59 protein-coding genes and 1 tRNA gene (1 of these 60 running past the window's edge) are annotated in these 54,332 nt (G+C 69.3%); 31 read left to right on the forward strand and 29 right to left on the reverse strand.

The window, feature by feature from the left end; translation table 11 throughout:
• Nucleotides 1-505 (reverse strand): AfsR/SARP family transcriptional regulator (locus QM634_RS00235; RefSeq protein ID WP_415040764.1); only part of this gene is annotated, 505 nt, incomplete at its 3' end.
• A gap of 199 nt (nt 506-704) precedes the next feature.
• Here QM634_RS00235 and pstS point away from each other — a divergent pair.
• From pstS to phoU, 5 genes are read left to right on the forward strand one after another with little or no spacing between them, the layout of a single operon-like run.
• Nucleotides 705-1,769 (forward strand): phosphate ABC transporter substrate-binding protein PstS, encoded by a 1,065-nt coding sequence (pstS, locus tag QM634_RS00240; protein WP_415040837.1) that lies wholly within the window; start codon nt 705-707, stop codon nt 1,767-1,769.
• A gap of 25 nt (nt 1,770-1,794) precedes the next feature.
• Nucleotides 1,795-2,826, forward strand: a complete 1,032-nt coding sequence (gene pstC / locus QM634_RS00245) for a phosphate ABC transporter permease subunit PstC (RefSeq protein ID WP_415040765.1) — start codon at nt 1,795-1,797, stop codon at nt 2,824-2,826.
• A 1-nt stretch (nt 2,827) separates the two neighbouring features.
• A complete protein-coding gene (gene pstA / locus QM634_RS00250; protein WP_415040766.1) occupies nt 2,828-3,733 on the forward strand; it encodes a phosphate ABC transporter permease PstA in 906 nt (301 codons plus the stop codon).
• Between the two features lie 35 nt (nt 3,734-3,768).
• Complete coding sequence (gene pstB / locus QM634_RS00255; RefSeq protein ID WP_415040767.1) at nt 3,769-4,545, forward strand: phosphate ABC transporter ATP-binding protein PstB; 777 nt, start codon at nt 3,769-3,771, stop codon at nt 4,543-4,545.
• A 51-nt stretch (nt 4,546-4,596) separates the two neighbouring features.
• The gene (gene phoU / locus QM634_RS00260) at nt 4,597-5,265 is read left to right on the forward strand and encodes a phosphate signaling complex protein PhoU (protein WP_415040768.1); all 669 of its coding nucleotides are present in this window, start codon (nt 4,597-4,599) and stop codon (nt 5,263-5,265) included.
• Nucleotides 5,266-5,300: 35 nt separating this feature from the next.
• Here the strand turns inward: phoU and QM634_RS00265 are convergent, their stop codons facing one another.
• Together QM634_RS00265 and QM634_RS00270 are read right to left on the reverse strand one after the other, a co-directional pair.
• Nucleotides 5,301-6,743 carry a cytochrome P450 gene (locus tag QM634_RS00265; RefSeq protein WP_415040769.1) on the reverse strand — a complete coding sequence of 481 codons (1,443 nt, stop codon included), beginning with the start codon at nt 6,741-6,743 and terminating at the stop codon, nt 5,301-5,303.
• Between the two features lie 28 nt (nt 6,744-6,771).
• Nucleotides 6,772-6,963 carry a hypothetical protein gene (locus tag QM634_RS00270; RefSeq protein ID WP_415040770.1) on the reverse strand — a complete coding sequence of 64 codons (192 nt, stop codon included), beginning with the start codon at nt 6,961-6,963 and terminating at the stop codon, nt 6,772-6,774.
• Between the two features lie 175 nt (nt 6,964-7,138).
• Here QM634_RS00270 and QM634_RS00275 point away from each other — a divergent pair, with 175 nt between their 5' ends.
• Nucleotides 7,139-8,356: a sensor histidine kinase gene (locus QM634_RS00275; RefSeq protein ID WP_415040771.1), complete on the forward strand. Its 1,218-nt coding sequence runs from the start codon at nt 7,139-7,141 to the stop codon at nt 8,354-8,356.
• Nucleotides 8,346-9,035, forward strand: a complete 690-nt coding sequence (locus tag QM634_RS00280; RefSeq protein WP_415040772.1) for a response regulator — start codon at nt 8,346-8,348, stop codon at nt 9,033-9,035. Before QM634_RS00275 ends, QM634_RS00280 begins: the two co-directional genes overlap by 11 nt.
• A gap of 12 nt (nt 9,036-9,047) precedes the next feature.
• Here QM634_RS00280 and QM634_RS00285 read toward each other — a convergent pair whose 3' ends face one another.
• Genes QM634_RS00285 through QM634_RS00300 form a run of 4 tightly spaced genes read right to left on the reverse strand, consistent with a single transcriptional unit; the run spans nt 9,048 to nt 11,200 of the window.
• Nucleotides 9,048-9,920, reverse strand: coding sequence for a DNA-3-methyladenine glycosylase family protein (locus tag QM634_RS00285; RefSeq protein ID WP_415040773.1), 873 nt, complete (start codon nt 9,918-9,920; stop codon nt 9,048-9,050).
• Nucleotides 9,917-10,342: a type II toxin-antitoxin system VapC family toxin gene (locus tag QM634_RS00290; RefSeq protein WP_415040774.1), complete on the reverse strand. Its 426-nt coding sequence runs from the start codon at nt 10,340-10,342 to the stop codon at nt 9,917-9,919. The genes QM634_RS00285 and QM634_RS00290 overlap by 4 nt, the downstream gene beginning before the upstream one ends.
• Nucleotides 10,332-10,601 carry a type II toxin-antitoxin system Phd/YefM family antitoxin gene (locus QM634_RS00295; RefSeq protein WP_415040775.1) on the reverse strand — a complete coding sequence of 90 codons (270 nt, stop codon included), beginning with the start codon at nt 10,599-10,601 and terminating at the stop codon, nt 10,332-10,334. The genes QM634_RS00290 and QM634_RS00295 overlap by 11 nt, the downstream gene beginning before the upstream one ends.
• Before the next feature lie 29 nt (nt 10,602-10,630).
• The gene (locus QM634_RS00300) at nt 10,631-11,200 is read right to left on the reverse strand and encodes a GNAT family N-acetyltransferase (protein WP_415040776.1); all 570 of its coding nucleotides are present in this window, start codon (nt 11,198-11,200) and stop codon (nt 10,631-10,633) included.
• Between the two features lie 71 nt (nt 11,201-11,271).
• On the opposite strand from QM634_RS00300, the gene QM634_RS00305 reads away from it, so the two are divergent.
• Genes QM634_RS00305 through QM634_RS00315 form a run of 3 tightly spaced genes read left to right on the forward strand, consistent with a single transcriptional unit; the run spans nt 11,272 to nt 14,189 of the window.
• A complete protein-coding gene (locus tag QM634_RS00305) occupies nt 11,272-11,967 on the forward strand; it encodes a DsbA family protein (protein ID WP_415040777.1) in 696 nt (231 codons plus the stop codon).
• 2 nt (nt 11,968-11,969) lie between these two features.
• Nucleotides 11,970-12,770, forward strand: coding sequence for a cytochrome c biogenesis CcdA family protein (locus tag QM634_RS00310; RefSeq protein WP_415040778.1), 801 nt, complete (start codon nt 11,970-11,972; stop codon nt 12,768-12,770).
• A 15-nt stretch (nt 12,771-12,785) separates the two neighbouring features.
• Entirely contained in the window at nt 12,786-14,189 is a 1,404-nt protein-coding gene (locus QM634_RS00315) for a carotenoid oxygenase family protein (RefSeq protein WP_415040779.1), read from the forward strand.
• Between the two features lie 17 nt (nt 14,190-14,206).
• On the opposite strand, the gene QM634_RS00320 is transcribed toward QM634_RS00315, so the two are convergent.
• Genes QM634_RS00320 through QM634_RS00330 form a run of 3 tightly spaced genes read right to left on the reverse strand, consistent with a single transcriptional unit; the run spans nt 14,207 to nt 17,597 of the window.
• A complete protein-coding gene (locus tag QM634_RS00320; protein ID WP_415040780.1) occupies nt 14,207-15,706 on the reverse strand; it encodes a flavin-containing monooxygenase in 1,500 nt (499 codons plus the stop codon).
• Nucleotides 15,703-16,665, reverse strand: a complete 963-nt coding sequence (locus tag QM634_RS00325) for a patatin-like phospholipase family protein (RefSeq protein WP_415040781.1) — start codon at nt 16,663-16,665, stop codon at nt 15,703-15,705. The genes QM634_RS00320 and QM634_RS00325 overlap by 4 nt, the downstream gene beginning before the upstream one ends.
• Nucleotides 16,662-17,597, reverse strand: a complete 936-nt coding sequence (locus tag QM634_RS00330) for an SDR family oxidoreductase (protein WP_415040782.1) — start codon at nt 17,595-17,597, stop codon at nt 16,662-16,664. Before QM634_RS00330 ends, QM634_RS00325 begins: the two co-directional genes overlap by 4 nt.
• A gap of 123 nt (nt 17,598-17,720) precedes the next feature.
• Between QM634_RS00330 and QM634_RS00335 the strand changes: the two genes are divergently transcribed.
• From QM634_RS00335 to QM634_RS00345, 3 genes are all read left to right on the forward strand, one after another.
• Nucleotides 17,721-18,335, forward strand: a complete 615-nt coding sequence (locus tag QM634_RS00335) for a TetR/AcrR family transcriptional regulator (protein WP_415040783.1) — start codon at nt 17,721-17,723, stop codon at nt 18,333-18,335.
• 109 nt (nt 18,336-18,444) lie between these two features.
• A complete protein-coding gene (locus tag QM634_RS00340; RefSeq protein WP_415040784.1) occupies nt 18,445-18,963 on the forward strand; it encodes an SRPBCC family protein in 519 nt (172 codons plus the stop codon).
• A gap of 1 nt (nt 18,964) precedes the next feature.
• On the forward strand, nt 18,965-19,555 hold the full coding sequence (locus QM634_RS00345) for a TetR/AcrR family transcriptional regulator (protein ID WP_415040785.1): 591 nt from the start codon (nt 18,965-18,967) through the stop codon (nt 19,553-19,555).
• 12 nt (nt 19,556-19,567) lie between these two features.
• Here the strand turns inward: QM634_RS00345 and QM634_RS00350 are convergent.
• Nucleotides 19,568-19,641, reverse strand: a tRNA-Leu gene (locus QM634_RS00350).
• Between the two features lie 49 nt (nt 19,642-19,690).
• Complete coding sequence (locus QM634_RS00355; protein WP_415040786.1) at nt 19,691-20,071, reverse strand: DUF2255 family protein; 381 nt, start codon at nt 20,069-20,071, stop codon at nt 19,691-19,693.
• Between the two features lie 112 nt (nt 20,072-20,183).
• Between QM634_RS00355 and QM634_RS00360 the strand changes: the two genes are divergently transcribed.
• Both QM634_RS00360 and QM634_RS00365 read left to right on the forward strand, forming a co-directional pair.
• Entirely contained in the window at nt 20,184-20,744 is a 561-nt protein-coding gene (locus QM634_RS00360) for a dihydrofolate reductase family protein (RefSeq protein WP_415040787.1), read from the forward strand.
• 45 nt (nt 20,745-20,789) lie between these two features.
• Nucleotides 20,790-22,622, forward strand: coding sequence for an acyl-CoA thioester hydrolase/BAAT C-terminal domain-containing protein (locus tag QM634_RS00365; RefSeq protein ID WP_415040788.1), 1,833 nt, complete (start codon nt 20,790-20,792; stop codon nt 22,620-22,622).
• Nucleotides 22,623-22,665: 43 nt separating this feature from the next.
• Here QM634_RS00365 and ykgO read toward each other — a convergent pair whose 3' ends face one another.
• Entirely contained in the window at nt 22,666-22,788 is a 123-nt protein-coding gene (gene ykgO, locus QM634_RS00370) for a type B 50S ribosomal protein L36 (RefSeq protein WP_415040789.1), read from the reverse strand.
• 139 nt (nt 22,789-22,927) lie between these two features.
• Between ykgO and QM634_RS00375 the strand changes: the two genes are divergently transcribed.
• Nucleotides 22,928-23,881 carry a GTP-binding protein gene (locus QM634_RS00375; protein ID WP_415040790.1) on the forward strand — a complete coding sequence of 318 codons (954 nt, stop codon included), beginning with the start codon at nt 22,928-22,930 and terminating at the stop codon, nt 23,879-23,881.
• Nucleotides 23,882-23,886: 5 nt separating this feature from the next.
• On the opposite strand, the gene QM634_RS00380 is transcribed toward QM634_RS00375, so the two are convergent.
• Both QM634_RS00380 and QM634_RS00385 read right to left on the reverse strand, forming a co-directional pair.
• Entirely contained in the window at nt 23,887-25,002 is a 1,116-nt protein-coding gene (locus tag QM634_RS00380) for a hypothetical protein (RefSeq protein WP_415040791.1), read from the reverse strand.
• The gene (locus tag QM634_RS00385; RefSeq protein WP_415040792.1) at nt 24,999-26,147 is read right to left on the reverse strand and encodes a phosphotransferase family protein; all 1,149 of its coding nucleotides are present in this window, start codon (nt 26,145-26,147) and stop codon (nt 24,999-25,001) included. Before QM634_RS00385 ends, QM634_RS00380 begins: the two co-directional genes overlap by 4 nt.
• A 132-nt stretch (nt 26,148-26,279) precedes the next feature.
• Here QM634_RS00385 and QM634_RS00390 point away from each other — a divergent pair, with 132 nt between their 5' ends.
• The 3 genes from QM634_RS00390 to QM634_RS00400 all read left to right on the forward strand — a co-directional run bounded on the left by QM634_RS00390 (nt 26,280) and on the right by QM634_RS00400 (nt 30,197).
• A complete protein-coding gene (locus QM634_RS00390; protein WP_415040838.1) occupies nt 26,280-28,487 on the forward strand; it encodes an MMPL family transporter in 2,208 nt (735 codons plus the stop codon).
• Nucleotides 28,488-28,512: 25 nt separating this feature from the next.
• Complete coding sequence (locus QM634_RS00395; RefSeq protein ID WP_415040793.1) at nt 28,513-29,229, forward strand: TetR/AcrR family transcriptional regulator; 717 nt, start codon at nt 28,513-28,515, stop codon at nt 29,227-29,229.
• A gap of 107 nt (nt 29,230-29,336) precedes the next feature.
• Entirely contained in the window at nt 29,337-30,197 is an 861-nt protein-coding gene (locus QM634_RS00400) for a Bax inhibitor-1/YccA family membrane protein (protein WP_415040794.1), read from the forward strand.
• Nucleotides 30,198-30,272: 75 nt separating this feature from the next.
• Here the strand turns inward: QM634_RS00400 and QM634_RS00405 are convergent, their stop codons facing one another.
• Together QM634_RS00405 and QM634_RS00410 are read right to left on the reverse strand one after the other, a co-directional pair.
• Nucleotides 30,273-31,496 carry an acetyl-CoA C-acetyltransferase gene (locus QM634_RS00405; RefSeq protein ID WP_415040795.1) on the reverse strand — a complete coding sequence of 408 codons (1,224 nt, stop codon included), beginning with the start codon at nt 31,494-31,496 and terminating at the stop codon, nt 30,273-30,275.
• Nucleotides 31,497-31,531: 35 nt separating this feature from the next.
• Entirely contained in the window at nt 31,532-32,473 is a 942-nt protein-coding gene (locus QM634_RS00410; RefSeq protein WP_415040796.1) for an SGNH/GDSL hydrolase family protein, read from the reverse strand.
• Nucleotides 32,474-32,561: 88 nt separating this feature from the next.
• On the opposite strand from QM634_RS00410, the gene QM634_RS00415 reads away from it, so the two are divergent.
• Both QM634_RS00415 and QM634_RS00420 read left to right on the forward strand, forming a co-directional pair.
• Complete coding sequence (locus tag QM634_RS00415) at nt 32,562-33,971, forward strand: cystathionine beta-synthase (protein WP_415040797.1); 1,410 nt, start codon at nt 32,562-32,564, stop codon at nt 33,969-33,971.
• Entirely contained in the window at nt 33,964-35,118 is a 1,155-nt protein-coding gene (locus tag QM634_RS00420; protein ID WP_415040798.1) for a cystathionine gamma-synthase, read from the forward strand. The genes QM634_RS00415 and QM634_RS00420 overlap by 8 nt, the downstream gene beginning before the upstream one ends.
• Here QM634_RS00420 and QM634_RS00425 read toward each other — a convergent pair.
• The 3 genes from QM634_RS00425 to QM634_RS00435 are packed head-to-tail and all read right to left on the reverse strand — an operon-like array spanning nt 35,115 to nt 38,685.
• A complete protein-coding gene (locus tag QM634_RS00425; RefSeq protein ID WP_415040799.1) occupies nt 35,115-35,624 on the reverse strand; it encodes an SRPBCC family protein in 510 nt (169 codons plus the stop codon). The genes QM634_RS00420 and QM634_RS00425 overlap by 4 nt on opposite strands.
• A gap of 10 nt (nt 35,625-35,634) precedes the next feature.
• Nucleotides 35,635-36,249: a TetR family transcriptional regulator gene (locus tag QM634_RS00430; RefSeq protein ID WP_415040800.1), complete on the reverse strand. Its 615-nt coding sequence runs from the start codon at nt 36,247-36,249 to the stop codon at nt 35,635-35,637.
• A gap of 3 nt (nt 36,250-36,252) precedes the next feature.
• Nucleotides 36,253-38,685 (reverse strand): MMPL family transporter, encoded by a 2,433-nt coding sequence (locus QM634_RS00435; protein WP_415040801.1) that lies wholly within the window; start codon nt 38,683-38,685, stop codon nt 36,253-36,255.
• A gap of 297 nt (nt 38,686-38,982) precedes the next feature.
• Between QM634_RS00435 and QM634_RS00440 the strand changes: the two genes are divergently transcribed.
• Both QM634_RS00440 and QM634_RS00445 read left to right on the forward strand, forming a co-directional pair.
• Nucleotides 38,983-39,291: a helix-turn-helix domain-containing protein gene (locus QM634_RS00440; RefSeq protein ID WP_415040802.1), complete on the forward strand. Its 309-nt coding sequence runs from the start codon at nt 38,983-38,985 to the stop codon at nt 39,289-39,291.
• 63 nt (nt 39,292-39,354) lie between these two features.
• Nucleotides 39,355-39,660, forward strand: a complete 306-nt coding sequence (locus QM634_RS00445) for a hypothetical protein (RefSeq protein ID WP_415040803.1) — start codon at nt 39,355-39,357, stop codon at nt 39,658-39,660.
• Nucleotides 39,661-39,690: 30 nt separating this feature from the next.
• Here the strand turns inward: QM634_RS00445 and QM634_RS00450 are convergent, their stop codons facing one another.
• The 4 genes from QM634_RS00450 to QM634_RS00465 form a co-directional block, all read right to left on the reverse strand.
• On the reverse strand, nt 39,691-40,137 hold the full coding sequence (locus QM634_RS00450; RefSeq protein ID WP_415040804.1) for a DUF4440 domain-containing protein: 447 nt from the start codon (nt 40,135-40,137) through the stop codon (nt 39,691-39,693).
• Nucleotides 40,046-40,531, reverse strand: coding sequence for a transcription elongation factor GreA (gene greA / locus QM634_RS00455; protein ID WP_415040805.1), 486 nt, complete (start codon nt 40,529-40,531; stop codon nt 40,046-40,048). Before greA ends, QM634_RS00450 begins: the two co-directional genes overlap by 92 nt.
• Before the next feature lie 173 nt (nt 40,532-40,704).
• The gene (locus QM634_RS00460; protein WP_415040806.1) at nt 40,705-41,451 is read right to left on the reverse strand and encodes a queuosine precursor transporter; all 747 of its coding nucleotides are present in this window, start codon (nt 41,449-41,451) and stop codon (nt 40,705-40,707) included.
• A complete protein-coding gene (locus QM634_RS00465) occupies nt 41,448-41,894 on the reverse strand; it encodes a DUF4307 domain-containing protein (protein WP_415040807.1) in 447 nt (148 codons plus the stop codon). The genes QM634_RS00460 and QM634_RS00465 overlap by 4 nt, the downstream gene beginning before the upstream one ends.
• Before the next feature lie 23 nt (nt 41,895-41,917).
• Between QM634_RS00465 and mca the strand changes: the two genes are divergently transcribed.
• The 5 genes from mca to QM634_RS00490 all read left to right on the forward strand — a co-directional run bounded on the left by mca (nt 41,918) and on the right by QM634_RS00490 (nt 47,324).
• A complete protein-coding gene (gene mca / locus QM634_RS00470; RefSeq protein WP_415040808.1) occupies nt 41,918-42,781 on the forward strand; it encodes a mycothiol conjugate amidase Mca in 864 nt (287 codons plus the stop codon).
• A 35-nt stretch (nt 42,782-42,816) separates the two neighbouring features.
• Complete coding sequence (locus tag QM634_RS00475) at nt 42,817-43,086, forward strand: hypothetical protein (protein ID WP_415040839.1); 270 nt, start codon at nt 42,817-42,819, stop codon at nt 43,084-43,086.
• Between the two features lie 19 nt (nt 43,087-43,105).
• Complete coding sequence (locus QM634_RS00480; protein ID WP_415040809.1) at nt 43,106-44,038, forward strand: NAD-dependent epimerase/dehydratase family protein; 933 nt, start codon at nt 43,106-43,108, stop codon at nt 44,036-44,038.
• Between the two features lie 4 nt (nt 44,039-44,042).
• The gene (locus tag QM634_RS00485) at nt 44,043-46,019 is read left to right on the forward strand and encodes a thioredoxin domain-containing protein (protein WP_415040810.1); all 1,977 of its coding nucleotides are present in this window, start codon (nt 44,043-44,045) and stop codon (nt 46,017-46,019) included.
• Between the two features lie 249 nt (nt 46,020-46,268).
• Nucleotides 46,269-47,324 (forward strand): 3-deoxy-7-phosphoheptulonate synthase, encoded by a 1,056-nt coding sequence (locus QM634_RS00490; RefSeq protein ID WP_415040811.1) that lies wholly within the window; start codon nt 46,269-46,271, stop codon nt 47,322-47,324.
• Here the strand turns inward: QM634_RS00490 and QM634_RS00495 are convergent.
• From QM634_RS00495 to trhA, 3 genes are all read right to left on the reverse strand, one after another.
• Entirely contained in the window at nt 47,246-48,685 is a 1,440-nt protein-coding gene (locus QM634_RS00495; protein ID WP_415040812.1) for a PepSY-associated TM helix domain-containing protein, read from the reverse strand. The genes QM634_RS00490 and QM634_RS00495 overlap by 79 nt on opposite strands.
• An 82-nt stretch (nt 48,686-48,767) precedes the next feature.
• On the reverse strand, nt 48,768-49,319 hold the full coding sequence (locus tag QM634_RS00500; RefSeq protein ID WP_415040813.1) for a hypothetical protein: 552 nt from the start codon (nt 49,317-49,319) through the stop codon (nt 48,768-48,770).
• 23 nt (nt 49,320-49,342) lie between these two features.
• Nucleotides 49,343-50,017, reverse strand: coding sequence for a PAQR family membrane homeostasis protein TrhA (gene trhA / locus QM634_RS00505; RefSeq protein WP_415040814.1), 675 nt, complete (start codon nt 50,015-50,017; stop codon nt 49,343-49,345).
• Nucleotides 50,018-50,145: 128 nt separating this feature from the next.
• On the opposite strand from trhA, the gene QM634_RS00510 reads away from it, so the two are divergent.
• Genes QM634_RS00510 through QM634_RS00520 form a run of 3 tightly spaced genes read left to right on the forward strand, consistent with a single transcriptional unit; the run spans nt 50,146 to nt 52,387 of the window.
• Nucleotides 50,146-50,931, forward strand: a complete 786-nt coding sequence (locus QM634_RS00510; protein WP_415040815.1) for an isoprenyl transferase — start codon at nt 50,146-50,148, stop codon at nt 50,929-50,931.
• A 36-nt stretch (nt 50,932-50,967) separates the two neighbouring features.
• Nucleotides 50,968-51,621 carry a hypothetical protein gene (locus QM634_RS00515; RefSeq protein ID WP_415040816.1) on the forward strand — a complete coding sequence of 218 codons (654 nt, stop codon included), beginning with the start codon at nt 50,968-50,970 and terminating at the stop codon, nt 51,619-51,621.
• Between the two features lie 10 nt (nt 51,622-51,631).
• Nucleotides 51,632-52,387 carry an SDR family oxidoreductase gene (locus QM634_RS00520; protein ID WP_415040817.1) on the forward strand — a complete coding sequence of 252 codons (756 nt, stop codon included), beginning with the start codon at nt 51,632-51,634 and terminating at the stop codon, nt 52,385-52,387.
• Here QM634_RS00520 and coaA read toward each other — a convergent pair.
• Together coaA and QM634_RS00530 are read right to left on the reverse strand one after the other, a co-directional pair.
• Nucleotides 52,384-53,322 (reverse strand): type I pantothenate kinase, encoded by a 939-nt coding sequence (gene coaA / locus QM634_RS00525; protein ID WP_415040818.1) that lies wholly within the window; start codon nt 53,320-53,322, stop codon nt 52,384-52,386. The two genes, QM634_RS00520 and coaA, sit on opposite strands and share 4 nt — an antisense overlap.
• A gap of 24 nt (nt 53,323-53,346) precedes the next feature.
• Nucleotides 53,347-54,332, reverse strand: the 3' portion of a protein-coding gene (locus QM634_RS00530) for an Lrp/AsnC family transcriptional regulator (protein WP_415040819.1). 67 nt of this gene lie beyond the right edge of the window; only the last 986 of its 1,053 coding nucleotides appear in the window; its start codon lies beyond the right edge, outside the window; its stop codon occupies nt 53,347-53,349.

Genomic DNA, 54,332 nt, shown 5'->3' on the forward strand with positions numbered 1-54,332 from the left:
GTGCGCGGGCGCCGGCGAAGTCGCCGTCGCGCAGGGCGCGGTTCGCGGTGGCGTCGTCGAGTCGGCGCCGGATCGCCTCGGCCCGACGGGCCACGTCGTCGGCCAGCGGGGAGTCGTCGCCCAGGTCGTCACCGGGCTGCCCGCGCCACAGGGCGGCGGCCCGGGTGATGCCGTCGGGTTCGCCGTCGGCGAGCAGGCGGTTGGCCTGCGCGAGGTCGGTGTCGACACCGGTGAGGCGATAGGACGTGCCGACGCCCTCGATGACCGCGTCGCCGAGCACCGGGCGCAACCGGGAGATTTGCGTCTGCAGCGCGGGTCCGGGCGCACGCGGCGGATCGTCGGCCCACACGTCGTCGATGAGGCGCTGCGCCGAGCGCGGCCGTCCCTCGGCCAGGACCAGCGAGACCAGCAACCGACGTGCGCGCAGACCCGCGACCGGCTCACCCGACACGGTCACCGGTCCGAGCAGGCCCACCATCGTCGGGCAGTCGGGTTGCTGGGGCACCCCGCCAGCCTAATCACCGGCGCCGACCGTGCCGCGGGTGTTGGCACCGGCACGGAATCTGTCTGTGATCCCAACCACCCGAATCGGACAGTTTGTGTTCGGTCACCGTTCACCTTCGCGCTTCAGCACGTCCATCCCGACCCCATAGCGTCCGTTTCGACGAGCCCGGGATGCGGGCCGCCCAAACGAAAGGTCGATGGTGCGATACCAGCGCAATGGAGTCCGCGTTACCGCGGCAGTGGCAGGAGTGGCAGCCGTCCTGGCTGTGTCGGCATGTGGTGGTTCGTCCAGCGGGGCGACGATCACCGGCGAAGGCTCGACGGCACAGCAGAAGGCGATGGAGCACTTCGCCAAGGTGCTGACCGATGAGGGCGGCTCGGTCCTCGACTACACCGGCAGCGGCTCGGGCGACGGGATCAAGAAGTTCCTCGCCGGCGACGTCGACTTCGCCGGCTCGGACTCGCCGCTCAAGGAGGACGAGGTCGCCAAGGCCAAGGAGCGCTGCGGCGGCAACGACGCCTGGCACCTGCCCCTGGTTGCCGGCCCGGTGGCCGTGGCCTACAACCTGGACGGCGTCGACGACCTGAAGCTGTCGCCGTCGGTCATCGCGAAGATCTTCGACTCGAAGATCACCACCTGGAACGACAAGGACATCGCCGCGCTCAACCCGGGCGTCAAGCTCCCGTCGACCAAGATCGTCCCGGTGCACCGCAGCGACAGCTCGGGCACCACCGACAACTTCCAGAAGTTCCTGAGCAGCGCCGCGCCGCAGGACTGGTCCTACGAGCACTCCAAGGAGTTCAAGGGCAAGGGCGGCTCGGCCGCGTCCAAGTCGACCGGCGTCGGCGACACCGTCAAGAAGACCCAGGGCGCCATCACCTACGTCGAGTGGGGCTTCGCCACCGAGAACAACCTCGGTGTCGCCTCGATCGACTTCGGCAGCGGTGCGGTCAAGCTGACCTCCGAGTCCGCCGCCAAGGCGCTCGACGCGGTGCAGTTCAAGGACGAGGGCTCCAAGGACCGCGTCGTCGACGCGGACGCGCTCTTCGCCTCGAAGGCGGCCGGCGCCTACCCGCTGCTGCTGACCACCTACGAGGTCGTCTGCAGCACCGGCTACCCCAAGTCCGAGACCGCCCCGGCGCTCAAGCAGGCGTTCACCTCGATCGTCGACAAGGGCCAGCAGGGTCTGCCCGACCTGGGCTACGTGCCGCTGCCCGCCGGCTACGTCGCGAAGCTGAAGCCGACGATCGACGCCCTGCGCTGACGCAGTGGTGACGGCTCCGAAACACATGACGTCTCCGTCCACGGGGCGCCATCGCAAGCCCGACGATGCCAATGTCGTACCCACGGCATCGTCGGGCTCGCGGCCGCCCTCGAAACTCACCGGATCGGCGACCAGTCGACTGGGTGACGCGGTCTTCCGCCGACTCTCCATCGGCTCGGGCATGCTCGTCTCGCTGGTCATCGCGCTGATCGCGGCCTTCCTGATCATCTCCGCGGCCCCGTCTCTGATGGACAACCAGGCCAACTTCTTCACCTACTCCGGTGACTGGGAAGTCGGCGGCGGGGTGCTCAAGTTCGGCATCCCCAAGCTGCTGTACGCGACGCTGGTCGTCTCGCTGATCGCCCTCGCGATCGCCATGCCGATCGCGCTGGGGATCTCGGTGTTCCTCACCGAGTACGCACCCAAGCGCCTGGTCAGCCCGGTCACCTACCTGATCGACCTGCTGGCCGCGGTTCCCTCGATCGTGTACGGCCTCTGGGGCATCCTGGTGCTCGGACCCGCGATGGTGCCGGTCAACAACTGGCTGGTCACCAACCTGAACTGGCTGCCGTTCTTCCGCACCCCCAAGGACAACGTCACCAACATGTCCACGGGCGGCACCCTGCTGACCGCCGGCATCGTGCTGGCCGTGATGATCCTGCCGATCATCACCGCGGTCACCCGCGAGGTGTTCATCCAGACGCCGGTCGCGCACCGCGAGGCCGCGCTGGCCCTCGGTGCGACCAAGTGGGAGGTCGTGCGCACCGCCGTCCTGCCATTCGGGTTCTCCGGCTACATCAGCGGCTCGATGCTCGGCCTGGGCCGCGCCCTGGGCGAGACGATGGCGCTGTACCTGATCATCTCGAACACCGGCCCGATCGACTTCAACCTGATGGAGAGCGGCGAGACCTTCGCGACGAAGATCGCGAACAACGCCGCCGAATTCGACTCGCCCGCGAAGACCGGTGCATTCATCTCGGCCGGTCTGGCCCTGTTCGTGCTGACGTTCCTGGTGAACGCTGCCGCGCGCGCCATCGTCGGCAGAAGGCAGGCCTGACATGACGACCACCCTCGAACCGTCGGACCTGGGCGGCTCCCTGAACCGCAAGGGCTCGAGCTTCAAGCCGCTCAGCGGCCGCCGCAAGGCGGTCGACTCGATCGCCCGCGGGTCGGTCGTGGCCGCGGTGATCATCGCGATCATCCCGCTGCTGTGGCTGCTCACCACGCTCGTGCTGCACGGCCTGAACCCGATCCTGGATCCGGGCTGGTGGACGGGTTCCGAGCGCTACGGCGGCGCCGCCAACGCGATCGTCGGCACCCTCGTGCAGACCCTGCTCGCGACGATCATCTCGGTCCCGCTGGGCATCTTCGTCGCGATCTACCTGGTCGAGTACAGCGACGGGAAGTCCTTCCTGTCGCGGACCACGACCTTCATGGTCGACATCCTCTCGGGCGTCCCGTCGATCGTCGCCGCGCTGTTCGTCTACGCGGTCTGGCGCACGACCCTGGGCTTGCCGCGGATGGGTTTCCTCGTCGCGATCGCGCTGGTGCTGCTGATGATGCCGCTGGTGGTGCGCTCCACCGAGGAGATGCTCAAGATCGTGCCGCAGGACCTGCGCGAGGCCTCCTACGCGCTGGGTGTCCCGAAGTGGAAGACGATCGCCCGGATCGTGCTCCCGACCGCCCTGTCGGGCATCGTCACCGGCGTCATGCTCGCCATCGCCCGCGTCATGGGTGAATCCGCACCGGTGCTGATCCTCGTCGGATCGACCAAGGCGATGAACTGGAACCCGTTCGCCGGGAACCAGGAATCGCTGCCGCTGATGATGGTGCAGCAGTACGGCCAGGGCCCGAGCGCCTTCGACAAGGTGTGGGGCGCCGCCCTGACCCTCGTGCTGCTGGTCGCGGTCGTCTACGTCGGCGCCAAGGTCGTGTCGAAGGTCTTCGCGCCCAAGAAATCCTGACTCTCCACATCCTCCGCAAAGGACAGAAAGCAACCATGGCCAAGAGCCTCGATATCAACGACCTGAACGTCTACTACGGCAAGTTCCTCGCCGTGAAGGACGTCTCGCTGCGGGTGCCGCCCAAGAGCGTCACCGCCTTCATCGGCCCGTCCGGCTGCGGCAAGTCGACGGTGCTGCGCACCCTCAACCGCATGCACGAGGTGACCCCGGGCGCCTACGCCACCGGGCACGTCAAGCTCGACGGCGAGGACATCTACGGCAAGAACATCGACCCGGTCAGCGTGCGCTCGACCATCGGCATGGTGTTCCAGCGCCCCAACCCCTTCCCGACGATGTCCATCCGCGACAACGTGGTCGCCGGCCTCAAGCTGCAGGGCGAGCGGAGCGGCAAGAAGCTCGACGAGGTCGCCGAGCGCAGCCTGCGCGGGGCGAATCTGTGGGACGAGGTGAAGGACCGTCTGGACAAGCCCGGCGGCGGCCTCTCCGGCGGTCAGCAGCAGCGCCTGTGCATCGCGCGGGCGATCGCCGTCGAACCCGACGTCCTGCTCATGGACGAGCCGTGTTCGGCGCTCGACCCGATCTCGACGCTGGCGATCGAGGACCTGATCGGCGAGCTCAAGAAGGAGTTCACCATCGTCATCGTCACTCACAACATGCAGCAGGCCGCGCGCGTCAGCGACAAGACCGCCTTCTTCAACCTCGAGGGCGTCGGCCAGCCGGGCCAGTTGGTGGAGTTCAACGACACCGAGGCCGTGTTCTCGAATCCGATCAAGAAGGAGACCGAGGACTACATCTCCGGCCGCTTCGGCTGAGTCCTCCTCTGTCCCTCCACCCCCCCACGAACCCAAGGAAGCAGGCACACCGTGCGCACCGCCTACCACGAACAACTCGCCGAATTGAACACGACGCTCGGCGAGATGTGTGAGCTCTCCGGCGTCACCATGGAGCACGCCACCAACGCGCTGTTGCAGGCCGACCTCAGTGTCGCCGAGCAGCTCCTGGACGACCGTGAGCGGATGACGCACCTGACGTCGGCCGCCGAGGACCAGGCCTTCAAACTGCTGGCGCTGCAGGCGCCGGTGGCCGGGGAGCTGCGCGAAATCGTCAGCGGCTTCCAGATCGTCGCCGACATCGACCGCATGTACGCGCTGGCGTTGCACGTGGCCAAGGTCGCGCGCCGCCGCCACCCCGAGCCCGCACTGCCCGAAGAGGTGCGCGGCTACTTCGCCGAGATGGGGCGGCTGGCCGTGCGCCTGGCGAACGGGGCGCGCGAGGTGCTCGACACCTCCGACCCGCAGAAGGCGCTGGCGCTCGGCGTCGACGACGACGCGATGGACGACCTGCACAAGCACCTGTTCACCGTGCTGATGGACCGCGACTGGCCGCACGGCGTCGCCGCCGCCGTCGACGTCACCCTGCTCGGCCGCTACTACGAGCGCTTCGCCGACCACGCGGTGTCCATCGGTCGACGGGTCGTCTTCCAGGCGACCGGGCAGACGCCCGAGCAGATCGCCGACGCGGCCAAGGACTAGGTCGCGCACTGGGGAAGGCCCAGCCGAAGCTGGTTTCAGTTGATCGTGTCGGCGATAACGACGCCGCCGCGACCCGGGATCATCGTCACGTTGCGGTGCCGGGGCCTCTCCGGCGCGCGGTCGTGCGTGCGCAGCTCGACGCGGCGCAGGATCTGTCCGACGACGGTCTGCAGCTCCGCCATCGCCAGTGGCGCGCCCAGGCAGCGCCGGATCCCGCCGCCGAAGGGCATCAGCTCGTAGGGGTTGATCCGCACGCCCAGGAAACGCTCCGGTCGAAACGCGAACGGATCCGGGTACAGGTCGTCGCGGTGGTGCAGCAGCAGGATGCTGACGAGTGCGGTCACGCCGTCCTCGCCGCCGGCGCGGGTCCCGCCGAAGTCGAACGGCGCGAGGAGCTCGCGCGCGACGATCGGCACGACCGGGCGCACGCGCATCGACTCGTTGATCAGCGCCTCGACGTACTCCTCGTTGCCGGCCAGCGCGGCCTCGCGCGCCTGCCGGTAGACGTCGGGAGTGCGGGTCAGCCGCTCGAAGGTCCACGCGACGGTGTTCGCCGTCGTCTCGTGGCCGGCGAGCAGCAGCGTCATCAGCTCGTCGCGGATCTCGCTGTCCGGCAGCGGGTTGCCGTCGGTGTCGGTGGCGTCCATCAGCAGGGACATGATGTCGTCGCGCGTGGCCGACGACCCGGCGGCGCGGCGCTCGTCGAGGACGCGGTAGACCGTCTTGTCGACCATCGCCAGCACGACCTTGAGGAAGCCGACCGGGTCTTCGCGCCGGGCATTGGCCAGCTGGGTGACGGTTGCCATCGGCGTCGTGGACAGTCGGAGCAGGCGCAGCACGGCGGTGCGCATGGCGCGTTCGGCCTCGGTGGCCTCGCGCGGGTCGGGCAGGCCGAAGATCGCCGACATAATGACGTCGAGGGTGATGCCCTGCGCGATGTCGGCCAGCGGGACCGGTTTGCCGACCGGCCATTTCGCCAGTCCGTCCTCGGTGGCCCGCGCGATGCTCTCCTGGTACTTCGCCACCGCCTTCCCGTGGAAGCGGGGGAGCAGCAGGGCGCGCTGCTGGCGGTGGCGCTCGCCGAGCGAGGTGAGCACCGAATCGGGTCCGACGATCGGGGCGAGGGGCGAGCGATGCGTGGCCGACGGGGCAATCGACTCGTCGGCGGTCATGATCGTCTTGACGTGGGCCGGGTCGAAGAGCACGACCACCGGGCCCGGACCGCCGCGCAGCTTGTAGTGCAGGACGTCGCCACCGGGTTCGCCCGCCGCGCGGACGGCGTCGCCGAACAACAGGTCGCCCTGGCGCGTGACGAACTCCAGTGACGTCGAGAACTCGCCGAGCGGATGGAACCGCTTGGGGCGCACCAGTGCCACCGGGCCCTCGCCGGTGCCGCCGATCCCCGATCGGGCGCCCGGCGGGGCCAGGAACCAGTGACCGATCTCGGTGTGCGTCGGCGTGGTGGTGGTGACTGTCATCGGCTGTCCTCCCCGGGATTCCAGCCTATTACGCGGCGCGGTGGTTCGGGCCGGCTTGCAGCGCCCGCCGCGCCTGCCGGACTTCCCGGTCGTGGCGGACCTCGCGGTCATGCAGCGCGTCGGAGAACTCGCGGGACCGGTAGTCCAGCCCGTTCGGATTGCGCAGGAAGAGGAAGAGGATCTCGCCGACGACGGCGGCGATGGCGATTGAGACCAACATGGCGTGCTCCTTGTGCCTGCCTGGGGCGGGGTGCTCCGGGTCTGACATCGACGCTATGAGCCTTGTCTGCGCAGATCAGCGGGCCGCAGGACGATCTTTCCCACCGCCCGTGGGCGGAGGCGGAGTCCGCCCGTGGGCGGAGGAATCCGGCGGCCGGCGGGGCTAGGATCGCAGGATGGCTTGGTTGTTCGAGCGCTACCGGCACATGTTCGCGCTCACCGGCTACCACTACCCGCCGCACTACATGCTCATCGCGCAGGCGGGTCAGCTCTTCTTCTGCTATTTCGCCGCCGGCCAGCGCGTCGTCGCGGGCCTGTCCGGTTGGGACTGGCTGATCGTGGCCGCCGCGCTCGTCGTGGGCGCGGGCCCGGCCTTCGCCTCGATCGTCCAGTTCCACCGCCCGATGGTCCCGATGCTGCCGCTGACCTACGTCACCACCGTCGTGCTGTTCTGGCTGGTCCCGGTGCACGGCGACGTCGCACCGCTGATCCTGGTCCTGGGGGCGACGATGACCTCGGCGATCGTCGGCTTCCGCCAGGCGGTCGGGTACGTCGCGGTCTACGCCGTCGCGGCCGTCGCGGGGGTGGTCGCCGGCGGGATCGAGCAGGGCTGGCTGCTCGTCCTGATGGTCTGCTTCGGCGGCGTCACCGGGCAACTGTTGCAACAGCAGCTGCACGCGATGGAGGCCGAGCACCGGGAACACGAGCGCCAGCAGCTCGTCGAACGCGCCAGCATCGCCGGGGAGGTGCACGACGTGGTCGCGCACTCGCTCAGCATCGTCCTGCTGAACGTCACCGCGGCCCGTCGGGCGTTGGAGGCGGGCGGGGACCGGGCCGACGTCGACGATGCCCTGGAGGCCCTGCGCGACGCGGAGTCGCAGGGTCGCGAGGCGATGGGCGATGTGCGACGCACGATCGAACTGCTGCGCGACGACGTCTCGCCGGACACCGCGCAGCCCGGCCTCGGCGACCTCGACACCCTGATCGCGGGGTTCCGCCGCGCGGGGTCGACGGTTGACTGTCGCTACGAGCGGCCCGCCGAGGCGCTGTCGCCGGCCACCCAACTCGCCGTGTACCGCGTCGTGCAGGAGTCGCTGTCCAATGCCTCGCGGCACGCGCCCGGCACCCCGGTGTCGGTGACGGCACGCCCCGTCGACGGCGGGTTCGCGGTCCGCGTCGGCAATCCGGTTTCCGTCGGACGGTCACCGCGGTCGAGCGGGCCGGGGACGGGTGGGCTGGGGGTGACCGGGATGGCCTCGCGCGTGGAGAACCTGGGCGGGACGTTCCGCGCCGGGGTCGTGGGCGAGGAGTGGGTCGTCGACGCCCGGTTCGTCGACACCTGCGACCCGGCGGACCAGGCGTGCTCGATCGAGGAGGTCATCCGTGGACGGTGACCCGATCCGCGTCGTCCTCGTCGACGATCAGGAACTCGTCCGCTCCGGACTGCGGCGCATCCTGCGCCGCCGCGACGGCTTCGAGATCGTCGCCGAATGTGGCGACGGCGACGAGGTGCCCGCCGCGGTGGCCGCCGCCGAACCCGACGTCGTGGTCATGGACCTGCGGATGAAACGCGTCAGCGGGATGACCGCGACGCGGCAGTTGCGCGCCGGGGACACCCCCGAGAGGACGAATCCGCCGGTCCTGGTGCTGACGACCTTCCGCGACGAGGAGCTGTTGTCCGAGGCGCTGCGCGCCGGTGCCGCCGGATTCGTGTTGAAGGATTCGCCGGCCGAGGAACTCATCCGCGCGGTCCGGCTCGTCGCCGCCGGGGAGGCGGTCCTCGACCCGGCGGTCACCGGTCGGGTGCTGGACGCCTATCGTTCGTCGAGCCCGCCGCCGCCGGGGGACGGCGCCGCGGCCCTCGACCGGCTGACCGCCCGCGAGCGCACGGTGCTCGAGCTGATCGGCCGGGGACTGACCAACGACGAGATCGCCGCCGAACTGGTCATCTCCGTCGTCACCGTGAAGAGCCACATCGGCAAGATCTTCCGGGCCCTGGACGTCCGCGACCGGGCGGCGGCCGTCGTCTTCGCCTTCGACCACGGGGTCGTGGCACCGCGCGCCGGTGGCTGACCACTCGACTGTTCACATGGCGCGGTAGTCGCGCACCGACATGCGCGGCCCTCGTCGGGCCGGGCGGGTGCCGTGCAGCTCGCAGAGTCGGACCACGCGGCCGCGCTGGCCGGCGAACGGTTCGAGCAATTCCAGCATGCCCGCGTCGTCGACGGCCTCGCCGATCAACGTGTGTCCGACGACCGACGGCAAGTGGTAATCCCCGACGGGGACGGCGTCGGGGTCGCCGAGGGCGCGCCGCCGAACCTCCGCCTCGGTCCACGGGCCGATGCCGCGCAGCGCGGTCAAGTGGTCCGCGCCGCGCTCGACGTCCATGCCCGCGGCGCGGGTGATCGTGCGCATCCGGACCGGTTCGGCGCCGCTGCGGTGCCACTCCCACGAGGGGATGTGCGCCCACTCCCGTCGCGGCGGCGGGACGTGCATCGCCGGGGTCGGACCGGGCGCGGGTTCGCCGTACCGGCGCACCAGGTAGCGCCAGGCGCGCCACGCCTCGGTGCCGACGACCTTCTGCTCCAGAACCGCCGGGACCAGCGCCTCCCACACCCGGTCGGTGCGCCCGAGGCGCAGTCCGCGCGCCCGTCGTTGCAGCTGCCGGACGACGGGGTGATCGGTGTCGAGGGCCGCCGGATCGTCGGCCGCTCCGAGGAGGTCGGGGAACTGGTCGATCAGCCACGCCGCCCCCGGGCCCCACGCCTGCGCCCGCACGCTGCCCGCGTGCGCGCGCAGGTGGAGCGTCCCGGGACCGTCGGGGGTCTGTGTCGCGCGCCAGACCGAGCCGTCGTCGGCGAACCGCGTCGACGGATCACCGGTGCCGCGCCGGTGGGCGCCGACGGTGGTGCGCACGTCGACGGGGAAGGTCGGGGTCCAGGTGCGGGTGAGGGTCACGAGGGGCGGGCGATCGGTACGACGTGGAGCAGCGATTCAAGTCCGGCGAAGTCGGGGGCGTTCGTCGTGAACAGCGGGAGGTCGTTGGCGATCGCGATGGCCGCGATCATCTGGTCGGCGACTCGGGATCGCGGGCTGCGTCCGGCGTGGCGGACCGCTGCTACGACGCGGCCATAGGCGCGCGCGGCACCGACATCGAAGGGGAGGGGGTCGAAGTCACTCTCGGCACGTTGGAGGGTGTCCAGGCGCACGGACTGAACGAGAGGATCGCTCGCCATATGCACACCGGCGCCGAGCTCGGCGATCGTGATCGTCGAGATCGCCGCGGTGAGGGGGAGTCGGTCCGCGGTGAGTCGGCGCCAGTGGATGAGGACGTTGGTGTCGAGGAGGCCGAATGGTTCTCGGCTCTGCTCAGCGCTCATAGGGATCGTCTGCGAACTGGTCGCCGGCCGCATCGATGTCCGCCCGGAATCGATCGGCGTCGACCTCGCCGAGTCCGCGCCCCAGCGCGATGAACTCGTCGACCGGGATGAACCGACGCTTGCGCCTGAGTGGGACCAGTTCGCCGATCTGATGACCGTCGCGGGTAACCGTGAACGATTGGCCCCGCTCGACCGCGTCCATGATCTCGCGCGACCGCGAGCGAAGGTCGCGTTGGCTGATCTCCGACGGATGGCTCATGTGTCACATGGTAGCACTCGGTAGCACCCTCACCCGCGTGTCTCCGGCCGGTACATCGGCCAGAAGGACGGGCCGTTCATCGGGAGCCTCACCTCGTCGACGACGGTGAACCCGAACTTCTCGTAGAGCGGGATGTTCACCCGGTTAGAACTCTCCAGGTAGGCGGGACCGTCGATCTGCTCGAGTCGGTGCGCCAGCAGGGCGCTGCCGATGCCGCGACCCTGCTCGACCGCGCCGATCGTCGACAGGTACCAATGCGGCTCGCGCGGGCGGTACTTGGGGAAGAGCTCCTCGATCGCCGCGCCCCGCATCACGCGGGTGCGCAACACCCGTAGGGCCTGCACGACCATCCGCCGATGGTCGACATCGGGCTGGTAGCCGGGTGGATCCCACCAGGCCGCACCGACCGTCCGCCCGTCCCCGTCGACGTACAGGTCCGAGGCGCCGGGGGAGCGATGGACGTCGCTGAACCGCCAGAGGGCCGGGTCGCGCTCGGGGTCGGCCATCACCCAGCGGACCAGTGGATCGTCGTGGAAGGCCCGCGTGAACACCCGCTGCGCTGCGACGCGGTTGCCGTCGTCGATGGGCACGATTGGCATGAATCCACGCTAACCCTCCTGTGGCACGATGACGGCATGAAGCCACGACTCTCCACCGTCCCCGCCGCGGCATGACCGGATCGCGCAAGACACTGGTGATCGTCGCCGCGGTGATCGCGGTCTTCGTCGCCCTGGTCGTGGTCGCGCGGACGACCGGCCACCGAGGGCCGACCGAGAACTCGGCGACGACCGCGGTGGCGAAGAAGCCCGGTGAGCTGGCCGTCGTGCGGCGCGATCCCACCGACCCGATGGGGATGGGCAACCCCGACGCCCCGGTGGTCCTGTCCCAGTGGACCGACCTGCGCTGCCCCTACTGCGCGGTCTTCAACCGCGAGGTGCTCCCCAAGCTGATCGACGAGTACGTCAAACCCGGCAAGGTCCGCTTCGAGGTCACCGACGTGGCCTTCTTCGGCGACCAGTCGGAGAAGGCGGCGATCGCCGCGCGTGCCGCCGCGCGACAGGGCAAGTACTTCGAATTCACCAAGGCCGTCTACGCCGAGGCGCCGGAGAAGGGGCACCCCGACCTTCCGCGCGACCGGCTGGTCCACTTCGCCACGAAGGCCGGCGTGCCCGACCTCGCCCGGTTCGAGAAGGACCTCGACGACCCGGCGTTGGCGCTCACGGTGCGCGATGCGACCGCCGCGGCCCAGGGGCTGGGCGTGCCCAGCGTGCCGTTCTTCCTCGTCGGCACCAGCGCGCTCGCCGGCGCACAGCCGGTCGAGACCTTCCGCGCCTACCTCGACGAGATCCTCAATAAGGCGGGTTGAGGATGGAGCTGGGCCTCCTCGGCGCCTTCCTCGGCGGCGTGCTCACCCTGTTGAGCCCCTGCTCGGTGATGCTGCTGCCGGCGTTCTTCTCCTACGCGTTCGCCAGCCCCGGTGCGCTGCTCGCGCGCACCGGCGTGTTCTACCTGGGGCTCATCACGACACTCGTGCCGCTCGGCGTGCTCGCGGGGACGCTCGGCGCCTTCGTCAACGAGCACCGCACGACCTTCGTCCACGTCGCCGCCGGCATCGTCATCGTGCTGGGCGTCGTGATGCTGGCGGGTATCCCGATTCCCGCGCTGTCGCGGACGACCAGCGCGTCGGGGACGTCGACGGCGGCGGTGTACGCCCTCGGCACCGTGTACGGCCTCGCCGGTGTGTGCGCCGGACCGTTGCTCGGCGCGGTGCTGACTTACGCGGCCCTCGGCGGCAATGCGGTGATGGGCGGGATCACGCTGATGGTCTTCGCCGCGGGCATGGTGGTGCCGTTGCTCCTGCTCGCCTTCGCCTGGGATCGGCTGCCGGTCGTGCAGCGCCTGGTGCGGCCGCGCGAGGTGCGGATCGGCCGCTGGCACAACACGTGGACGTCGATCATCGGCGGAATCCTCACCATCGCGGTCGGCGTCCTCCTGTTCCTCACCGACGGCACGGCGTCGCTCGGCGGGGTCGTCGGCGCGACCGACCAGTACCGGCTCGAGTCGTGGATTATGCGGACGACGTCGCACGTCTCGAATACCGTCGTGGTGGTGATCGTCGCCGCAGCCCTCGGCGTCGTCTGGTGGGGGGCCCGGCTGCGCCGCAAGTAGCCCGAAAGCAGGTGCATGCCCGTGCCCACCGATCCGCACCGGCCCGCACCGGTCGACCTGGCCGCCAATCCCCACCTGTGCGGCGTCTTCGCCCCGCAGCGCGACGAGGTCGACGTCGTCGACCTGCCCGTCCACGGGGAACTCCCCGCCGAGCTGGTCGGCAGCTATCTGCGCAACGGCCCCAATCCGCGCTTTGACCCGATCGGCTCCTTCGTCTACCCACTCGACGGCGACGGAATGGTGCACCGTGTGCACATCGCCGACGGTCGGGCGTCCTACAGCAACCGGTTCGTGCGGACCTCGATGGTCACGCTCGAGGAGGAGCGCGGCGAAGCGATCTGGTCGGGGATCACCGACGGATACACCCCACCGGCGAGCGTCGTCGGGGACGATCTGGCCGGCACGATGCGCGACCTGCCCGACATCAACGTCGTGCGGCACGGCGGTCGGCTGATGGCGATGGCCGAATCAGCACAGCCCTACCGGTTGGATCCGGCGACGCTGGCCACCCTCGACAAAGAGAGCTGCGACGGTGCGATGGCCGGCGGCAGCACCGCGCACCCGAAGGTCGATCCGAGTACCGGCGAGCTGGTGCTGTTCAACTACCTGCTGGAGGCGCCGTATCTGACGTGGTCGGTGGTGGCGCCCGACGGGACCGTGCTGCGTGCGCCGACTCCGATCAGCGGTCTGGACAAACCGCTGATGATCCACGACATGGCGCTCACCCGCCGCTACATCGTGCTGTTCGCCAATCCGCTCGTCTTCGACCTCGCCGCCGCGATGGCGGGTGGGTCGGTGCTGTCCTGGCAGCCCGACCGCGGCACGAGGGTCGCGCTCATCCCGCGCGACGGCAGTGCCATCGGCTGGATCGATACCGATGCGTTCTGGGTGTGGCACTTCGCCAACGCCTACGACGACGCGGACGGCACGGTCGTGATCGACTATGTCGAGCACGACTACCCCGCGGGCTTCGCGACCGAGACGACCCCGAGCGTCCCCACGCTCAAACGCGCCCGCGTCGACCCGATCGCCGGCACCATCGTCCGCACCCGGGTGGGTGAGTGCACCGGCATCGAGTTCCCGCGGGTCGACGATCGGCTGCTGACCCGCGAGCACCGCTGCATCGCCACCGTCGGCGCCGCCCACGGCGACTCGGGTGTCGTGGAGAGTCTGTGGTTCCACGATGTGCGCACCGGCACCGACACCGCGTGGTCGCCGGGCGTCGCGATCGGCGAGCCGATCTACATCCCCGGCGACGGCCACGACTATTGGGGCGCCATCGGCACCGATCCGCAGACGTTGCTCTCGCGGTTCTACCTGCTGTCCGCTGAGGCCCCGGGCGACGGACCGCTCGCGACGATCGACCTGCCCATCCGCGTGCCGCAGGGCCTGCACGGCACCTGGGTCGCGGGAGACTGACGGATCAGGCGCGGGGATCAGGCGCGGGAGGCGGGTGCCCGTGTTGTCTCGTCGGCGACGGTGAGGCGGAAGTCCGCCGGGTCGGGCTCGGCGAACATCTGCTCCATCGTCGTGCGGTTGAACGGCCACAGGTCGATGTTCCCGGACTCGGTGAAGTACCAGGAGTTGCAGCCGGTGTTCCACACCGTCGGGCCCATCGCCTCGGCGACCTGCTCGTAGAACCGGTCGGTGGCCTCCTCGGTCACCTCGATCCGGTCGACGTCGCCGCGTGCCCACCGCTCGATCCACTGCGCCAGGTACTTCGCCGTCAGCTCGGCCGAGTGCTGCAGCGAGATCGAACCGGTGGGCGAGTTGGGCCCCAGCACCGTGAAGAGGTTGGGGAAGCCGGGGATGGCCGTCATCCGGTAGGCGCGCGGACCGCCCGACCACGCCTTGTCCAGGGAGAGGCCGTCGACGCCGGTGATCGCCATCGGCCGCATGTAGTCGTGTGCGCGGAACCCGGTCGCCAGCACGATCACGTCGACGGGGTGCTCCACACCGTCGGCGGTCACGATGCCGGTGGGGGTGATCTTCTCGATCGCCTCGGTGACCAGGTCGGCATTGGCCGCCTGGATGGCCCGGTAGTAGGTGCCGGAGATGACTTGGCGCTTGCACAGCGGCTCGTAATCGGGGGTCAGCTTCTTGCGCAGCCCCTTGTCGCGGACCTGGGCGATCAGCGACGCCCGGGCGTAGCCCTGCACCGCCTTGCGGCGCCACGACGGCTTGGTCGCGATGTCGGCGAGGATGCCCGATCCCCAGAGCAGGCCGCGGTACACGCCGTGGTGGACCTTGGGCAGGCGGCCGAGGATCGCGGAGGTGCCGGGGAACTGGGGCAGTGTCATCGGCGCCCACAGGATCCACTGCGGCGACCGGACGAAATGGGTGAGCCGCGCGGCGCCCGGCTGCAGCGCGGACACGATCTGCACGCCGGTCGACCCGGTGCCCAGCACCGCGATGCGCTTGCCGGCGGTCTGCACGTCGTCGTCCCACCGTGCGGTGTGCACGAGGTCGCCGGCGAACTCGTCCAGCCCGTCGATGTCGGGGTAGGCGGGGTTCTCCAGCACACCGGTCGCGCAGAGCACGAAGTCGGCGGTGAGGGTCTCCCCGTCGGCGGTGGTGACGGTCCATTCGCCGGTCTCGTCGTCGAAATCGGTGGCCACGACCTCGACGTTGCAGCGGATCAGGTCGGCGAGCCCGGCCCGCTCCACGACATCGCGGTGGTAGCGCTGGATCTCCGGCCCGCCGGCCCACAGCTTGGACCAGTCGGACTTGGGTGCCCATCCGAACTGGTAAATCTGCGACGGGACGTCGCAGGTCAGGCCCGGGTAGCGGTTCCAGAACCACACGCCGCCGACGTCGGCGCCCTTTTCCAGGACGGTGATGTCGGTGAAGCCGGAGTCCTTCAACACGTGCGCGGCGGTGATTCCGGCGACACCGGCGCCGATGATGACGATGCGGGGCTCGCGTCGGGCACTCATCGCGCCTCCTCCCGGTTCAGGGCTTTCGCGACGGTGTCGCGGGTGGACCGCAGGGACTGCTCGAACGCGGCGGCACGGTGGTCGCGGTTCATGAAGTTGGCGCCCAGCGCGCCGAGTTCGTCGGCCGTCGGGGAGATGACCACGACGCGGGTGCCGCGGGCGCGGACCTGCTCGACCTCTCGTCGCAGCACCGCGGACATGGGCTTGCGCAGCAGCGTCGACTCGGCCAGGCCGCCCACGCCCGGTCCGCGCACGTCGTCCATCCCCGCCATCGACGCGATCACGTAGACGACATCGGCCTCGTCGGCGCCGATCAGATCGACCGACGCCGTGGAGGCGGCACCACCGTCGTAGTAGTCGTGCCCGCCGATCGGCACCGCCGGCATCCAGGCGGGGATGCCCCACGATGCGCGCAGGGCCTGGCTCAGCGTCGCCGCCGAACTCAGCGCGGGATTGGCCGACGCGGCCGCCTCGCCCGGGCCGGTGAAGGCGACGCGGGTGTCGTCGTCGGGTCGGTAGGCGACCAGGCGGATGCCCTTGTGGGCGACCCACGCCGATCCGGGTGCACACACCGATGTCGCGAGGCGGTCGAGCCAGCCGGCGTCGCCCCGCCCGCGCGGGGCGATCCCGACGAGCGGTCGGTGACCGCCCCGCCGGGTGAGGGTGCGCAGGTTCGGGAGGGCCGGGCGCGGCACCGGCGGGAAGGACGACGGGGTGTCCGCCAGGTGTGCGGACAGTCGCTCGTCAACCGGCATGCCGAGCTGCATGTCGACGAGGTCGCCGGCGGAGAAGCCGCCGCCGAGCATCGTCGCGATCTCCGAACCCGCCGAGGTGCCCTGGATGACGTCCGCGCTGCGCGGGTCCCAGTCGAGGTGCTCGGCCAGGGCGTTGAGGGCGGCGATGGACCACGCGCCGCCGATCGTGCCGCCGCATCCGATGGCCAGCGCGGTGGTGGTCATCGCGCGGCCTTCTTGGTGGTGCGGCCGCCGACCGAGGCGTTCTGATCGGCATGGCGCTCGATGCGCTCGAGGTAGTCCTTGCGCCCGACGGGGTCCAGGGCCATCGCCTGGTCGTGGTTGATCAGGCGTCGGGCGAAGCGCTCCACGGTCTCCGGGACGAATGCCTCGACCAGTCCCCAGCCGGGCAGCACCCAGGTGGGCGCCGACGTTTTCGCCGCCCGCGTGGCGAGGGTGCGCAGCACCTGGCGCGCGACGTCCTGCGGATCGACCGTCGGCAGCACCGACAGGTCGGCGCCGGAGGAGAGTTCGGTCCGCACCGCGGCGGGCATGATCGCCGACACCGTCACGCCGGTGCCGTCGTATTCGCGGCGAGCGGCCAGTGAACCGCCGAGCGCGGCGTACTTGCTGGTGTTGTAGCTGACCATCCCGGGCAGCGGGATCATCCCGGCCATGGAGGAGATGTTCACGACGTGACCGCGGCCCGCCTGCGCCATCAGCGGCAGTACCGCGTGCATGCCGTTCAGCACGCCGCGGACGTTCACATCGAGGATGAGGTCGGTGGTCGCCTCCGGCTCGTCGGCGAACGGTCCGACCGGCATGACGCCGGCGTTGTTGACCAGGACGTCGATGCGCCCGTGCTCGTGCAGGATTTCGTCGAGGAACAGCGCCCACGATCCGCGGTCGGTGACGTCGAGCCGTCGGGCGACGGCGCCGGGGATGGTGGTCGCGGTGTCCTTGGCGATGTTCTCGTCCAGATCACCGATCCAGACGGTCGCGCCGTTGGCGGCGAACAGCTTGGCGGTCTCCGCACCGATCCCACGGGCACCGCCGGTGACGATCACGACGGCGTCGGACGGGTCGATCGCGGGCACACCGCGCAGGTAGCCGATCCGGGAGGTGACCGCGCGGGTCATCGAGCCGAGAACATCCATGTCGTTCCTCTTCCACGGCGGCGACAGGCCGCCGGTCCTAGCCGGTGGTGTTGATCACCGAAGTCTGCTTCAGATACCGAGAGTATGTCAATACTGTCGGTATCTGACTGTACGATCGTCGACATGACGACCCGGCTGACCCGTGCCGAGCAGCGCGAGCGGACGCACGCCGAGCTGTTGGCGACGGCGCGCGCGGAGTTCCTGCGCAACGGTTACGCCGCCACCCGGCTCGACGCGATCGCGGAGGCCGCCGGGTACTCCAAGGGGGCCGTCTACTCGAATTTCACCGACAAGCCGGCGCTGTGCCAGGCGGTCCTGGGTGACATCCGTCGCGAGAAGTTCGCCGAGATCGAACAGATCGCGCACTCGTCCGAGGACGTCGACGAGATCGCCGATGAGCTCGGCGAGTGGATCCGCGCCACGGTCGGCGACGTCGAGTGGACGTCGTTGGAGCTCGAGTTCAGCGCGCTGGCCCGCACCGACCCCACGGTCCGCGCGATGATCGTCGAGTCCCGTCGTGAGATCAGCGCCCAGATCGCCCGGAATCTCGCCGATGTCTTCGGCGACCCCCGTCAGATCGCGCCCGGCATGCTGCCGGACGTGTCGGCCCTGGCGGACCTGCTGCTCAGTGCCGGGATCGGGCTGGGGATCAGCCGGGCCTTCGACCCGACGGTCTCCCTCGACCCGGCCATCGACGGGATGAAGACCGCTTTCGGGCTGCTCGCGTCGTTGCGCTGAGCGGTCACACCAATCCGCCCTTCGAGGTTGACGGCCGACTGGCATCGGCCTTTACTGGAGGCGTACCTCTATTAGAGAGGTATCTCTAAATTCTCCGAAGGGGGTCATAATGGACGTCACCAACATCCACGAGCGCGAATACCCCGTCGCGGCGCCCGACGTTGCCGCATTGGTGGCGACGCTGTCGAGCGAACGGGACCGCCTGTGGCCGACCGAGTCCTGGCCGCCGATGAGGTTCGATCGAGGGCTGGTCGAAGGCGCGATCGGCGGGCATGGTCCGGTGCGATACCGCGTGGAGCGCGTCGACCCCGCCGGAGTGGTCGTCTTCCGGTTCACCGGCCCCAAAGGATTCGACGGATGGCACGGGTACTCGGTGCACGCGCACTCGCCATCGGCGACCGTGTTGCGGCACGAGTTGCGAATGCGCACGAGTGGCTGGGCACGGGCGAGTTGGCCGTTGTTCTTCCGGCCGCTGCACGACGCACTCATCGAGGAATCACTCGACAAGGCGGCCCGCGAGTTCGGAGTGGACGACGTCCGGTACCGGGGGCCGCTGTGGACCCGCCTGCTGTACCGGGTCGCCCGACGCGTCGGCGTGCAACGACCCCGCTCCGTGGCGGTGCGTTGAGATGGGTCGCGCCGCGCTCTACAGCGATGACACCATCCTCGACGCCGCGTTGGAGTTGGTCGCCGCCGATGGGCCGCAGGGGGCGACCGTCGTTGCGATTGCCGCACGACTGGGCGCGCCGTCGGGGTCGATCTACCACCGATTTGCCTCGCGCGACCTTCTCCTCGCCCGGCTGTGGATCCGTACCGTCGAGCGATTCCAGGAGGGCTATCTCGATGTGCTCGCCCTCACCGACCCCGTCGAGGCAACGCGGGCGGCGGTCGACTTCGTGCTGGAGTGGGGTGGCGAGCACCGCCACGAGGCGCAGCTCCTGACCATGTACCGGCGCACCGACCTGGTCGCGCTCTGGCCCGACCGACTCGGCGAACAGCTGGCGACTCTGAACAGTCGGGTCGAGGAGGGGTTGCAGGGGTTTGCCCGCCGTCGGTTCGGTGACGTCAGCGCTCAGACGATGGACCTGGCGCGGTTTGCCGTCATCGACGTGCCCTACGGGGCGGCTCGGCAGGCGATCCGCGACGGTCGGCCCCCGTCGCCGTGGCTGCGCGAGGCGGTGGCCAGAGCGGCGCAGGCCGCTCTGGATGTCCAGGACTGATCACCCGAGCGGTGCCCCCAGTCGGACTCGAACCGACACTCGGCGGATTTTAAGTCCGCTGCCTCTGCCAATTGGGCTATGGGGGCGCGATCCCCGACGATACCGGCCGGATGTCGGCGGTCGGCGGTGTCGGCGTCAGCGCGAGGGGGTGAGGCGGAGTGTCGTGGCGACTCCGTCGTCAGTGAGGATCGGGTCCAGAGTCGAGGCGGCGTACCGGCGGTACTTGCCGCGATAGGCGGCCTCGATGGCATCGCTGTCGAGGCTGCCGACCTGTTCGACGGTCACCGGGGTCTTCGGGCCGCCGGTGGCGACTGCGGCAGTGCCGTGGCGGACGGCGCGGCCGTACCAACCGGTGGTCCGCACCTCCCAGGTACGGACGTACAGCTGTTCGTCGACGACGACCATCCAGATCGGGACGGCCGGCACCGTCGAACCGTCCTTGCGTCGCGTCTCGATGAAGAGTTCGTCCTGGGAAGAGAACTCGGCGAGTTCGGCCGCCGACCACGCAGCTGTCATGCCCGCGAATGTAGCCGACACCGAACGGCGTCGTGGTGTCCCGGTGTCTACTGGGGCGCGGTCCCCGACGATACCGGCCGGATGTCGGTGATCGCCGATATCGTGAGCGGTCATGACGAAGGTGCATTACTACACCGCGATGTCACTCGACGGCTTCCTCGCCGACCCCGACGACTCCCTCGACTGGCTGTTGCGCCAGCCGGAGCAGGACCCGGAGGGCTTCGGAGCGTACGACCCCTTCATCGCGACCATTGGCGCAATCGTGATGGGTCGCACCACCTACGACTGGGTGGTCGACCACTTGAACCGCTCGGGCGAGGCGTGGCCGTACGAGATGCCCGCCTGGGTGATGACCAGCCGTCAGCCGGCGCCGGTCGCCGGCGGTGACGTGCGTTGGGCATCGGGCGGCGTGCGCCCGGTGTACGACGAGATGGTCGCCGCCGCCGGGGGCAAGGACGTGTGGATCGTTGGTGGCGGCGACCTGGCCGGGCAGTTCGCCGACGAAGGTCTGCTCGACGAGGTTCGCGTGTCGATCGCACCGGTCACGCTCGGCGCCGGGCGGCCGGTCCTGCCGCGGCGCTACGACCTCGAATTGATCGACACCGCGCGCAACGGCCCGTTCGTCTGTGCGCACTATGCGTTTGCCGGTCCGTTGGCAGAGGATCGGGCCTAGACTCACCGCACGCGGTGCCGATCGGAACCGTTGATCGGAGTGGCCATGGGCTTCGTGTTCGGCTTCGCGCCCTGGATCGTCTACTGGATCCTCGTCGGCAACGTCGCCTTCCGCACCGCGGTCCTCGTCGCGCTCGCCCTCGCGGTGGTCGCGGCCGCCGTGTCCCGGTGGCGCAGCGGCAAGTGGCACTCCCTGGAAGTCGGCACGGTGGCGGTGTTCGCGGCCATCACCGTGCTGGCCTTCACCGTCAACGACCACTTCCTCGAGCGCTGGCTCCAACCGATCGGCAACGCCGGGATCTTCCTCGTCGCCCTCGTCGGCGTGCTGGTGGGCCGACCGTTCGTCCGCGACTACGCCGAGGCCTCGGTCGACGCGGCGACCGCGGGGTCCGACGGATTCCGGGTGATCACCACCGCGATGACGTGGATGTGGGTGGCGGTCTTCGGTGCGATGACCGCACTGTCGCTGATCCCGCCACTGCGCCAAGGGGAGGCGACGATCCGTGATGGCGGTTCGACGCTGTCGATCCTCTGCTACTGGGTCTTGCCGTTCACCCTGATGGGACTGGCCGGCGCGGTGTCGGGGGCCTTCCCGCCGTGGTTCGACAAGCAGAGCGCCGCCATCGACGCCCAGCAGGCGAAGGCGACGGAATTGGCGCCGATGGCCCAGCCGACTGGAGTTCCGGAGGAGACATCGCCGGGCCTGGTCATCGACGCCCCCTCGCGTTCTCGGCACGACGAGCCGTTCGCGGCCACCGTCACTGTCGACGACGGGCGGCCGATCACGCTCACCGTCGAGGGAGCGGACCTCTATGGGCGGGACTGGCGGTTCAGCGGCGACGACGTCGCAACCGTCGACAGCTCCGCCATCTGGCGGATGGGCAACGCCGACGGTGAGCTCTTCGTCGCACCCGAGCAGCCGTGGCGGCTGCACCTGACGGCGACGGTCGGTGACCGCCGAACGACGCGGACGGTCGTGCGGGAACCTATTGCCGCCGGAGTGACCGTCGAGCAGCTGGAGGTCGCCGGTCGGCCCGCGCTCGTCGCGCGTCCAGCGCGGCGGATCGGTACAGCCGTCGCGTGCTTCGGCGGTTCCGAGGGCGGTGTCGACTCGCAGCGCGCCACGATCGAGGCTCTCGCCTCGCGCGGGCATATCGCCATGGCCGTCGGCTGGCTCGACGAGGGTGCGGCGAGCGTCGCCGACATCCCCCTCCGTCGCTTCGCCGACCCGATCACCTGGCTGCGGGGGCACGTCGGATCTGACCGGGTCGCCGCCGTCGCCATCTCGCGCGGATCGGAGGGACTGGCCGCGGCCGCCGCCCTAGGCGACTTGCCGTTGTCTCGGCTGGTGTTGATCAGCCCGAGCAGTGTGATGTGGCAGGCGATCGGCGGCGACGGCGATGTCCCCGACACCGGGTCCTGGGTCGGTGACGGCGGTCCGGTCCCGTGGGCCCCGCTGCCCGACGGTGCACTGATGCCGCAGCTCGTCGGCAACGCCTGGCGCCACACATGGTCGCGAACCGGTGGGTCAGTGCGTCCGCTGCGGCTGCTGCCCGCCTATAGCGCCGGGTTGAGCAGGGGAGTGCCCGATGACGCGGTGATCGCCACCGAGAAGATCGATTGCCCGATCCTCTGTTTGTCCGGCACCGACGACGCACTGTGGCCGTCGGGGGAGATGGCGGAGGCGCTGCTGGCCCGTCGCAAACGCGCGGGTGACCGCCACATCGCCTACCCGGGCGCCGGGCATCTCATCCGTCTTGGCGTGTACCCGGCCACTGATCAGACGGTTGGGGGAATCGCGCTCGGCGGTGAGCCCGAGGGGCATGGGCGCGCGTGCCTGGCCGCGGTCGACGAGGTCGTCGGGTTCCTCGGGGGTTGAGGCCTGGCGGTGCCGCGTTGCCGGCTCCGTTCAAGCGTCGTCGTCAGCCCTGGCGGCCCTTGAACCGCGGATTCGCCTTGTTGATGACGTAGTTCTTCCCGCGTCGTCGCACGACCTGCGATCCCGGCTGCTTCTTGAGCGACTTCAGAGAGTTCCGCACCTTCATTCCGGCTCCTTAATGAGAATCGTTACCATTAGAGTAGTCGATGGCGGGACTGGGCGAGGAGGTGGCTCCATTGGGGCCGGTTGACGTTGTGGCGGTCGTCGGGAGCTGTGCCCCTGAGCGGCGGGCCTTCGCCGAACGAATGGCGTCTCAGACCGGCAGGAGCCTGGTCACCGCGCAACAGCTCGGCACGGCGTCAGATCCGGTCGCGGAGGCCCACGCGGTCACGCGCTGGGAGGAACGGCCGGTGCTCGTCGAATTTCCCGCCTCGGTGGCGGTGACCGAGTTGATCGGCACCTTCGCCGACGTCGAGTCCGGCGACACCCGTCTGACGGGGGTGATCTCCGTGGTGGATGCGGCTCACCTCATGATCGACCTCCACTGCGACGCCTATACGAGTGAGCCGACCTCTGCGGGTGTCGGTGACTATGTGGCGCGCGCGGTGATTGCCGCGTCCCAACTCGAGTACGCGTCAGCGGTGGTGTTGGTGAACTGGACGGCGGTCCCGGCGCGGGAACTCTCGACCATCGCCGCGCTCGTCAGCCATCTGAGCCCGCAGGCGGCGGTCCGCGTGGATTGGGATCGACGTCGGCCGATCCGGACGGACTCGGCGTACTCGCTGGCGCAAGAACGGCCGGGTTGGGTGGGTTTGCTCAACGGCGACTTCCGGCCAAGGTTGGCCGACAGCCGGGTGGCGGCCTTCCGCTACGAGTGCGTGCGCCCGCTGCATCCCGGCCGTCTCGAGGATTTGTTGCACAACCGAATCGACGTCGGCGAATTCGGCACGGTGGTGCGCTCGGCCGGCTTCTGCCGGTTCGCGACGCGTCCGCGGGTGGTCGCCAAGTGGGACCACGTGGGCACGATGATCTCCTTCGAGCCGGCCGGGACGGACGAGTCACTCGACGAGCAGGCCGAGCTCCTCGCCGTCGGCCAAGACCTGGCTTTCATCGGCCTCGACTTGCGCTGTGAGGCACTCGCATCGGCACTGGACGGGGCCGCGCTCAGCGACGCCGAGCTCGTCGCCGGCAGTCGTGTGTGGCGCACCTACCCCGATCCCTTCCCGCGCTGGCCGACGGTCTCGGGGCGGACGGACTGATCGCGTTACGGGGCGACGTCGCCCCAGTCGTTGAACCCCGACGGGCGGTGCAGTCCGAAGCTGGCGTGCTCGAACATCCCCCAGCCCTCCCGCTTGGTTCCATCGGCCTCTGTGCAGACCGCGTGCCCGACGTGGTCGATCACGCCGAACGGGATGCGGCCGGCGACGGCCGGATCGGTGAGGTCGTAGTTCACCCGCTCGACGAACTTCTCGCCCTTCCACTGGCCGTGGATCCAGTCCGGGTCGCCGCCGTAGCCGCCGCCGATGTGCAGCGGCGTGGCCGCCTGGGCGTCGATCTCGAAGGTGACCGGCGATCCGTCGGCCGCGGTGGCCTCGATGGTGGCGCCGGTCGGCTGACGCGTGCCGGAGCGGTAGTGGATGTTGACGCGCGGCCAGCCGAGCTGCTCGACGCGGCCGTCCTTCCAGACGCGGGTGCAGTCGTTGAGCGTGCGGTAGCCCGACGGCTCCTCCTGGATGATCAGGACCAGGCCGAAGTCGTCGAAGGCCATCGGCACGTACAGCCACCACATGCCCTCGAACGGCGGGTCGGCCGGGCGTCCGGCGGGCTCGGCCTCGCCGACCGGGCGGATGCCCCACGAGCGGTCTCGGGTGCCGAGCCAGGTCTTCGGGTCGACGTCGTAGGTCTTGCCGTCGACGGTGAGCGATCCCGACCAGGTGCCCACCTGGGCGAAACGCTGCGCGTCGAGGGTGACCCGGGTGCCCTGGCGCATGAGGTGGCGCTGCTCCTGGACGACGTCGAACAGGCCGTTCCAGGTCAGGTCCGCGGCCAGGCCCTCGGTCTCGTCGAGGGTGACGTGCAGTTGCTTCAACGGCTCCGCGACGTCGATGGCCAGCGGGCCCACGTGCTGGTTGAGCCGGTCGCCGTCCATCGCGTCGGACAGGTGGACCGCGGTGTGCTCGTCGCCGCGGTGGACCAGCAGGAAGCCGTCCTTCACGCCCAGGATGGGGTAGTAGCCGACGCCGATGACGACGAAGATCTCGCCGCTGCGGTCGTGGGCGCACATGTAGGAGCGGTCGTAGAAGTTGCGGTCCGAGGTGGTCGGCCAGGCAATCGGCAACGGTGCCTGGTGGACGGGGTATTCGTCTGCGGGCGTGATCATCGTTGGTCACCGATCCCTTCCCAGTAGGTGCCGTCGATCATGGCGGCCAAGGTGGCCTTGTTGAGGATCTTGTCGTCGGGGTCGTCGGGCTCCTCGGCCTGCCCGTACTCGACCGCGCGGCACTGCACCCGGAACAGGATCATCGAGTAGATCATCGTGTTGTAGGCGACGTAGAAGTCCATGTCCTTGGGGGTCACGCCCGACGCCTCGGCGTACATCTTCTCGACGTCCGAGCGCCGCCAGAACGTCGGCAGCCCCTCCATCCCGGCCATCTCGGTGAGGTCCTGGAAGAAGCGGTGCAGGGCGATGCCCCAGGCGACGTCGAGTTCGCGCGGGCCGCGCGCGGCCATCTCCCAGTCGAGGATCGCGGCCGGGTGGAAGTCCTGGTAGATGACGTTGCCGATGCGGGCGTCGCCCCAGGTCAGCAGCGACTCGTCCGTATCGGGGAGGTTCTCGCGCGCCCACTGCAGAGCCCGTTCGAGCAGCGGGGAACCGGACCGGCCCTCGATGGTCCACGCGTAGAAGTCCTCGACGCGGCGCAGGTGTGCGGCCAGTGCCGTTTCCCCGTCGCGCGGCGCCTCGAGCAGGTCCTCGGGCATCGGCGATGCGTGGATCCCGGCAAGTGCCTCGATGGTCTCGCGCTGCAGCTGCTGGCGCTGCTCCTCGGTGGCCTCGGTGAGCCACGACCCGAAGGTGTACGGCAGGACGTCGGGCGGCACCTCGCCGTCGACGCGGCCCATGACGATGAACGGGTAGCCGATGACGGCGTCGGAGGGCTCACTCCAGTACAGCGGGGGCACGGGGACCTTGGTGGTCGTTCCGACGTGCTCCATCAGCTTGAACTGCACGTCCAGGTCGTAGTCGGGGAAGACCGGGTCGCTCTTCGGATCGGGTGCCACGCGCACGACGAGGTTGTGCTGCTCACCGTCCCATTCGGCGTCGACGATCACGGTCTCGCTCGACATCCCGTTGCCGTCCGGCGGGTGGATGCCGGTGATGGTGGCCGGCGAGCCGGCCTTCGCCGAGAGCCACTCGGTCAGCGGCGGGGTGATCTCCTCCGTCGACAACCGGGAGTCCGACGGGCGGGCCAGTTCGGCGGAATTCTCGGGGATGGCGTCTTCTGGAATGGCTGTCTGGTCGGGCATGTCAGAAGTAGAACACGTTCTAAACCTGTTCGGTCCAGATTCGCCGAGTTCTTGCGCGATGTTTGCCGGGGGCCTCTTGACGTCTTAACTTATCACCGATAACTTAACGTGGATAACCCACTGTTGGAGGTCATCGTGGAGCGTCTCACCAGCGCCGTGCTCGCCGCACCCAAAGCGGTCCTCGCCGGCGCCCTCGCCTTGCTCATCCTCTTCGGCGCGTTCGGCGCCGGAGTCGCCGGCCAGCTGCTCTCCGGCGGCTTCGAGGATCCTCATTCGGAGTCGGCGCAGGCCAGCAAGATCCTCGAGAACGACTTCGAGCGCGGATCCATCGAGATCACCTTCAAGCTCGACGCCCCCGGTCGCGACGTCACCGACGACGTGGTCGTCGCGAAGGTCGGCCGCCAGATCGTCGACGACCTGAAGGGGTACGACTTCGTGCTCGATCCGGTCCTGTCCATCTGGACCGATCCGGCCGCGGCCAAGAACCTCGTCAGCAAGGACAAGTCGTCGACGCTGATCGTCGTCCCGCTCGGCGGCGGCGAGTCGGCCGCACCCGGGCACGCCGAAGACCTCGCCGCCCGGTTCGCCGGTGAGCGCGACGGGGTGAAGATCACCGCCACCGGTCAGGGCAAGGTCTTCGCCGACACCAACAAACAGGTGTCCAAGGACCTCGCGATCGCCGAGGCGATCGCCATCCCGATCAGCTTCATCGCGCTGACCATCATCTTCGGCGGCGTGATCGCCGCGTCGCTGCCGCTCGCGGTCGGCATCTTCGCCATCGCCGGAACGCTCGCGCTGCTGCGGTTGTTCGCGCACTTCACCGACGTGTCGATCTTCGCGATGAACCTTGCGACGGCGATGGGCCTCGCGCTGGCCATCGACTACACGCTCCTGATCATCACCCGCTACCGCGAAGAGGTGGCCGGCGGTCTGACGCGGCCGGCGGCGATCCATCGAGCCATGGCGACAGCCGGGCGGACGGTCATGTTCTCGGCGATCACCGTCGGGTTGTCGCTGTCGGGTCTGCTGCTGTTCCAGCAGTACTTCCTGAGATCCTTCGCCTATGCGGGCCTGGCCGTCGTCATCGTCGCGCTGCTGGGCTCGCTGGTGATCACCCCCGCGTTGCTGGCGGTCCTCGGCGACCGCATCGACGCGTGGGACCTGCGCAAACCGGTCCGCCGGCTGTTCGGCCGCCCCGACCACGGCTTCGTCCCCACCGAGCAGACGTGGTGGTACCGCTTCGTGCAGTGGGTGCTGCGCCGCGCGGCACCCGTCGCGGTGATCGCGACGACCATCCTGCTGATCCTGGGTGCGCCCTTCCTGTCGATCAAGCTCGGCTTCCCCGACGACCGGATCCTCCCGTCGTCGCACAGCTCGCGGGCCGCGATGAACGAGATCCGATCCGACTACGCCCACCGCCTCGGCGGCGAGGTGACGATCGTCGTGACCGGGTCCACCGAACAGGCGGTCGACGACTACGCAGCCGGGCTGTCGCGCGTCGCGGACGTCGACGCGGTCACCACCCCCGACGCGGTCTTCGCCGACGGTCGGCCGATCGCCCCGCGCCAATCCGACGACCTGCGCGGCGACCACCGGATCATCACCGTCGCGAACAACACCGATCCACTGCAGCAACAGGGCAAGGACCTCCTCGCGCACCTGCGCGAGGTGCCCAAGCCCGCCGGGGCGGACGTGAAGTTCACCGGGGTGGCGGCGTCCACCGAGGACACGGTCGACTCGATCTACCACCAGCTGCCGTGGGTGCTGCTGTGGGTCGCGCTCGCGACGTTCATCCTGCTGTTCCTGTTCACCGGGAGCATCGTGCTGCCCCTCAAGGCGCTGCTGCTCAACCTGCTGTCGCTGTCGGCGACCTTCGGCGCGATCGTCTGGATCTTCCAGGAGGGCCATCTCGGCGCACTGGGCACGACCTCCACCGGTTTCATCACCGCGACGATGCCGATCCTCATGTTCTGCGTCGCCTTCGGGCTCTCGATGGACTACGAGGTGTTCCTGCTCGGCCGCATCCGCGAGGAGTGGCTCAAGTCCGGCAAGACCCGCGCGGACAGCGACCACGCCGTCGCCTTCGGCCTGGCCAGCACCGGCCGCGTCATCACCGCCGCGGCCCTGCTGATGGCGATCGTGTTCGCCGCGATGATCGCCTCGCAGGTGTCCTTCATGAGGATGTTCGGCCTCGGGCTGACCATCGCCGTGCTGATGGACGCGACCCTCATCCGCATGTTGCTGGTGCCGGCGTTCATGCGCCTGTTCGGCCGTGGGAACTGGTGGGCGCCGGCGCCGCTGCGGCGACTGCACGACAAGATCGGGCTGTCCGAATCGTGACGCCGACGTTCGTGGAGGGGCGCTGATGGCGCGGCGCGCGCGGTCGCCGCGCGGCTCCGGGGAACAGTTGCGCGGCGAGATCGTCGACGCCGCTGCCCGGTTGCTCGAGGAGCACGACAACGCCGACGCGGTGTCGGTGCGGGCCGTCGCCGACGCCGTCGGGGTGACCCCGCCGTCGATCTACCTGCACTTCGCCGACAAGGACGCCCTGCTCGACGCGGTGTGCGGGCAGTACTTCGACCGTCTCGACGACGCGTTGGGGCGGGCGGTCGCCGAGCACACCCATCCGCTCGACCGCACACTCGCCCTGGGGCGGGCCTACGTCCGCTTCGCCCTCGACCACCGGGCCGTGTACCGCTTCGCGTTCTGCCACTCCGGCGGCGACGGGACGCCCATGGTCGACGAGGCGCTGCGCACGGCCGCCTTCGTCCGGCTCGCCGAGGCGGTCCGCGAGCTCGTCGACCTCGGTTGGTACCCCGATCCGGCGTCCACCGACGACCCGGACGGCTACGCGCTGCAGATGGCGCTGGAACTGTGGACCGTCGCGCACGGCGCCGCGTCGCTGATGATCGCCAAGCCCGACCTGCCGTGGGGTGAGAACCTCGAGGTCGCCGAGGCGGTGATGCGGGCCGGATGCCTGGGTCGCGGCCTGATGTCGGTGGTCGGCGATCACGCGACCGGCGACCAGGTCCAGCGTTTCGTCGAGGGCGTGCGGTCGAATGACCGCGGCCGCGCGAAATAGTCAAGTAAGAGTAAAGTCGGGAACTGATCGGCGACCCTCGTCGTTACACGTAATGATGGACGCGTTGGAGTCACCGACGGTCCACCCATACCCCTAAGGAGCATGCTGTGCGAGAGTCCAGCAATCCCGTGATGCGCGGTGTCGTCCGCGACAACGAAAAGGCCGGCGCCCCGTACGCCGGCTTCGGCCAGGCGGCCGCCGGCGCCCAGAGCGTCATTCTCGACAGCGCCGGCCAGCCCACCTACGCGCCGGCCGCGGCCGGTCGCACCATGACCATCGACGACGTCGTCACCAAGACCGGCATCACGCTGGGTGTGCTGACCGCCGTCGCCATCGCCGCCTACGCGATCATCCAGACCAGCCCGGGCCTGGCCATGCCGCTCTGGGGCATCGGCATGGTCGGCGGCCTGGTGACCGTCCTGATCGCGTCCTTCGGTCGCAAGCAGGACAAGCCCGGCATCGTCCTGACCTACGCGGTGTTTGAGGGCCTGTTCGTCGGCGCCATCTCGCACCTGTTCGCGAACGTCAGCATCGCCGGCGGCGCCTCGGAAGGCGGCACCAGCGCCGGCGCCCTCATCGGCCAGGCCGTGCTCGCCACCTTCGGCGTGTTCTTCGGCATGCTCATCGTCTACAAGGTCGGCGCGATCCGCGTGACCCCGCGCTTCACCCGGATGCTCTTCGCCGGCATCGTCGGCGTCGCCGTGCTGATGCTCGGCAACCTGGTGTTCTACCTGTTCACCGGTTCGGTCGGCGTCCTGCGCGACGGCGGTCCGATCGCGATCATCTTCTCGCTGATCTGCATCGGCCTGGCCGCGTTCAGCTTCCTGGTCGACTTCGACCAGGCCGACCGCCTCATCCACGCCGGCGCACCGTCGCGGGCCGCCTGGGGCGTCGCCCTCGGCCTGACCGTCACCCTGGTCTGGCTCTACGTCGAGATCCTGCGCCTGCTCAGCTACTTCCGCGACTAGCGGCGAGCAGCGCCACCGACATACGACGGCGGCCCCGAGGACATCCTCGGGGCCGCCGTCGTCGTTCCAGTCTGATCAGCTCAGGCGCTCGAGCACCATCGCCATGCCCTGACCCCCGCCGACACACATGGTCTCGACGCCGAAGGTCTTGTCGTGGGTCTGCAGGTTGTTCAGCAGCGTGGTGGTGATCCGCGCGCCGGTCATGCCGAACGGGTGGCCGATGGCGATGGCGCCACCGGAGACGTTCAGCTTGTCGTGGTCGATGCCGAGCTTGTCGGCCGAACCCAGGACCTGCACCGCGAAGGCCTCGTTGATCTCGAACAGGTCGATGTCGGAGACCTTCTTGCCGGCGATGCGCAGCACCTTCTGGACCGCCTCGATCGGGCCCAGGCCCATGATCTCGGGGGACAGGCCGGTGGCCGCGGTCGCGACGATGCGCGCCAGCGGGGTCAGGCCCAGCTCCTTGGCCTTGGTGTCGCTCATGATGACCAGCGCGGCGGCGCCGTCGTTGAGCGGGCAGGCGTTGCCGGCGGTGACGGTGCCGTCGGGGCGGAACACCGGCTGCAGCTGGCTGATCTTCTCGTAGGTGGTGCCGGCGCGCGGGCCGTCGTCGGCGGTGACCTTGGTGCCGTCGGCGAGGGTGACCGGGTCGATCTCGCGCTCGTAGAAGCCGCTCTTGATGGCCGCCTCGGTGCGGTTCTGGCTCAGCACGCCCCAACGGTCCTGGTCCTCGCGGGAGATGCCGGTGTAGGAGGCGACGTTCTCGGCGGTCTCGCCCATCGCGATGTACACGTCGGGGAGCTTGTCGTCCTCGCGCGGGTCGTGCCACTTGCCGGCGCCGCCCTCGGCGGTCTTGGCGGTGCGGGCCTGAGCCTCCTCGAACATCGGGTTCTTGGAGTTCGGGTTGCCGTCGGCGGCACCGGAGATGCCGAAGGAGGAGACGCTCTCCACGCCGCCGGAGATGAACACGTCACCCTCGCCGGCCTTGATGGCGTGCAGCGCCATGCGGGTGGTCTGCAGCGACGACGAGCAGTAGCGGTTGACCGTCACGCCCGGGACGTGGTCGAGGCCGAGCTCTACGGCGATGACGCGGGCGATGTTGTAGCCGCCCTGGCCGCCGGGCTGACCGATGCCCCAGTGGATGTCCTCGATGTCCTTGACGTCGAGCTGGGGGACCTTGCCGAGTGCGGCGGCCACCATCTGGCGGCTGAGCTCGTCGGGACGGACGTCCTTCAACGAGCCCTTTCCGGCACGGCCGATCGGGGAGCGGGCATGGGCGACAATCACTGCTTCTGGCATACCGCCCACGTTACTGCAACGCGTTCTAGGCCGGATTAGGAACCCGGGGCCATGGGCAGCACGCGGCGGATCCGGTTGACCAGCTTGCGGGATTCGGCCACTTCGGACACCTCGGGCGGCACCGGCAGGGGTCCCTCCCATTCACCGACGGCGTCGAGCACCTCGGGCAGCAGGATGCTGGCGGCCAGTGCGTACCCGGCGGCCGACGGGTGGTAGTTGTCCGGGGAGAACATGTGCTCCGGTCGTGCCAGGAACTCCTTGGCGAGCACGTCGGCCAGCGGCACCGCCCGTCCGCCCGCGGCGCGCACCGCCGAGCGCTGCGCCGAGGCGAGTCGCAGGCTGTACTGCCGGATCACCGAGCGCAGCGGTTGGGGGATGGCGCTGACGACCCCGAGATCGGGGCAGGTGCCGACGACGACCTTGGAACCCTCGTCGACGAGCACCTTGACGGCCTGCCCCAGGCGGTGCGCCGAGGCGCGCACGCTGTTCATCGCGGTGACGTCGTTGGCGCCGATCAGGATGACCGCGACGTCGGGCCGCGACCGGGTGATCAGCGAGGCGTCGATCTGCGCCGCCAACCCCTTGGACGTCGCACCGACGATCGCCTTGTTGCTGTAGCGCACGACCTTGTCGGTCTCGCGGACCAGGTTGCGCACGATCTGCACGCCGGGCGTCTCGTCGGCCGTGTCCACCCCGAGCCCGGCGGCGGTCGAGTCGCCGTAGACGGCCAGGTGCAGGTCGATCTCGGTGTCACGCGTGTAGGGGACCGGCCCGCGACCGTCCGGGTAGTAGACGCCGTCGCCGTCGGGGGCGGCGTCGGTGCGGTGCGGGATGATGCTGCGAGCGTGCGCGGCCTGCGAGTTCAGATAGCTGTAGGCGGCGTACGAGGCGGCCGCACTGGCCCCCGCGGCCACGACCGTGGCCCCGACATCACGCAGGAGCCGGTCCGTCCGGTCGTCGGAGTCAGCGGGCGCCACGAATTCGACTCTACTGCTTTTTATCCGGTGTGCAGGTCAACCCCGGACCCGGTGCGCCCGGGGTCGTCGCGGGTGCGACGATAGAGGTATGCGCATCGCCAATCACGTGATCGACCTGGTCGGCAACACCCCGCTGGTCAAGCTCAACTCGGTGGTCAAGCCGGGGTCGGGGACGGTCGCCGCGAAGATCGAGTACCTGAACCCGGGCGGCAGCTCCAAGGACCGCATCGCGGTGAAGATGGTCGACGCCGCCGAGGAGGCGGGCCTGCTCAAGCCGGGCGGGACCATCGTCGAGCCGACGTCGGGCAACACCGGTATCGGGCTCGCCCTCGTGGCGCAGCAGCGCGGCTACAAGTGCGTCTTCGTCTGCCCGGACAAGGTCGGCGAGGACAAGCGCAACGTGCTGCGCGCCTACGGCGCCGAGGTCGTCGTGTGCCCGACGGCCGTGCCGCCCGAGCACCCGGACAGCTACTACAACGTTTCCGATCGTCTCGCCAAGGAGATCCCCGGGGCGTGGAAGCCCAACCAGTACGTCAACCCGGCGGGGCCGGCCAGCCACTACGAGACCACCGGGCCGGAGATCTGGCGCGACACCGACGGCAAGGTCACGCACTTCGTCGCCGGTGTCGGGACCGGCGGGACCATCACCGGTACCGGCCGCTTCCTCAAGGACGCGTCCGACGGCAAGGTGAAGGTCATCGGCGTCGACCCGGAGGGCTCGGTGTACTCCGGCGGCAGCGGTCGGCCCTACCTGGTGGAGGGCGTCGGCGAGGACTTCTGGCCGCAGGCCTACGACCCGAGCGTGCCCGACGAGATCCTCGCCGTCTCCGATGCCGACTCCTTCGAGATGACGCGGCGGCTGGCCCGCGAGGAGGGGCTGCTCGTCGGTGGGTCCTGCGGCATGGCGGTGGTCGGCGCCCTGCGGATCGCCGAGCGCGAAGGGCCCGACGCATTGGTCGTCGTGCTGCTGCCCGACGGTGGTCGCGGTTACCTCGGCAAGATCTTCAACGACGACTGGATGCGCAGCTACGGCTTCCTCACCACCCCGCTCGACGGGAAGCAGGCCGCCGAGCCGACGGTCGGGGACGTGCTGCGCGGCAAGTCCGGCACGTTGCCCGACCTTGTACACACCCACCCACAGGAGACGCTGCGCGACGCCATCGAGATCCTGCACGAATACGGCGTGTCCCAGATGCCGGTCGTCGGCGCCGAGCCGCCCATCATGGCCGGTGAGATCAACGGCGCGGTCACCGAGCGCGACCTGCTCGACGCGGTGTTCGCCGGCAAGGCCAGTCTCGCCGACCCGGTGTCCGCGCACATGGGCGAGGCCTTCCCGCTGATCGGTGCGGGTGAGCCGGTGTCCGCGGCGACCAACGAGCTGGGCAAGTCCGATGCGCTGATGGTCGTCGACGACGGCAAGCCCATCGGCGTCATCACCCGTCACGACCTGCTGGCCTTCGTGAGCCAGAACCCCACCGCCGGAGGAAAACATGACTGACCAGAGTTCGGGCCAGGGTTTCTCGACCCGCGCCATCCACGCCGGGTACGAGCCGGACCCGCAGACCGGTGCGGTCAACGTCCCGATCTACGCGAGCTCGACCTTCGCCCAGGACGGCGTCGGCGGGATGCGCGACGGCTTCGAGTACGCGCGCACCGGCAACCCCACCCGTCGGGCGCTGGAGGCCAACATGGCCGCGCTCGAGGGCGGCACCCACGGGCGCGCCTTCTCGTCGGGCATGGCGGCGACCGATGCGGTGCTGCGCTCGCAGCTGCGCCCCGGCGACCACCTGGTCATCCCCAACGACGCGTACGGCGGCACCTTCCGGCTGATCGACAAGGTCTTCAGCCAGTGGGGGATCACCTACTCGGTCGCGGCGGTCAACGACGTCGACGCCGTGCGTGCGGCGATCACCCCGCAGACCAAGCTGGTGTGGGTCGAGACGCCCACCAATCCGCTGCTCAACATCGGCGACATCGAGGCGATCGCCGCGGTCGCCCACGACGCCGGCACCAAGCTCGTCGTCGACAACACCTTCGCATCGTCGTACCTGCAGCAGCCGCTGGCGCTGGGCGCCGACATCGTCCTGCACTCGACGACCAAGTACCTCGGCGGTCACTCCGACGTCGTCGGCGGCGTGCTGGTGACGAATTCGCAGGAGGTCGACGAGGCGGTCGCCTTCCTGCAGAACGGCGCCGGCGCGGTGCCCGGCCCCTTCGACGTGTACCTGACGCTGCGCGGCATCAAGACCCTCGCCGTCCGCATGGACCGGCACAGCGACAACGCCGAGAAGATCGTCGAGTACCTCGGCTCGCACGCCAAGATCGAGAAGGTGCTGTACCCGGGGCTGGACGGTCATCCCGGTCACGCCGCGGCCGCCAAGCAGATGAAGCGCTACGGCGGCATGGTGTCGGTGCTGGTCAAGGGTGGTCGTCAGGGTGCGCAGGACCTGTGTGCGGCCACCAAGGTGTTCACCCTGGCCGAGTCGCTGGGCGGCATCGAGTCACTGATCGAGCACCCGGCCGCGATGACCCACGCCTCGACGGCTGGTTCGCTGCTCGAGGTCCCCGACAACCTCGTCCGGCTCTCGGTCGGCATCGAGGACGTCGACGACCTGATCGGCGATCTGGACCAGGCGCTGTCCTAGCTCTTCGTGGCCTGACCGAAGTGCTTGACGGTGTCGCTCTTGACGGTGCCGAAGGCCAGTGAGGCGATCGGGTTCGACAGGAAGCCGGGCAGAGCGACGCCGCTCATCTTCATGGCGAACTTCCAGACGATGCGCGAGCCGCCGCCGTCGACCGGGGTCACTTCGGTGTACTCGCCGAAGTTCTTCAGGCCCGGCACCGACGAGGTCTTGCCGTAGAAGCCGTGCCGGTAGTGGTGCGCGGCCGGATCCTCGTCCCAGATGAAGAACTGCTCGTTGAGCGTGATGCCGCCGGGCGCGAGCTCGGCGGTGCGCGTCGTCTTGTCGTTGTACGGCTCGGCGCTGGTGTACGTCACCTTCTTCAGCGCCCGGCACCAGTCGAGGGTGTTCTGACGGGTGAACTCCGACCACACGTAGTCGGGATCGGCGGGCACCTCGACGTCGATGACGTAGCGAACGGGTGCGTCGTCGTAGAAGGACTCGGTGATCGGTTGCAGTGCGAAAGGCATGCGGCCGAGCTTATCGGGCCGCGGCCCCCGGCAGGGGCAATCCCTGCTCGAGCAGGTCGACGGCCGTCAGCAGTCGTCCGCGTGCCTCTTCGTGAGTCATCGTGGCGTCACCGGAGTTGGCGATGTGGTACATCACGCCGCTCACCGCGGCGACGAACACTTGGAGGTGCAGGTCGGAGGTGGGCACGCCGGTGTACTCGGCGATGAACTCGGTGGCCTCGGAGATGGCCCGTTCCCCCTCGGCCTGATAGGCGAGTTGCAGCTCGGGGTCGCTGTTGATCAGGGCGATGCGGTCGTAGTTCGACGCCCACTCGTCGGCCAGACCGACCTCGAAGAGCGCGGAGATCATCTGCCGCAGCAGTTCGAAGTGACTCAGGCCGGGAAGGATCGACGCCAGGGCACTGGTGCGCGCCTCGTCCAGGTCGTCGCCGACGATGACCTGTTCCTTCGACTGGAAGTACCGGAAGAAGGTGGTGTGCGAGACGCCGGCCGCCTTGGCGATTTCGTCGACGCTCGTCGCGCTGTATCCCTGCCGCGCGAACAGCTCCATGGCCGCCGCGCGGATCGCGGCGCGGGTGCGGGCCTTCTTCGCGGCCCGCACCCCGCCGTCGACCGATGTGCTCACCGACTAGTCCTCGACGGCCTCGGGCCCCTTGTCCTTCGGCGTCGCCTTCTTGGCAGCGGTCTTCTTCGCCGTCGTCTTCTTTGCGGCGGTCTTCTTGGCCGGTGCCTTCTTGGCGGCCGTCTTCGTCGCGGTGGACTTCGTGGCCGCAGCCTTCTTCGCCGGTGCCTTCTTGGTCGCCGTCTTCGTGGCGGTCGCCTTCTTCGCCGCAGGTTCGGCGACGGCCTTGGCGGGCTCGGCCTCGTCGAGTCCGCGGTTGCGGACGGCCTCACCCTCGATGTCGAAGTTCACGACGAGCTTGTCGAGCCACTTCGGCAGGCCCCAGGCGCGGTCGCCGAGCAGCGCGATCGCCGCAGGCACGACCGTCATGCGGATGATGAATGCGTCGAAGAAGATCGCGATGGCCATGGAGAAGCCCATCATCTTGGCCATGGTGTCCGGCGCCAGCATGAAGGCCGAGAACACGCTGATCATGATGATCGCGGCAGAGGTCACGACCCGTGCGCCGTGCCGGTAGCCGGCCACGATCGCCTCCTTGGCCGACATGCCGTGGATGTACTCCTCCCGCATCCGGGTGACCAGGAAGACCTGGTAATCCATCGCGAGGCCGAAGACCACGCCGATCAGGAAGATCGGGAGGAACGACAGGATCGGTTTGGTGTGGTCGATCAGCCCGAGCGCACCCTCCTGGAAGAACCAGACGGTGGCGCCGAAGGTCGCCAACACCGAGAAGATGAAGCCGAGCGTGCCGATGAGCGGCACCCACAGCGACCGGAAGACGCCGATCATGATCAAGAAGGCGAGCCCGACCACCACCAGCAGGTAGGGGATCAGCGCCTTGTCGAGCTTGGCCGTCAGGTCCGACATGATCGCGGTCTGACCGCCGACGTGGAGCTCGGCGCCCTTCTCGGCGACCTGCGGCTTGATGCTGCGGATCTTCTCGACCAGCTCGTGCGTCTTGTCCGACGACGCGGCGCTGATCGGGGTGACCTGGATGATGGCGGTGTTGGCCGGGTCGGCGGGCGACTTGACGTTGCCCACCCAGCGGACCGCGTCCGGGCTGACCACGTAGTCGCCCATCTTGCGGATCTGTGCGACGGCGGTGTCCGCACCGGCGTTGACGGTGCCCTTGTCGGCGTGCACGACCACGAAGATCTCGCTGCCGGTGCCCTCGCCGAAGCCGCGCTTGAGCAGCGACTGGGCGGCGACCTCGTCGTCGGAGACGGTGTCCATGCCCAGCTGCATGTGCGACATCGGGATCGCGGCCAGAAGCAGGACCGCCAGGCCGCCGACGATGAAGGGGATGGGGCGCTTGACGATCGCGCGGCCGTACTTCACGCCAAGGGTGTCGGCGGTCGCCGACTCCTCGGCGTGGCGGATCCACGGGATCTTCGGGGTGAAGGCGTACTTGCCAGTCGCCCCGAGCAGGGCCGGGATCAAGGTCAAGGCGGCGAGCACCGCGACGGCCACGGCGACCGCTGCGCCCATGCCCATCTGCGTGATCAGCGGGATGCCGATGACCATGAGGGCGGCCACCGCGATGACGACGGTGAGGCCGGCGAAGACGACGGCCGAGCCGGCCGTGCCGACCGCGCGTCCGGCGGCGTCGGCGGGATCACCGCCGCGGTGCCGCTCGGTGCGGTAGCGGGACACGATGAAGAGCGCGTAGTCGATGGAGACGGCGATGCCGAGCATCGTGACGATCGCGGTCGCGGTCTGGTTGACCGTCATGACCTTCGCCGAGAGCATCAGCAGCATCATCGTCAGGCCGACGCCGACCATGCCGGTGATCAGCGGGATGAACGCGGCGACGATGGCGCCGAAGGCGACGATCATCACGACGAACGCGATCGCGAAGCCGATCATCTCGGCCTTGCCCGGCTGCTCCTGTGCCTGCATCACGCCGAGCGTGGCCTGGACCTGCAGGCCGTTGCCGCGGTGCTTGGCCAGCACCTCGGTGAGCGCCTCCTTGTCCGCGGGCTTGAGGTCCATCAGGTTGAGCGCCTGGTGCACCGAGATCAGGCCGACGCGTCCGTTGTCGCCGACGACCGTCGAGGCGAACTGCGGGCTCGACTGTGCGATGAGGACCGGGTTGGCGATCGTCTGGGGGTCGACCTTCGGCAGCTTCTGCAGGTCGGCCACGAGCGCGTTGATCTGGTCGGTGTGGTTGGCCAACGTGTCGGGCTTGTTCGCGTCGGTGGCGACGACGATGAGCGTGTTGGCCTCGGTCTGCGACTTGGTCAGGTCGGGGAAGTACTCCTGCATCTGGGCCATCGCGACACCGCCGTCGGTGCCGGGGAGGTCGAAGTCCTTGGAGAACTTGGGCTGCAGGACTCCGAGGAGCCCGCCGAGGATGGCGATGAGGGCGACCCAGGCGCCGATCACCCACCACTTGTTGCGGAAGGAGAAGCGTCCGAGGCGGAACAGATAGGTCGACATGCGCTCAAGTGTTACTGACTAACACTTTCCCTGCAACGCGGGGAGCCGGATTAGTGGCTAGCGTCACCCGACCTCCCCGCCGAGCGTGCCCAGATTCGCGTCGAGCGTGCCCAGATTTTCGTCGACCGTGCCCACGGTCGCATCGACCGTGCTCAATGCACAACACGGTGTGCTGACAATTCGGTGTGCCTGCACAAGATTGAAACGGTGTCGGAACGAGTCCTCGGGCCCCTTGATTGGGGGACCTATGCGAACTCGTTTGCCTTCCGGTTGTCGCAGGTCAGAATGCGGCGCGGGATGACGCAGGAAGCGCTCGCCAACGAGGCGGGGATGCACCGCAACCAGGTCTCCAACCTCGAGCGTGCCCGCAGCAATCGCGAGCCGTACGTCGCCGACCCGCAGCTGTCCACGGTGTACCGGCTGGCGATCGCGTTGAAGGTGCCGCCGGGTTACCTGCTGCCCGACCTCGACGTCCTGCTCGACGAGCAGTCGCCGGAGATGACCGACGAGTCGGGAGTCGAAGCAGTGCTCGCCGACCGGCTGGGCGCGATCCCGGAGGAGTTCTTGCGGCGCCGCCGGCGAACCCGCCGACGACGGCCGCAATGATTGCCAGGTAATCCACAGTCCTCGCTGACCGGTTCTTCACCTTGTCGTCGCAGACTTGGTTCCATGATCACGAACGCCGCCCGCCCGCTCAGCGTCGAACTCGTCGTCCTCGACGACGATGCCGCCCGCGCCTACGCGCACACCCTGCTCGCCGCGGGTGTGGAGTTCGCTGTCGTCGCCGGTCGACCGTCCTTCGTGCGACCGTTCCAGTCGAGCCCGGCCGTGGCCGCCTTCGTCGCCGACATCGACGACCCCGATCAGCTGGCCGGCGTGATCGGCCGTGTCGAGCAGCAGCTCGCCCCGGTCGGCTCGGTCATCCGGTATCGCGCCGACGTTCCGGCGATGCCCGCTCTGCACTTCGCGGCCTGACGGCAAGGCGATGGGTCGACGCACCGCCCGCTAGTCGACGACCGTCCCCTGGTGATAGAGCGCGACCCAGTCATCGCCGCGTCGCTGCCAGATGGTCGCACGCCGCGTGTGGCGGGAACCCTGGACCAGCGCATACGTGACTAGATAGGTGTCGGGGGAGAGCTCGCGGACGGCGAAGTCCGTCGCCGGACCCGTCTCGTCGGGCTCGTCATCGGCGAACCGCTCGGCCAGCACCGACCAGACGAATTCGCGGTCGTAGACCCGACCCGATGCGCCCGTCTCGACGAAGTCGTCGGCGGTCTGGCGCTCGAAGTCCGCACGGGAACACCGCTGATGGAACAGCGGTTCCCTCGCCGACAGCTCGGCGAGGACGTCGACCGGCGTGTCAGCCGTGGTAGGGCTCCGCCTTGACGAGGGTGACCTTGACCTGGGCACCCGACGGGACCGCGTACTCGCGGGTGTCGCCGACCTTGGCATTGAGCAGCGCGGCGCCCAGCGGTGAGCTGGGCGAGTAGATCTCCAGCTCGTCGGAGCCGCTGTCCTCGCGGGTGGCGATGAGGAAGGTCTCGGTGTCGGACTTGTCGCCGTCGTAGTAGACGGTGACGACCGAGCCGGGGAGGGCGACGCCGGACTGCGTCGGCGCCTCGCCGACCTTGGCGTTGTTCAGCAGTTCCTGCAGCTGGCGGATGCGCGCCTCTTGCTGGCCCTGCTCCTCGCGCGCGGCGTGGTAGCCGCCGTTCTCCTTGAGGTCGCCCTCTTCACGGCGCTCGTTGATCTCGGCGGCGATGACCGGACGGTTGGCGATCAGCGAATCCAACTCGCCCTTGAGGCGGTCGTGCGACTCCTGCGTCAGCCACGTGGTGTCGGTCATGGGTACTCCTTCGTCGGTCCGCTCCCGCGCCGCGCACCTCGCTCGAGGCGGTGTCGCGGGATGGACTTTGTCCTAAATGCAACTGAACACGGCCCCACGTCGGGGGCCGTGTCTTTGGGTCAGTTTACCAGTCGATGTGGGACAAGGCACATCCGTTATCGGTTCGTTGCCGACTACGCGGCGTCGACGCTACGAATGCCGTACGACGGCTCGTGGTGCTTGAGTCGGCCGCAGACGGCATAGGTGATCGGCATGACCGCGACCTCCACGAGCACCTTCCACACGAACCCGACGAGCGTGTACGAGAACCAGTTGGAGAAGCCGGTGAACCCGAGCGCGGGCGCGGCGATCGAGCAGAAGACCAGGGTGTCGGCCGCCTCGCCCACGACCGTGGATCCGAGTAGCCGGGCCCACAGCCGCCGCTCGCCGCTGCGCTCCTTCATCCGCACCAGCACGTACGAGTTGAGGAACTCGCCGATCAGGTAGCCCGCCAGTCCGGCGACGAGGATCTGCGGGATCACGCCCGACACCGTGTGGAAGGCGGTCTGCAGGTCGTGGGTGCCGGCGTCGGTCGCCGGATCCGACATCGGCAGGTGATCGGCGAGCCACAGGCTCGCCGATGCGAGCAGCAGGATCCCGAAGCCCAATCCGATCACCCGGCGCATGGCGCGGAAGCCGTACACCTCGCTGATGACGTCACCGAGCACGTACGCCAGGGGGAACAGGAAGAACGCGCCGTCGGTGGGCAGACCGTCGATGTGCAGCGGACCGACGTCGACATGCAGCCACGACGAGAAGAACACCGCCGGCCGCGAACCGGTGACGTTGCTGATGAGCATGACGCCGACGAACAGCCCGACGAGCACGGGGAAGTACCGGCTGCCGGTCTCGGCGAAGCGGGCGCGCCGGTGCTCGGTCATTTCGCGTTGCCGGAGGTGAGGTACGGGGGCACCGTCCCGCCGCAGCCGAACACCTCGCCGGTCACCGGCCGTCCGGCGGTGTGCAGGGTGGTTCGCACGCCGACGCGGGTCGCCTGACCGGCGGGCACGAGCACCTCGCGGCGCCCGATCTCGCTGCCGTCCTTGGCGCGGGCCCGGACCACACACGCCACCGGCTTCGCCGGATCGGCTCGGTTGACGGTGAACTGGACGTCGACGGTGTCCGGACCGGTGATGAAGTAGCCGGTGCCCTCACCGGACACCTCGGGGTTGCCGAACTTGGTGAAACCGATCGCCGCCACAATGACGCCGGCCACGATCACCCCCGCCGTCAACGCCGCGAACCAGCGGCGTCGCGACATGGGCGATCGCTCGGTCGGGTAGGTGGCGCGCGGGCCGTAGGCGCCCCCGTCGGATGCGTTCACCCGTCCATACCTACCATGAACCCATGGCCAGACTGATGGCGGTTCACGCGCATCCCGACGACGAGTCGAGCAAGGGCGCCGCGACGATGGCGCGCTATGCCGCCGAGGGCCACGACGTCCTGGTGGTCACGCTGACCGGCGGCGAGCGCGGCGACATCCTCAACCCGGCGATGGATCGTCCGGGGATCATCGAGAACATCAAGCAGGTGCGGCGCGACGAGATGGCCGCCGCCGCGGCCGCGCTCGGCGTCGAGCAGACCTGGCTGGGGTTCGTCGACTCCGGACTGCCCGAGGGTGATCCGCTCCCGCCGGTGCCCGAGGGATCGTTCGCCACCGTGCCGCTGGAGGAGTCGACCGAGGCGTTGGTGCGCGTCGTGCGCGACTTTCGGCCGCACGTGATGATCACCTACGACGAGCACGGCGGATATCCGCACCCTGATCACATTCGCTGCCACGAGGTTTCGGTCGCGGCCTACGAACAGTCCGGCGACCCGAACGCCTTCCCCGAGGCGGGGGAGCCGTGGACCATCAGCAAGCTGTACTACGTGCACGGCTTCCTCCGTAAGCGCATGGAGCTCTTCTCCGAGGAGTTCGCCAAGCACGATCAGGAGAGCCCCTTCAAGGAGTGGCTGGCCAAGTGGGATCCGCGCGCCGGCGACATGATGGGCCGCGTCACCACCCAGGTGGAATGCGGCGACTACTTCCCCCAGCGCGACGACGCCCTGCGGGCACACGCCACACAGATAGATCCGAACGGCGTCTTCTTCGCAGTACCCTTGGAGTGGCAGCAGCGCTTGTGGCCGACCGAGGAGTTCGAGTTGGCGCAGACACGGGTGACCACGTCGATCCCTGAGACCGACCTGTTCACCGGGATCGAGGAATCATGAGCCCGACGATCAGCATCGTCGCGACACACGCCACGATGCTCCTCGCCGCCCCCGACGGCGGGGAGACCAAGGGGCCCGAGTTCGGCAAGGCCTCGCCGATTGGGCTGCTGGTGATCCTCGTGCTGCTGATCGGCACGGCTCTGCTGATCCGCTCGATGAACAAGCAGCTGCGCAAACTGCCGCAGACCTTCGACGCCGCCCACCCCGAGCCCGACCAGGCCTTCGACGAGGGCACCGACAAGGTCAGCATCCCGGCCGACGACGATTCCTCCGACGCGGAGTCGACGGCCACGCCGGACCGCTAGCCGCATAGGGGCATCAGTGGTGCAGACCATCCTGGGGGCGAGTGGTCAGATCGCGCGGGAATTGGCGCGTGAACTGGGACGTGGGTACACGCGTGACCTGCGGTTAGTGAGCCGCAACCCGCAACCGGTCAACGGCACCGACACCGTCCAGAGGGCCGACCTGCTCGACGCCGAGCAGACCCGCGCGGCAGTCGCGGGCAGCGGGGTCGTCTACTTCACCGCCGGCCTCCCGCCGGACACCCGGCTGTGGGAGACGCAGTTCCCGGTGATGCTGCGCAACGCGCTCGACGCGAGCCGGGCGGCGGGTGCCAAGTTCGCGTACTTCGACAACACGTACATGTATCCGCAGAACGGCGACCGTCAGACCGAGGAGACCCCGTTTGCGCCGGTCGGCCGCAAGGGCGAGGTCCGCGCGCAGATGGCGACGATGGTGCTCGCTGAGATGACCCGCGGCGACATCCCGGTGCTCATCGCCCGCGCACCCGAGTTCTACGGACCCGGCCGGACCCAGAGCTTCACCAACTCCCTCGTCCTCGACCGGCTGATTGAGGGTCGGCGAGCGCTCGTCCCGGTGCGCGACGACCGGTGCCGCACCCTCATATGGACACCGGACGCGAGCCGCGGGCTCGCGGCCCTGGGCAATGCCGCCGATGCTTACGGCCAGACGTGGCACCTGCCGGTCGACGACAGCGGACCGACCTACCGGCAGCTCGTCGTCATGGCGGCCGAGGTCTTCAATCGAGAACCGCGCTACACGGTGGTGCCGAAATGGCTCTTCGCCGCGCTGGGCGCCGTCAACCCGAGAGCGCGCGAGATCCGGGAGTTGTTGCCGCGGTACGCGCACGACAATCTGTTCGACGCGTCGAAATTCGTCGAGCGGTTCCCCGACTTCGCGGTGACCGGCTACCGCGAGGGACTGGGCGTCATCGCCTCCGCGGCGGGCAGGGGGTAGGTCGTTGAACCGCCTCTCCGCCGCAACCAGCCCCTATCTGCGCCAGCACGCGGGCAATCCCGTCGATTGGTGGGAGTGGTGCGACGAGGCCTTCGCCGAAGCCGTCCGTCGTGACGTGCCGGTCCTGCTGAGCGTCGGGTACGCGGCCTGCCACTGGTGCCACGTGATGGCGCACGAGACTTTCGACGATCCCGCGCTCGCCGCGCAGATGAACGAGCACTTCGTCTGCATCAAGGTCGACCGCGAGGAGCGCCCCGACATCGACGCGGTCTACATGAACGCGACGATCGCGATGACCGGTCAGGGCGGCTGGCCGATGACCTGCTTCCTCACCGCCGACGGGCAGCCGTTCTTCTGCGGCACCTACTACCCGCCCGCACCGCGCGGCGGCCAGCCGGGTTTCGGCGAGGTGCTCGCGGCGATCACGCAGACCTGGACCGACAGGCGCGATGAGATCGACCGCGTGGCCGGCGAAGTCCGTGCGCACCTCGCGCAGACGGCGTCGGGGCTGCCGCCGTCGGGGGTCCCGGTCGACGACGCTCTGGCCCGCTCGGCCGCCACGGCGCTGGTCGCCGACGAGGACCCGGTTCACGGTGGCCTCGGCCGGGCACCCAAGTTCCCGCCGTCGTCGGCGATGCTGGCGCTCTGGCGCCACGATGAGCGGGTCGGCTCGCCGGAGGCCCGCGCGGTCGTCGAGCGGGCGGCGGTGGCGATGGCCCGCGGCGGCATCTACGACCAGCTCGCCGGCGGCTTCGCGCGCTATGCCGTCGACGAGGCGTGGGTGGTGCCGCACTTCGAGAAGATGCTCTACGACAACGCGCTGCTGCTGCGCGTGTACGCCCAGGTCGCGCGACGGGAGGGTCCGGTCCGGGAGCTGGCGCAGCGGGTCTGCGAGGAGACCGTCGCCTTCCTCGACGATGCGCTCGGCACCCCCTACGGCTACGCCTCCTCCCTCGACGCCGACACCGACGGGGTGGAGGGCTCGACCTACGTGTGGACGCCCGACCAGCTCGTCGAGGTGCTCGGCCCCGACGACGGGGCGTGGGCGGCGCGGACTTTCGGGGTGACGGTGGCGGGCACCTTCGAGGAGGGCGCCTCGACGCTGCGCATCGCCGAGCCGCCGCACGACGTCGACCGGCACGAGCGGGTCGTCGCGGCGTTGCGTGCCGCGCGCGACCGTCGCCCGCAGCCCGCGCGCGACGACAAGGTCGTGACCGTGTGGAACGCGCTGGCGATCACCGCACTCGTAGAGGCGGGCGTCGGACTGGGGCGCGACGACTGGGTGCAGCGCGCCGCATGGTGCGCCGACCAGCTGGTCGACCGGCACCTCGTCGACGGTCGGCTGCGCCGCGCGTCGCTGGACGGAACCGTGGGGGAGCCCGCCGGCGTCCTCGACGACCACGCGGCGCTGGTGGTCGCGCTCCTGTCGCTCTACGCGGCCACCGGGGAGGAGCGGCGCCGCGCCACGGCATTGAGCGTGCTCGACCGGGCCGTCGACCTCTTCGCCGATCCCTCCGAGCCCGGCTCGTGGTTCGACGCGCCCGCCGACGGTGGGCTCATCGTGCGACCGCGCGACCCCGCCGACGGTGCGACGCCGTCCGGGGCGTCGCTGATGGCCGAGGCGTTGTCGTCGGCGTCGATGCTCGCCGATCCGGCGCAGGCGGGTCGCTACGGTGAGCTGGCCGCGCAGACACTCGGGCGGGCCGCGGTCTTGCTCGACCGTGCGCCGCGTGCGGCAGGCCATTGGCTTGCGGTCGCCGAGGCGCGGCTCGGTGGTCCGCTGCACGTCACGGCGTCGTCGGAGGGAATGCTGGAGCTGGCCCGCACTGCCGCTCCGGGGTACGCGGTGGTCACCGCCGCCGGTGAGACCGGCTTCTCGGCTGACCAGCCGGAGGGCACGGTCTTGGTCTGCCGGGGGACTACCTGCTCGCTTCCGCTGACCGATCCCGACGAGATCCGTCGCCAATTCCGTCCCAAATAGCTGTCGTCGAGGGCGTATTGCCGCCCGCGTCGACTATTCCGGACGATGTTGGTACCGTGGTCGGCGTGAACATCACCGTGCGCGCGTATTGGCGCTTTACCCCGGGCTCCGGTCCCGTGGTGAAGCGGTAGTTTCGCGCGCACATTCCACAATCCGGAGCCCGAGCAGCGACCATCTGGTTGCTGCTCTCTTGTTTTTCAGGGCTCCGACGCGGGGCCCGTGACGGGTACCTACGCGAGAGGCAACGACGTGACCACCACCCCCGACCTGAACACTCAGGTGAGCACTTCCGACCGGCGCATCCGTGCGTTCCGGCCGATCCCGACGCCCGATGCGCTGCGCAGCGAACTGCCGCTCACCGCTCGTCGGGCGGTCGCGGTGCAGAACGACCGCGAGGAGATCGCCGACATCCTCGCCGGCCGCGACGAGCGGCTGCTGGTCGTCGTCGGCCCGTGCTCGATCCACGACCCGGTCGCCGCGCTCGACTACGCGCGCCGCCTGGCGCCGCTGGCCGACGAGTACGCGGACCGGCTGAAGATCGTGATGCGCGTGTACTTCGAGAAGCCGCGCACGACGGTCGGCTGGAAGGGCCTCATCAACGACCCGGGCATGGACGGAAGCTTCGACGTCGAGCGCGGCCTGCGCACCGCGCGGGCGCTGCTGCTGGACATCATCGACCTCGGGCTGCCCGTGGGGTGTGAGTTCCTCGAGCCCAACAGCCCGCAGTACATCGCCGACGCCGTCGCCTGGGGTGCCATCGGCGCCCGCACGACCGAGTCGCAGGTGCACCGTCAGCTGGCATCGGGTCTGTCGATGCCGGTCGGGTTCAAGAACGGCACCGACGGCAACGTGCAGGTCGCCGTCGACGGCGTCAAGGCCGCGGCGGCCCAGCACGTGTTCTTCGGGCTCGACGACTTCGGCAACGGTGTCGTCGTGGAGACCGCGGGCAACCGCGACTGCCACATCATCCTGCGCGGCGGAACCGGCGGGCCGAACTACGACGCCGAGTCCATCACCGACGCGGTGGCCGTCCTGGGCAAGGCCGGTCTGCCGCAGCGCGTGATGATCGACGCCTCGCACGCGAACTCCGGCAAGGACCACGTGCGCCAGGCCGAGGTGGCCACGGAGGTCGCCGCTCTGGCGTCGGCGGGCGTCCCGATCAGCGGCGTGATGCTGGAGAGCTTCCTCGAGCCCGGCGCGCAGGCACCGGACGCCGACGATCTGGTCTACGGCAAGTCGGTCACCGACAAGTGCATGGGCTGGGAAGCCACCGAGGACGTGCTCCGCGCCTTGGCGCGCGGATAGTCCTCATCGGACGGCGGGCGTTGGAAACGACCGATGACAGCGTCGACGACGAGGAAGGCCAGCAGCGGAATCCCGAACAGTGGGACGAAGTAGCCGACCAGCGCGGTGGCCACGGCGGCGGCGATGAACCAGCTCCGTGCCCTCCAGCCCGCCGAGGCAAAGGTGCTGCGCCATGATCCGCGTCCCGGTCCTCGACCGGGTCGTGGACCGGGACCGCGCCTCCACCACATGAGGTAGCCGCGGACGATGACGGTCGTCAGGAGCACCGCAAGGGCGAGCAGGGCCAGGGCACTGACCCAGCCGAACAGGATGCCCATGTGGAGTTGGATGCCCCATTCGGCGAGCTTCGCGGGGAGCGACCACCGGGAGAACGGGACGTGGGCCGTGACGCGCATCGTCGACGGGTCGATCGCAATTGTGTCGATCGAGTAGCGCCACGGCACGCGCGTCTGGCTGACGGTGATCGAGTCGCTCGCCGCAGACGGTGCGGCGATCTCCACCCGGCCGGTCAGGCCGTGTTCGCGCGCGACGGCCAGCGCGCGGTCGAAATCAGTCTGACCGGGATGCGCCATCGGCCCCGCCATGGAGTCGCCGTGGTGGTGGACGGGCGCACTTTCGGGCAGTGACGGTCGCTCCCAGTTCAGGGCATGACGCATCTCGCCGATGTTGGCCCCCGCGTACTTCGACCAGGTCAAACCCGTCGCGGACAGGAAGACCAGGCCCACGACCAGCCAAACACCCACCGCGCCGTGCCAGTTCAAGGTGCGGCTGCGCCGAGTCCCGCCGCGGTCGACGGTTCCCAGGCGCCACCAGGATGCACCGGTGTTGCGTCGACGACTCCGGAATCGGTCGACCCAGAGCGCCAAGCCGCCGAGCGCGACGATCCAGAGCCACGACGCGGCGAGTTCGCTGTACAGGCGCCCCGGTTCCCCCAGGTGCAGGTTGCGGTGCAGGCCGTCGATCCACGACCGCATCGGCAAGGCGCCGTTGCTGCCGAAGGTTACCGAGTCGCCGAGAACGGTGGTCGTCGTCGGGTCGACGAACACGGTGCGCCGCTCGGACTCGCCGACCGTGTCGTCGGCAAGGTACACGCGAGTGGTGTCGCCGGGCTCGGCGGCGGCGTCCACCGCGGTGACCGCGCTGCCCGGCCGGTAGTCGCGCACGGCGGCCACCTGCTTGTTCACGTCGACGAATGGGCGCTTGCCGTCGACATGCAGAAGGTGGCGGTAGACCACGGACTCGGCGGTCGGCGCCAGCGCATAGAGACCGCCGCTGATGGTGGCGACGAGGAGGAAGGGGGCGATGAGAAGGCCGGCGTAGAAGTGCAGCCGCCGGATGGTGGGCAGAAGGGGTTGGAACACGGTGATCGCTCGATTCGACGGGATGAGCGCACACCGGTGCTCCCGCGTCGGCGGGAGTGTTGTGAAGGAGGCTGCGCTCGGGTCAGGGAAGGGCGGGAGCGGCGATCACCGGTGGCCCACGCCTGATGTGTCGTCTCGCTGCATCGCAACGGGCGATGAGAGGTGCGTCGGAAGTCACGAGCGCCCACGCCGGTGCGCCCGCCGGTTCGGTGTCGGCGTCGACGTCGAGTAACCGGTGCAGCAGAGCCAAGCCCTGGCCGGCGGCTCGTTCCGCGGAATGCACGACGACGATGCCGGCCAGTGCCGCAAGAACGTGTGCGGCGGCCATCGCCGGTGAGGGCACGCCCATCGCGTGCGTCGAGCCGATGCTCAGGACGAGGTGGCCGAGGACCTGCGCGGCGAGGAGCATCAGCGCGATGCGCGGACCCGACTTCGGGCTCGACCCGCCGGCACTGAGCGACCCCAGCACGCCGCAGACACCCACCAGCACGAAAAGGGTCCCGATGCTCGGAGCGTCCTCGGGCATCACGGTGCAGTGTGCGAGGACGGCCACGGCCGCGGCAAAGGCGCTGACGGCCAGGCCGTGCACGACGCGCAGGGTCCGACCGTCATCGGGGGCTGCGACGGCGAGCATCCTCGCAGTGTAGAGCCCCTTCGTCAGCGCAGGAGCAGCAGCCAGATCGCGAGGTAGTGGCACAGCGCCGCGACGACGGTGCAGGCGTGGAAGAATTCGTGGTGGCCGAAGGTCGCCGGCCAGGGGTTGGGCCAACGGGCCGCGTACAGGATGGCGCCGCCGCTGTAGAGGACCCCGCCCAGCACGAGCAGCGAGATGATCAGCCAGCCCGAATACTCGATCAGGGTGGTGGCCTCGGCGATGATCACCCAGCCCAACCCGATGTAGAGGGCGACGCCCAGCCAGCGCGGTGCGTTCGGCCAGGCGATCTTGAGCGCCATGCCCGCCAGGGCGCCACCCCAGACGATGCCCAGGACCCACCACCTCGTCGGCGTGGGCAGGGCCAGGAAGCAGAACGGGGTGTACGACCCGGCGATGAACAGGAAGATCATCGAGTGGTCGGCGCGCTTCATCAGCATCGCTGCGCGCTCGGACCCCCATTTGTGCCGGTGGTAGGTGGCGCTGATCGCGAAGAGGCCGAAGACGGTGATGCCGTAGATCGTGCAGGCGATGGCCGCGCCGGTGCCCTTGAGCTGGGCGGCGCCGATGATCAGCGCGACGACGGCGACCGTCGAGATCCACGCCGAGTACTGGTGGATCACTCCGCGCATACTCGGCTTGAACGCCAGGTGCGCGGGAGTCGGGGTCTCGGATGCCATGGAACCTACGGTACCGTAAGTTACTTCCTGGTACGGCCTATTCGTGTCGGAGTTCACGCCGCGCCGGCAGAGGGCCAAGGTCACCGACGCGGGGCGTGGTTCTGGAAGCGGGCGTACTCTGAAACGCGATGAAACTCCTTCCGGACACACTGCGTAGCCCGATGTACGCGGTCTACGAGCGGCGGCTGGCGCAGCTGTTGGACCGGGATCGCCTGCCGGAACACGTCGCGATCATCTGCGACGGCAACCGACGCTGGGCGCGGGAGGCGGGGTTCGAGGACGTCAGCCACGGTCACCGGGTGGGGGCGGCGCGCATCGCCGACATGCTGTCCTGGTGCGACGAGCTGGGCATCGGCACCGTCACCATCTACCTGCTCTCCACGGAGAATCTGCAGCGGCCGTCCGAGGAACTCGACGCCCTCATGGAGATCGTCCCCGACATCGTCGACGAGATCTCCGCGCCCGCGCGCGACTGGCGGGTGCGACTGGTCGGCAACATCGACCAACTGCCCGCGATCGCCGCGCAGCGCCTCAAGACCGCCGCCGAGAGCACCATCGGCCACGACGGTCGCCTCAACGTGAACGTCGCCGTCGGGTACGGCGGTCGGCAGGAGATCGTCGACTCGGTGCGCGACCTGCTCACCGAGCACATCGCCGCCGGCGACACCGGTGAGGAGCTCATCGAGGCGGTCACCGTCGACGCGATCGACCGCAACCTCTACACCAAGGGGCAACCCGATCCCGACCTGGTGATCCGCACCTCCGGCGAGCAGCGGCTGTCGGGATTCCTGCTCTGGCAGAGCGCGTATTCGGAGATCTGGTTCACCGACGCCTACTGGCCCGAGTTCCGTCGCGTCGACTTCCTACGGGCCCTGCGCGACTTCGGCGCGCGGAATCGCCGATTCGGCCGGTAACGGCAAAACTGCTGGTTGGCGCAATAGGCTGGCCCCATGTACGACGACGCCGACGAGCGCGAGGCCGACACCGGTCTCGGCGACTTCGAATTCGAGCGGAAGTTCCTGCTGCGCGAACTGCCCGCCGAGGCGGCGAGCGATCCGACGCCGTCGCTGATCGTGCAGGCCTACGTCTTCGCCGAGGGCGGCTTCGCGGTGCGCGTACGCATCAAGGGCCCGGTCGGCGACCTCGACCTCGACGCGGAGCCCAGCGCACTCGCCGACGCCCTGACCACCGCCGACGACGCGGTGGGCACTCTCGGGGTGAAAGGGCCGGCGAACGCCGGTACCCGCTACGAGGCCGAGCGCGAGATCGATCCGCTGGTCGCCGGCTCGATCGCCGCGCGCTCGTCGTCGCTGATCGCCAAGGTCCGCTACTCGGCGTGGCTGGGCGAGGACGGCTGGCACCTGGACCGCTTCCTCGCCGACAACGCGCCGCTGCTCGTCGGCGAGGTGGAGCGGGCGCGCCCGGTCACCGACCTGGCGATCCCGGACTTCTGCGTCACCGAGGTCTCCGAGGACTCCCGTTTCGGCAACGAGTACCTCGCCCACCACCCCTTCCCGACGTGGGCCGCCGAATTCGCCGACGAATACCGCTTGCTCGGGCCCGGTTTCATGCAGACACTGGGGGAGAACCGGTTCGGCGAGTGAAGGGACAACCATGAAGGTCGTCGTCATCGGATCCACCGGCACGATGGGCGCGCTGGTCGTCAACCAGCTCGGTGAGCGCGGTGCCGACGTGGTGGAGGCGCACCGCGGCAACGGCGTCGACGCGCAGACCGGCGTCGGGTTGGCGGACGCGGTCACCGGCGCCGACGTCGTCGTCGACTGCCTCAACAGCCTCACCCAATCCGCGTCGAAGGCGAAGGCGTTCTTCGGCACCGCCGCACGCAACATCGCCGAGGCCGCGAAGGCCGCCGGCGCACGCGTCGTCTGCCTGTCGATCTGCAACGCCGCCGATCCCGCGGTCAACCGTCGGATGGGCTACTACCAGGGCAAGGCCGAGCAGGAGGCCGTCTACCGCGAGGTGCTCGGTGACCGGGTGACCTTCGTGCGGACCACCCAGTGGTTCGAGCTCGGCGACACCCTCGGCGACCAGATGGCGCTGGGACCCGTCGCGGTCATGCCGCACATGGTCACCGCGCCGCTGGCCGCCTCCGACGGTGCCGTCGTCATCGCCGACGCCGCGCTCGGCACCGCCCATCGCGGCAAGCCGGTCGTCGAGGTGCGCGGCCCGCAGGAGATGGATCTGCTCGACGTGGCGCGCGCGTCACGCACGGCGCGCGGACTGCGCGGGGCCGTCGTCCCCATCCGCTTCGGCGGGAAGGCGCTGCGCGACGGCTCGCTGATCCCCGATCCCGCCGACGTCGTCACGCCGATGACGCTCGAGCAGTGGCTCGCCGCCAAGCACGCCTAGAGCTTGCGCAACCGCACGCGGTTGATCGAGTGGTCGGAGTCCTTGCGCAGCACCAGGTCCGCGCGGGGGCGGGTCGGCAGGATGTTCTCCACCAGGTTCGGCCGGTTGATCGTCGTCCAGATGTCCTTGGCGGCGGCGGTGGCCTGATCGTCGTTGAGGCCCGCGTAGGAGTGGAAGTGTGAGTTCGGGTCCGCGAAGGACGTCGTGCGCATCTGCAGGAACCGGGAGATGTACCAGCGCTCGATGTCGGACGTCTTGGCGTCGACGTAGACCGAGAAGTCGAACAGGTCCGACACCATCAGCGTGGGACCGGTCTGCAGCACGTTCAGGCCTTCGACGATGAGGATGTCGGGCTGGCGAACGTAGTGCTTGACGTCCGGGACGATGTCGTAGGTCAGGTGTGAGTAGACCGGCGCGGTGACCTCGGGAGCGCCGGACTTCACCTCGGTGACGAACCGCAGCAGGCCCCTGCGGTCGTAGGACTCGGGGAAGCCCTTGCGGTGCATGATCCCGCGGCGCTCGAGTTCGCGCGTCGGGTAGAGGAAGCCGTCGGTGGTGACCAGGTCGACCTTCGGGTGGGTCTCCCACCGGGCGAGCAGGGTTGCCAGGAGGCGCGCGGTCGTCGACTTGCCGACGGCGACGCTGCCGGCGATGCCGATGACGAAGGGGACTTGGCGCGAGGTCTGCAACCCGCCCAGGAAGGTCGAGGTGGCGGCGTACAACCGTTGGCGGGCGGCCACGCGCAGGTGGATCAGACGCGACAGTGGGAGATAGACGTCGGCGACCTCGGCCAGGTCCAATCGCTCACCGAGACCGGCGAGCGCGTCCAGCTCACCCTGGTTCAGCACCATCGGCGTGGATTCGCGCAACTCGCGCCACTGCCGACGGTCGAGCTCCAGGTACAGACTGGGATCGCGCCCCGATGATCGCTTCACCGGCGCTCCCGGAACGCAGTGTGCTCACCGGACGGCATCCTTCAAGCGTATTGGCCGCGTCGAATCGGTGACAGGCGGGTCCGGGGTTGGCCGCGCGAGGGGCATCGCGAGGCGGTCGCCGGCGACCAGGGCGCCGGCGTTCTTGATGCGCCGGTGCAGGGCGAAGAACTCGTAGCCGGTGATCCCGTCGATGGCCGCGAGGGTGTTGGTCACGAACCGGTAGAACTGGTCGTGGTCGGCCGCGATCACGGTTGCGGTGAGGTTCCAGGTACCGCTGATGGCGGCCACGAATGGGACCATCGGGGTGCGCGCCAGAAGTCGGCCGGCATCATCGAGCCGAGCCGGCGACACATTCATCCAAATCGCCGCGAGTACACCGCCGGTCGCCGCCTGGGCGATGTCGACATCGAAATAGGCCACTCCCGACGCGACGAGTTGCTCGACCCGGCGGGTCACCTTCCCCGTCGTCGTCCCGAGACTGCGGGCGAGTGTGGTGAAGGGCAGTCGACCGTCGTGGGTGAGGTGCTCGATGATCGCCCGATCCTCAGCGCCCGGCATTCGTCCGTCGACCGGCGACGTCGGCGGGCGGAAGAGGTTGGAGGCGGCCAGGGACTGGATCTGGGCATCGCTCAGCCGGCCCTGCCAGTGGTGCCAGTCGTCTGGACCGCCGCCGGCGAACTGGTGGAGCACCGTGGCGGTGCGGACATCGATGACCTGAGGGGTGCGTGGCAGCATCCGGGTGAGCAGATCGGAGGCGTCCTCACTGGTCTGGGCGCGAAGATTGAAGACGATCTCCCATCCCGCCGAGTGGATCGACACCCAGGACACGTCGTCGCGTCGTGCGAGTGAGTGGGCGATCGCGTCGGCGGCCTCGGGGCGGCATCGCAACCGCACCAGTTTGATCGCCCCGCCGAAGGCTCGCGGGTCCAAGGCGAGGGTGACGCGCAGCAGACCTTCGCGACGCAGCCGTCGGTAGCGGCGTGAAACGGTCTGCTCCGATTCACCCAGCA

Origin of the sequence: Gordonia sp. (in: high G+C Gram-positive bacteria) (assembly GCF_047606305.1) — a bacterium.
Taxonomy (GTDB): Bacteria; Actinomycetota; Actinomycetes; order Mycobacteriales; family Mycobacteriaceae; genus Gordonia.

What these genes read in the sequence shown, in the direction of transcription:
- pstC (WP_415040765.1), top strand. Translation starts at nt 1,795, where the DNA reads ATGACGTCTCCGTCCACGGGGCGCCATCGCAAGCCCGACGATGCCAAT.
- pstA (WP_415040766.1), top strand. Translation starts at nt 2,828, where the DNA reads ATGACGACCACCCTCGAACCGTCGGACCTGGGCGGCTCCCTGAACCGC.
- pstB (WP_415040767.1), top strand. Translation starts at nt 3,769, where the DNA reads ATGGCCAAGAGCCTCGATATCAACGACCTGAACGTCTACTACGGCAAG.
- QM634_RS00265 (WP_415040769.1), bottom strand. Translation starts at nt 6,743, where the DNA reads ATGACAGTCACCACCACCACGCCGACGCACACCGAGATCGGTCACTGG.
- QM634_RS00270 (WP_415040770.1), bottom strand. Translation starts at nt 6,963, where the DNA reads ATGTTGGTCTCAATCGCCATCGCCGCCGTCGTCGGCGAGATCCTCTTC.
- QM634_RS00275 (WP_415040771.1), top strand. Translation starts at nt 7,139, where the DNA reads ATGGCTTGGTTGTTCGAGCGCTACCGGCACATGTTCGCGCTCACCGGC.
- QM634_RS00290 (WP_415040774.1), bottom strand. Translation starts at nt 10,342, where the DNA reads ATGAGCGCTGAGCAGAGCCGAGAACCATTCGGCCTCCTCGACACCAAC.
- QM634_RS00295 (WP_415040775.1), bottom strand. Translation starts at nt 10,601, where the DNA reads ATGAGCCATCCGTCGGAGATCAGCCAACGCGACCTTCGCTCGCGGTCG.
- QM634_RS00300 (WP_415040776.1), bottom strand. Translation starts at nt 11,200, where the DNA reads ATGCCAATCGTGCCCATCGACGACGGCAACCGCGTCGCAGCGCAGCGG.
- QM634_RS00305 (WP_415040777.1), top strand. Translation starts at nt 11,272, where the DNA reads ATGACCGGATCGCGCAAGACACTGGTGATCGTCGCCGCGGTGATCGCG.
- QM634_RS00310 (WP_415040778.1), top strand. Translation starts at nt 11,970, where the DNA reads ATGGAGCTGGGCCTCCTCGGCGCCTTCCTCGGCGGCGTGCTCACCCTG.
- QM634_RS00315 (WP_415040779.1), top strand. Translation starts at nt 12,786, where the DNA reads ATGCCCGTGCCCACCGATCCGCACCGGCCCGCACCGGTCGACCTGGCC.
- QM634_RS00320 (WP_415040780.1), bottom strand. Translation starts at nt 15,706, where the DNA reads ATGAGTGCCCGACGCGAGCCCCGCATCGTCATCATCGGCGCCGGTGTC.
- QM634_RS00325 (WP_415040781.1), bottom strand. Translation starts at nt 16,665, where the DNA reads ATGACCACCACCGCGCTGGCCATCGGATGCGGCGGCACGATCGGCGGC.
- QM634_RS00330 (WP_415040782.1), bottom strand. Translation starts at nt 17,597, where the DNA reads ATGGATGTTCTCGGCTCGATGACCCGCGCGGTCACCTCCCGGATCGGC.
- QM634_RS00335 (WP_415040783.1), top strand. Translation starts at nt 17,721, where the DNA reads ATGACGACCCGGCTGACCCGTGCCGAGCAGCGCGAGCGGACGCACGCC.
- QM634_RS00340 (WP_415040784.1), top strand. Translation starts at nt 18,445, where the DNA reads ATGGACGTCACCAACATCCACGAGCGCGAATACCCCGTCGCGGCGCCC.
- QM634_RS00345 (WP_415040785.1), top strand. Translation starts at nt 18,965, where the DNA reads ATGGGTCGCGCCGCGCTCTACAGCGATGACACCATCCTCGACGCCGCG.
- QM634_RS00355 (WP_415040786.1), bottom strand. Translation starts at nt 20,071, where the DNA reads ATGACAGCTGCGTGGTCGGCGGCCGAACTCGCCGAGTTCTCTTCCCAG.
- QM634_RS00360 (WP_415040787.1), top strand. Translation starts at nt 20,184, where the DNA reads ATGACGAAGGTGCATTACTACACCGCGATGTCACTCGACGGCTTCCTC.
- QM634_RS00365 (WP_415040788.1), top strand. Translation starts at nt 20,790, where the DNA reads ATGGGCTTCGTGTTCGGCTTCGCGCCCTGGATCGTCTACTGGATCCTC.
- ykgO (WP_415040789.1), bottom strand. Translation starts at nt 22,788, where the DNA reads ATGAAGGTGCGGAACTCTCTGAAGTCGCTCAAGAAGCAGCCGGGATCG.
- QM634_RS00375 (WP_415040790.1), top strand. Translation starts at nt 22,928, where the DNA reads ATGGCGTCTCAGACCGGCAGGAGCCTGGTCACCGCGCAACAGCTCGGC.
- QM634_RS00380 (WP_415040791.1), bottom strand. Translation starts at nt 25,002, where the DNA reads ATGATCACGCCCGCAGACGAATACCCCGTCCACCAGGCACCGTTGCCG.
- QM634_RS00385 (WP_415040792.1), bottom strand. Translation starts at nt 26,147, where the DNA reads ATGCCCGACCAGACAGCCATTCCAGAAGACGCCATCCCCGAGAATTCC.
- QM634_RS00395 (WP_415040793.1), top strand. Translation starts at nt 28,513, where the DNA reads ATGGCGCGGCGCGCGCGGTCGCCGCGCGGCTCCGGGGAACAGTTGCGC.
- QM634_RS00405 (WP_415040795.1), bottom strand. Translation starts at nt 31,496, where the DNA reads ATGCCAGAAGCAGTGATTGTCGCCCATGCCCGCTCCCCGATCGGCCGT.
- QM634_RS00415 (WP_415040797.1), top strand. Translation starts at nt 32,562, where the DNA reads ATGCGCATCGCCAATCACGTGATCGACCTGGTCGGCAACACCCCGCTG.
- QM634_RS00420 (WP_415040798.1), top strand. Translation starts at nt 33,964, where the DNA reads ATGACTGACCAGAGTTCGGGCCAGGGTTTCTCGACCCGCGCCATCCAC.
- QM634_RS00425 (WP_415040799.1), bottom strand. Translation starts at nt 35,624, where the DNA reads ATGCCTTTCGCACTGCAACCGATCACCGAGTCCTTCTACGACGACGCA.
- QM634_RS00435 (WP_415040801.1), bottom strand. Translation starts at nt 38,685, where the DNA reads ATGTCGACCTATCTGTTCCGCCTCGGACGCTTCTCCTTCCGCAACAAG.
- QM634_RS00440 (WP_415040802.1), top strand. Translation starts at nt 38,983, where the DNA reads ATGACGCAGGAAGCGCTCGCCAACGAGGCGGGGATGCACCGCAACCAG.
- QM634_RS00445 (WP_415040803.1), top strand. Translation starts at nt 39,355, where the DNA reads ATGATCACGAACGCCGCCCGCCCGCTCAGCGTCGAACTCGTCGTCCTC.
- QM634_RS00450 (WP_415040804.1), bottom strand. Translation starts at nt 40,137, where the DNA reads ATGCCAAGGTCGGCGACACCCGCGAGTACGCGGTCCCGTCGGGTGCCC.
- greA (WP_415040805.1), bottom strand. Translation starts at nt 40,531, where the DNA reads ATGACCGACACCACGTGGCTGACGCAGGAGTCGCACGACCGCCTCAAG.
- QM634_RS00460 (WP_415040806.1), bottom strand. Translation starts at nt 41,451, where the DNA reads ATGACCGAGCACCGGCGCGCCCGCTTCGCCGAGACCGGCAGCCGGTAC.
- mca (WP_415040808.1), top strand. Translation starts at nt 41,918, where the DNA reads ATGGCCAGACTGATGGCGGTTCACGCGCATCCCGACGACGAGTCGAGC.
- QM634_RS00475 (WP_415040839.1), top strand. Translation starts at nt 42,817, where the DNA reads ATGCTCCTCGCCGCCCCCGACGGCGGGGAGACCAAGGGGCCCGAGTTC.
- QM634_RS00500 (WP_415040813.1), bottom strand. Translation starts at nt 49,319, where the DNA reads ATGCTCGCCGTCGCAGCCCCCGATGACGGTCGGACCCTGCGCGTCGTG.
- trhA (WP_415040814.1), bottom strand. Translation starts at nt 50,017, where the DNA reads ATGGCATCCGAGACCCCGACTCCCGCGCACCTGGCGTTCAAGCCGAGT.
- QM634_RS00510 (WP_415040815.1), top strand. Translation starts at nt 50,146, where the DNA reads ATGAAACTCCTTCCGGACACACTGCGTAGCCCGATGTACGCGGTCTAC.
- QM634_RS00515 (WP_415040816.1), top strand. Translation starts at nt 50,968, where the DNA reads ATGTACGACGACGCCGACGAGCGCGAGGCCGACACCGGTCTCGGCGAC.
- QM634_RS00520 (WP_415040817.1), top strand. Translation starts at nt 51,632, where the DNA reads ATGAAGGTCGTCGTCATCGGATCCACCGGCACGATGGGCGCGCTGGTC.